The 57,671-nt window shown below is 50.9% G+C and carries 48 protein-coding genes and 1 pseudogene (1 of these 49 cut by a window edge); 30 read left to right on the top strand and 19 right to left on the bottom strand.

The features are described from left to right. Positions 1-83 carry the end of a DNA gyrase subunit A gene (gene gyrA / locus K3T82_RS14125; protein ID WP_220194086.1) on the top strand. Its footprint begins 2,518 nt before the window's first position, so the window shows 83 of its 2,601 coding nt (coding positions 2,519-2,601); the start codon falls outside the window, past its left edge; it ends in the stop codon at positions 81-83. A 78-nt stretch (positions 84-161) separates the two neighbouring features. On the opposite strand, the gene K3T82_RS14120 is transcribed toward gyrA, so the two are convergent. Next, positions 162-551 carry a hypothetical protein gene (locus K3T82_RS14120; RefSeq protein WP_220194085.1) on the bottom strand — a complete coding sequence of 130 codons (390 nt, stop codon included), beginning with the start codon at positions 549-551 and terminating at the stop codon, positions 162-164. 232 nt (positions 552-783) lie between these two features. Between K3T82_RS14120 and hisS the strand changes: the two genes are divergently transcribed. The 4 genes from hisS to K3T82_RS14100 all read left to right on the top strand — a co-directional run bounded on the left by hisS (position 784) and on the right by K3T82_RS14100 (position 4,908). Beyond that, positions 784-2,100, top strand: coding sequence for a histidine--tRNA ligase (gene hisS / locus K3T82_RS14115; protein ID WP_220194084.1), 1,317 nt, complete (start codon positions 784-786; stop codon positions 2,098-2,100). A gap of 203 nt (positions 2,101-2,303) precedes the next feature. Next, complete coding sequence (locus K3T82_RS14110) at positions 2,304-2,906, top strand: RNA polymerase sigma factor (RefSeq protein WP_220194083.1); 603 nt, start codon at positions 2,304-2,306, stop codon at positions 2,904-2,906. Then, positions 2,903-3,622 (top strand): anti-sigma factor family protein, encoded by a 720-nt coding sequence (locus K3T82_RS14105; RefSeq protein ID WP_220194082.1) that lies wholly within the window; start codon positions 2,903-2,905, stop codon positions 3,620-3,622. The genes K3T82_RS14110 and K3T82_RS14105 overlap by 4 nt, the downstream gene beginning before the upstream one ends. Continuing rightward, positions 3,619-4,908 carry a hypothetical protein gene (locus K3T82_RS14100; protein WP_220194081.1) on the top strand — a complete coding sequence of 430 codons (1,290 nt, stop codon included), beginning with the start codon at positions 3,619-3,621 and terminating at the stop codon, positions 4,906-4,908. The genes K3T82_RS14105 and K3T82_RS14100 overlap by 4 nt, the downstream gene beginning before the upstream one ends. 80 nt (positions 4,909-4,988) lie before the next feature. Here the strand turns inward: K3T82_RS14100 and K3T82_RS14095 are convergent, their stop codons facing one another. Continuing rightward, complete coding sequence (locus tag K3T82_RS14095) at positions 4,989-6,584, bottom strand: DnaJ-like cysteine-rich domain-containing protein (RefSeq protein ID WP_220194080.1); 1,596 nt, start codon at positions 6,582-6,584, stop codon at positions 4,989-4,991. Between the two features lie 305 nt (positions 6,585-6,889). Further along, positions 6,890-8,080, bottom strand: coding sequence for a M24 family metallopeptidase (locus K3T82_RS14090; protein WP_220194079.1), 1,191 nt, complete (start codon positions 8,078-8,080; stop codon positions 6,890-6,892). A 122-nt stretch (positions 8,081-8,202) separates the two neighbouring features. Here K3T82_RS14090 and K3T82_RS14085 point away from each other — a divergent pair, with 122 nt between their 5' ends. From K3T82_RS14085 to K3T82_RS14055, 7 genes are all read left to right on the top strand, one after another. Beyond that, a complete protein-coding gene (locus K3T82_RS14085) occupies positions 8,203-9,615 on the top strand; it encodes an LCP family protein (protein WP_220194078.1) in 1,413 nt (470 codons plus the stop codon). 197 nt (positions 9,616-9,812) lie between these two features. After that, positions 9,813-10,742 (top strand): peptidoglycan editing factor PgeF, encoded by a 930-nt coding sequence (gene pgeF, locus K3T82_RS14080; RefSeq protein ID WP_220194077.1) that lies wholly within the window; start codon positions 9,813-9,815, stop codon positions 10,740-10,742. Continuing rightward, on the top strand, positions 10,742-11,233 hold the full coding sequence (locus tag K3T82_RS14075) for a tetratricopeptide repeat protein (protein WP_220194076.1): 492 nt from the start codon (positions 10,742-10,744) through the stop codon (positions 11,231-11,233). Before pgeF ends, K3T82_RS14075 begins: the two co-directional genes overlap by 1 nt. Before the next feature lie 131 nt (positions 11,234-11,364). After that, positions 11,365-12,096 carry a YggS family pyridoxal phosphate-dependent enzyme gene (locus tag K3T82_RS14070; RefSeq protein WP_220194075.1) on the top strand — a complete coding sequence of 244 codons (732 nt, stop codon included), beginning with the start codon at positions 11,365-11,367 and terminating at the stop codon, positions 12,094-12,096. A 17-nt stretch (positions 12,097-12,113) separates the two neighbouring features. Further along, positions 12,114-12,608 (top strand): DUF6391 domain-containing protein, encoded by a 495-nt coding sequence (locus K3T82_RS14065; RefSeq protein WP_220194074.1) that lies wholly within the window; start codon positions 12,114-12,116, stop codon positions 12,606-12,608. A gap of 7 nt (positions 12,609-12,615) precedes the next feature. Next, positions 12,616-12,885 (top strand): YggT family protein, encoded by a 270-nt coding sequence (locus tag K3T82_RS14060; RefSeq protein ID WP_220194073.1) that lies wholly within the window; start codon positions 12,616-12,618, stop codon positions 12,883-12,885. 21 nt (positions 12,886-12,906) lie between these two features. Next, positions 12,907-13,179: a DUF167 domain-containing protein gene (locus K3T82_RS14055; RefSeq protein ID WP_220194072.1), complete on the top strand. Its 273-nt coding sequence runs from the start codon at positions 12,907-12,909 to the stop codon at positions 13,177-13,179. A gap of 36 nt (positions 13,180-13,215) precedes the next feature. On the opposite strand, the gene K3T82_RS14050 is transcribed toward K3T82_RS14055, so the two are convergent. The 8 genes from K3T82_RS14050 to K3T82_RS14015 form a co-directional block, all read right to left on the bottom strand. Next, a complete protein-coding gene (locus tag K3T82_RS14050) occupies positions 13,216-16,038 on the bottom strand; it encodes a protein kinase domain-containing protein (protein ID WP_220194071.1) in 2,823 nt (940 codons plus the stop codon). A gap of 329 nt (positions 16,039-16,367) precedes the next feature. Further along, positions 16,368-16,598 carry a hypothetical protein gene (locus K3T82_RS14045; RefSeq protein ID WP_220194070.1) on the bottom strand — a complete coding sequence of 77 codons (231 nt, stop codon included), beginning with the start codon at positions 16,596-16,598 and terminating at the stop codon, positions 16,368-16,370. Positions 16,599-16,606: 8 nt separating this feature from the next. Further along, positions 16,607-19,231: a protein kinase domain-containing protein gene (locus K3T82_RS14040; RefSeq protein ID WP_220194069.1), complete on the bottom strand. Its 2,625-nt coding sequence runs from the start codon at positions 19,229-19,231 to the stop codon at positions 16,607-16,609. Positions 19,232-19,731: 500 nt separating this feature from the next. Beyond that, positions 19,732-20,184, bottom strand: a complete 453-nt coding sequence (locus K3T82_RS14035) for a hypothetical protein (protein ID WP_220194068.1) — start codon at positions 20,182-20,184, stop codon at positions 19,732-19,734. 15 nt (positions 20,185-20,199) lie between these two features. Beyond that, on the bottom strand, positions 20,200-20,439 hold the full coding sequence (locus K3T82_RS14030) for a hypothetical protein (protein WP_236031144.1): 240 nt from the start codon (positions 20,437-20,439) through the stop codon (positions 20,200-20,202). Between the two features lie 294 nt (positions 20,440-20,733). Then, on the bottom strand, positions 20,734-21,900 hold the full coding sequence (locus K3T82_RS14025; RefSeq protein WP_220194066.1) for a sensor histidine kinase: 1,167 nt from the start codon (positions 21,898-21,900) through the stop codon (positions 20,734-20,736). A gap of 225 nt (positions 21,901-22,125) precedes the next feature. Beyond that, a complete protein-coding gene (locus K3T82_RS14020; RefSeq protein WP_220194065.1) occupies positions 22,126-23,775 on the bottom strand; it encodes a sensor histidine kinase in 1,650 nt (549 codons plus the stop codon). A 45-nt stretch (positions 23,776-23,820) separates the two neighbouring features. Next, positions 23,821-24,534 (bottom strand): response regulator transcription factor, encoded by a 714-nt coding sequence (locus tag K3T82_RS14015; protein ID WP_220194064.1) that lies wholly within the window; start codon positions 24,532-24,534, stop codon positions 23,821-23,823. A gap of 268 nt (positions 24,535-24,802) precedes the next feature. Between K3T82_RS14015 and K3T82_RS14010 the strand changes: the two genes are divergently transcribed. Next, positions 24,803-25,450: a hypothetical protein gene (locus K3T82_RS14010; protein WP_220194063.1), complete on the top strand. Its 648-nt coding sequence runs from the start codon at positions 24,803-24,805 to the stop codon at positions 25,448-25,450. A gap of 183 nt (positions 25,451-25,633) precedes the next feature. Then, complete coding sequence (locus K3T82_RS14005; protein WP_220194062.1) at positions 25,634-26,350, top strand: hypothetical protein; 717 nt, start codon at positions 25,634-25,636, stop codon at positions 26,348-26,350. A 12-nt stretch (positions 26,351-26,362) separates the two neighbouring features. Here the strand turns inward: K3T82_RS14005 and K3T82_RS14000 are convergent, their stop codons facing one another. Beyond that, positions 26,363-26,893 carry a hypothetical protein gene (locus tag K3T82_RS14000; RefSeq protein ID WP_220194061.1) on the bottom strand — a complete coding sequence of 177 codons (531 nt, stop codon included), beginning with the start codon at positions 26,891-26,893 and terminating at the stop codon, positions 26,363-26,365. Positions 26,894-27,220: 327 nt separating this feature from the next. On the opposite strand from K3T82_RS14000, the pseudogene K3T82_RS13995 reads away from it, so the two are divergent. Beyond that, positions 27,221-27,994: pseudogene (locus K3T82_RS13995) on the top strand (L,D-transpeptidase family protein); the annotation flags it as partial. Beyond that, a complete protein-coding gene (locus K3T82_RS49905) occupies positions 27,967-28,224 on the top strand; it encodes a L,D-transpeptidase (protein ID WP_420799305.1) in 258 nt (85 codons plus the stop codon). The pseudogene K3T82_RS13995 and the gene K3T82_RS49905, both read left to right, overlap by 28 nt. Positions 28,225-28,321: 97 nt before the next feature. Here the strand turns inward: K3T82_RS49905 and K3T82_RS13990 are convergent, their stop codons facing one another. Then, entirely contained in the window at positions 28,322-29,962 is a 1,641-nt protein-coding gene (locus K3T82_RS13990) for an acetate--CoA ligase (protein WP_236031142.1), read from the bottom strand. A gap of 596 nt (positions 29,963-30,558) precedes the next feature. Between K3T82_RS13990 and K3T82_RS13985 the strand changes: the two genes are divergently transcribed. From K3T82_RS13985 to K3T82_RS13975, 3 genes are all read left to right on the top strand, one after another. Further along, positions 30,559-31,230, top strand: coding sequence for a hypothetical protein (locus K3T82_RS13985; RefSeq protein WP_220194058.1), 672 nt, complete (start codon positions 30,559-30,561; stop codon positions 31,228-31,230). Positions 31,231-31,652: 422 nt separating this feature from the next. Continuing rightward, positions 31,653-32,450 carry a type I methionyl aminopeptidase gene (gene map / locus K3T82_RS13980; protein ID WP_220194057.1) on the top strand — a complete coding sequence of 266 codons (798 nt, stop codon included), beginning with the start codon at positions 31,653-31,655 and terminating at the stop codon, positions 32,448-32,450. Positions 32,451-32,527: 77 nt separating this feature from the next. Beyond that, on the top strand, positions 32,528-33,829 hold the full coding sequence (locus K3T82_RS13975) for an aminopeptidase P N-terminal domain-containing protein (RefSeq protein ID WP_220194056.1): 1,302 nt from the start codon (positions 32,528-32,530) through the stop codon (positions 33,827-33,829). Between the two features lie 34 nt (positions 33,830-33,863). Here the strand turns inward: K3T82_RS13975 and K3T82_RS13970 are convergent, their stop codons facing one another. After that, on the bottom strand, positions 33,864-34,202 hold the full coding sequence (locus K3T82_RS13970; RefSeq protein ID WP_220194055.1) for a J domain-containing protein: 339 nt from the start codon (positions 34,200-34,202) through the stop codon (positions 33,864-33,866). A gap of 175 nt (positions 34,203-34,377) precedes the next feature. Next, positions 34,378-34,830: a dUTP diphosphatase gene (gene dut / locus K3T82_RS13965; RefSeq protein ID WP_220194054.1), complete on the bottom strand. Its 453-nt coding sequence runs from the start codon at positions 34,828-34,830 to the stop codon at positions 34,378-34,380. A gap of 336 nt (positions 34,831-35,166) precedes the next feature. On the opposite strand from dut, the gene K3T82_RS13960 reads away from it, so the two are divergent. Together K3T82_RS13960 and K3T82_RS13955 are read left to right on the top strand one after the other, a co-directional pair. Continuing rightward, positions 35,167-35,958 (top strand): DedA family protein, encoded by a 792-nt coding sequence (locus K3T82_RS13960; RefSeq protein WP_220194053.1) that lies wholly within the window; start codon positions 35,167-35,169, stop codon positions 35,956-35,958. 224 nt (positions 35,959-36,182) lie between these two features. Then, complete coding sequence (locus tag K3T82_RS13955) at positions 36,183-37,445, top strand: sigma-70 family RNA polymerase sigma factor (protein WP_220194052.1); 1,263 nt, start codon at positions 36,183-36,185, stop codon at positions 37,443-37,445. Between the two features lie 486 nt (positions 37,446-37,931). Here K3T82_RS13955 and K3T82_RS13950 read toward each other — a convergent pair whose 3' ends face one another. The 3 genes from K3T82_RS13950 to K3T82_RS13940 all read right to left on the bottom strand — a co-directional run bounded on the left by K3T82_RS13950 (position 37,932) and on the right by K3T82_RS13940 (position 45,205). Then, entirely contained in the window at positions 37,932-40,415 is a 2,484-nt protein-coding gene (locus K3T82_RS13950) for a RelA/SpoT family protein (protein ID WP_220194051.1), read from the bottom strand. A 530-nt stretch (positions 40,416-40,945) separates the two neighbouring features. Beyond that, entirely contained in the window at positions 40,946-43,240 is a 2,295-nt protein-coding gene (locus K3T82_RS13945) for a RelA/SpoT family protein (RefSeq protein ID WP_220194050.1), read from the bottom strand. Between the two features lie 1,656 nt (positions 43,241-44,896). Continuing rightward, positions 44,897-45,205: a zinc-ribbon domain containing protein gene (locus K3T82_RS13940; RefSeq protein WP_220194049.1), complete on the bottom strand. Its 309-nt coding sequence runs from the start codon at positions 45,203-45,205 to the stop codon at positions 44,897-44,899. Positions 45,206-45,557: 352 nt separating this feature from the next. Between K3T82_RS13940 and tgt the strand changes: the two genes are divergently transcribed. The 8 genes from tgt to K3T82_RS13900 all read left to right on the top strand — a co-directional run bounded on the left by tgt (position 45,558) and on the right by K3T82_RS13900 (position 55,021). Then, entirely contained in the window at positions 45,558-46,739 is a 1,182-nt protein-coding gene (gene tgt, locus K3T82_RS13935) for a tRNA guanosine(34) transglycosylase Tgt (protein ID WP_220194048.1), read from the top strand. A 185-nt stretch (positions 46,740-46,924) separates the two neighbouring features. Further along, the gene (locus tag K3T82_RS13930; protein WP_220194047.1) at positions 46,925-47,761 is read left to right on the top strand and encodes a lipoate--protein ligase family protein; all 837 of its coding nucleotides are present in this window, start codon (positions 46,925-46,927) and stop codon (positions 47,759-47,761) included. Between the two features lie 518 nt (positions 47,762-48,279). Further along, the gene (locus tag K3T82_RS13925) at positions 48,280-49,092 is read left to right on the top strand and encodes a GlcG/HbpS family heme-binding protein (RefSeq protein WP_220194046.1); all 813 of its coding nucleotides are present in this window, start codon (positions 48,280-48,282) and stop codon (positions 49,090-49,092) included. Beyond that, positions 49,089-49,862, top strand: coding sequence for a hypothetical protein (locus tag K3T82_RS13920; RefSeq protein WP_220194045.1), 774 nt, complete (start codon positions 49,089-49,091; stop codon positions 49,860-49,862). The genes K3T82_RS13925 and K3T82_RS13920 overlap by 4 nt, the downstream gene beginning before the upstream one ends. A gap of 479 nt (positions 49,863-50,341) precedes the next feature. Next, positions 50,342-51,412, top strand: a complete 1,071-nt coding sequence (gene aroF / locus K3T82_RS13915; RefSeq protein WP_220194044.1) for a 3-deoxy-7-phosphoheptulonate synthase — start codon at positions 50,342-50,344, stop codon at positions 51,410-51,412. A gap of 201 nt (positions 51,413-51,613) precedes the next feature. Further along, on the top strand, positions 51,614-52,186 hold the full coding sequence (locus tag K3T82_RS13910; protein ID WP_220194043.1) for an ANTAR domain-containing response regulator: 573 nt from the start codon (positions 51,614-51,616) through the stop codon (positions 52,184-52,186). 229 nt (positions 52,187-52,415) lie between these two features. Next, a complete protein-coding gene (locus K3T82_RS13905; RefSeq protein WP_220194042.1) occupies positions 52,416-53,387 on the top strand; it encodes a PSP1 domain-containing protein in 972 nt (323 codons plus the stop codon). A 68-nt stretch (positions 53,388-53,455) separates the two neighbouring features. Beyond that, positions 53,456-55,021 (top strand): SPFH domain-containing protein, encoded by a 1,566-nt coding sequence (locus K3T82_RS13900; protein ID WP_220194041.1) that lies wholly within the window; start codon positions 53,456-53,458, stop codon positions 55,019-55,021. Positions 55,022-55,201: 180 nt separating this feature from the next. Here K3T82_RS13900 and K3T82_RS13895 read toward each other — a convergent pair whose 3' ends face one another. Next, positions 55,202-55,717, bottom strand: coding sequence for a hypothetical protein (locus tag K3T82_RS13895; protein WP_220194040.1), 516 nt, complete (start codon positions 55,715-55,717; stop codon positions 55,202-55,204). 375 nt (positions 55,718-56,092) lie between these two features. Here K3T82_RS13895 and yabN point away from each other — a divergent pair, with 375 nt between their 5' ends. Beyond that, positions 56,093-57,631 carry a bifunctional methyltransferase/pyrophosphohydrolase YabN gene (gene yabN, locus K3T82_RS13890; protein ID WP_220194039.1) on the top strand — a complete coding sequence of 513 codons (1,539 nt, stop codon included), beginning with the start codon at positions 56,093-56,095 and terminating at the stop codon, positions 57,629-57,631. Positions 57,632-57,671: the final 40 nt, after the last annotated feature.

The following is a 57,671-nucleotide window of genomic DNA, read 5'->3' as shown; positions in this document are numbered from 1 at the left end:
GGTCCGAAGTTGCTGTCGAAGGTATCACTGAGACCGTATCCGAAGAGACTGATGCTCCCGAACCAGAGGACGAAAACGCCTGATATTCTCATGACAACAGAGAAGGAGAGGGCCGCCAGATCTAAACTGGCGGCCCTCTCCTTCTCTGTTTATTCAGAGCACTATATACCAGGGTTCATACGTAGCGCCTTAAGATGAGTTGTCTTGCGCACACGTTGCTTCTCTCGAATCTTGCGGGCGGTCGCACGATCCTTCTGAGCCTCCTGCCCAATCAAAGGGAATGAACGATGATATTGCTGCGAGAATTGCTCAGCCTTTTCCTCGGAAAGATCTGCCCGCCTCTCATAGGCACGCGCCAGCAGTTCGCGTTTTACCTCATCGTCCGCCTCCATAATTAGTAAAAACGCCAGAGTAAAGTCAGGCTTCCCCTCTTCGGCATAGGCATCCGCGCACGTCAATGCATCTGCGCCCTGCGTTATTTGCTGCTGAGCCTGTTCACGAAATACATCTTTCAATAACCCAGAATACTGTTCTGCAAATCCGGCAGACATAACAAAGCTAGCTCCTCGACATAAAAAGAAAGACGAAAATTGCTCTCCTCATATACTACCATAGAATTTCTCTTCAGACCCAGATAAGTTAGCATCGCAAACTCTAATCCTTCTATAATAGAACTTAGCATAAGTATCTCCAGGAAATGCTGGCGGCAAAGCGGGTGCGATGTTGTGTCTAATTTGCTATAATAAGCACAATTCGTACGCATGTGGAGGAGCAGGAATTATCATGTCAGACCAATTTCGCGCATTACAAGGCTTTAGGGATGTTCTACCTGAGGAGCAACCCTACTGGCACTACATCGAAGCGGTCGCTCAGGAGGTAACAGAGCTTTTCGGTTATCGCCGAATCGAGACGCCACTGCTGGAGGAGACTTCCCTTTTTCGCCGCACTTCAGGCGAAGGCACTGATGTTGTAGACAAAGAAATGTATAGCTTCGACGATCGCGCCGACAAAGAGGGGCGCAGACAGAACCTCTCGCTACGTCCAGAAGGGACAGCGGGCGTCGTACGTGCTTACCTAGAGAACGGCATGGCCCGCCTACCACAGCCAGTAAAGCTGTACTATATGAATGCCGCCATGTTCCGCCGTGACCGACCACAGGCGGGACGCTACCGCGAACACCACCAATTCGGCTGCGAGGTCCTTGGCGAGAATGATCCTGCTCTAGACGCGGAGATGATCGCGCTACTGTATCAATTCTATACACGCCTGGGTCTCAAGCAGATTCATGTCTATATTAATAGCATTGGCGACCGGGAGTCGCGACCCCAGTATATCGAGAAGCTGCGCGAGTATTATCGACCACTCCTTGAGACATGCTGCGAAGATTGCCAGGTGCGCTTCGACAAGAATCCCCTACGCTTGCTTGACTGCAAGGAACCGCAGGATCAGGCGAAGATCGCCAACGCACCCAAAACTATTGAGCACTTGAGTGAAGCAGCACGACAGCACTTCGACGCCGTCCAGCGCTACCTGCAAGCATATGAGGTTCCCTTCAGGATCAACCCACTTCTCGTTCGTGGGCTGGACTACTATACCCATACTGTCTTTGAGTTTACCTCAGAATTTGAGAGCAAGCTGGCTCTAAATGGTGGGGGACGCTATGATGGTCTCGCTGAAATTCTGGGAGGTCCACATACTCCTGGGATTGGTTTTGGCGCGGGCATTGAACGTATCATCCTTGAGATGAAACGCCAGGGTATTGAGCCCCCAGCAGCGCAGAAACCAGAGGTCTTCGTGGTTTACTTCGACCGCGTCGAGGAGTTGAAGACAACAGCCATTCAGATTACAGCTCGCCTGCGCAAAGCAGGTCTGCGCACTGAGATGAGCTATGGAGATCGCAGTCGGAAAGCTCAGATGCGGCAGGCTAACGCCTCTCAAGCGGCTTATACCGTGCTCATCATCGCCGACGAGCTGGCTAATGGCCTTGTGACTATAAAGGATATGCGCGCGGAAGGTGATGACATCGAAAGCAAGCAGGTCCAGGTCTCTCTCTCTGACCTGGAAGCCTACTTCCAACCCCACGAGCATGCTACCGTGTAAACCTCTTCAACGCGCCTACAGCGCACTCAAACAGCAAAAAGTCAGAGAGAAGGCTGGGCAATGCGTGCCCAGCCTTCTCTCTGACTTTTTGCTCCTAAGCCTGTCCGCTTTTGGTCTATACAGGCGTTACTATAGCAAAACTTATGTCGGAAAATATCTATGAAATTCCGCTTATTTTCGATAGGAAAGGTACCCTATAGTGCATGCACCCATCTGAGCTATCAGCGGAGGAAGAACTCACTATTGTCACGCGTATTCAGCAGGGAGAGACGGAAGCATTTCACTATCTAGTCACCTACTATGAACCCTTACTGCTTCCATATTTGCTGCAAATGCTAGGGAACATCGACAATGCACGCGACACGCTACAAGATACATTTCTCACGATTTACCAGGAGCTTCCTCGCTGGCAACCCATTACGGCACCGGCAAGGATACCCAAGCGACCCCTTGCCCCTTGGATCTATCGCATCGCGACGAACAAGGCGCTCTCGCTTCTACGCAAGCGGTCCCGGCGCGTCTCGCGAAGCAATACAAACTCAGCAGAAGCCATGAACTTCCCGGCTCAAGAGCATATGTCGATGGAGGAGCGCTATATGACGCGCGAGCTCTTACGCATGGCATTGCTCAAACTCAGTGCTGATGATGCCGTCTGCTTGATAGCGCACTTTGTCAATGGCGAACGCTATGGCGATATCGCTACACGCTTCGGTCTAAGCAATGAGGCCGTCCGCAAACGCATTCAGCGCGCGCTGATTGTCCTACGTAAGGCCTACCATGAACTTGGGATGGAGACACATAGATGAAAAAGTTTACTCATGCTAAAGCGAACTCGCTTCTAGCAGCCTACGCGGCTCAAGAACTCGCGCCAGAAGAACACCAGGCTATCGAAGCACACCTTGGCACATGTGCGATCTGCCAGCGTGATCTGGAGGAGATCGGACATATCAGTCTGCTACTCCACTCATTCGCTCTTACGAATGTCTCCTCGATTTCGAGTCTCTCTGGCTCAGATGAGGCGCTTCAACTCCCCCTCGCACGCTCCCGAAGAGCTTCAAGGCGTAACGCTAGGCACAACCCTGCCAGGAGAACTGCACCACGTCCACGGCTGATGACTTTAATCGCCGCCCTGCTCACACTGACGCTTATTATTAGCACAGCGGCAATTTTTACCTATGCATCCCAGGAAAGCGCAACTCTCTCAGGGAAGGGAAAGACACCTACCTCCACTACTCCCTGTTTGACACCAACTTCGTCAGTATCAACACCCACACCAACCGTTACGCTCTCGCCAACCTCGATACCAACACAGAGCGCCACTCCAACCAGCACGTCCTCGCCAACTCCGTCAATACCAACACCCACTCCTGCTATAAGGTCCAATACAGGTTGTACAACCCCTATACCAGGAGAGACGACAACGCCCACTCCAATACCATCGCCTACTATATCAACTCCTCCTGATCTTCCCACACCCAACCCTACAATTAAGAGCTTTGAGCAGAAAGAGAACTTTCAATGAAGCGCATTATTACCCACCTCCAGGCATATAAGCTCATATATATTGGGGCGTTTATCCATATTCTATTCTATCTGTCAGCCTCACAAACCGGGTGGCTGAACGGCCTCTTTACTGGTGATTCGCTGCACTATTGTTGCCGAGGAATGGACTTCTATCAGGTTCCAGATGGGGCTTATGCCTTCTGGCATGGCGGCAACCTAACTGGCGCCCCACTTCCCAATGGCGTAATCTATGCTCAAAATCATACGGTAAACTCCAATGTCTACCATCCGCTCTTCACCCTTACACTTGGATCATGGCTTATACTCTTCCAGCCTGAGCAGACCTTTTACGTCTGGATGCTGTGCAAGCTACTCATAACTGCGTTCGTCATAGGCTATTTCCTCTGGACTTTCCGTGAGTCTCCTTACCTCGGCTTTGCGACATTCATTCTGCTCGCGAACTGCACCCAATATCAGGAAATTGCCATTGGACAGTTTCAGTTTGTGCTCAATATCTTCTTACTGTTGCTCTTAATCAATCTAGCTAGAGGAAAGCATACTGTTCGCAGTGGTTTTCTCTACTACCTGACACTCCTTGCGAAACCCATTGGTTTGCTCTGGCTGCCACTCTTTGTCACCAAGAAACGCCTGCGCATAGCGCTGCTGGGATTTGGCTTCTTCGCATTCAGCACTCTGGTCTTTCAAGTAGGCAGCCTGGGGAATTACTATATTGATAACTTATCCTTTCATCTTTTCTCACCTGGCGATTATGGGCCAGACCAGATTACGACTTTGGCATCCCTGCTGAGCTACACAACACACTGGCCCAAGATGATCCTTCAAGGCTTGCAGTACCTTTTTCTGGCAAGTGTTCTCTTGCTGGGGGCTCTTAGGCGCGTTCATATCAGTAAGGGTATATTCCTGATGGTTGTGTACTACCTGTTCTTCTATGATTTTGTGTATGAATATCACTACACAACCCTTGCACCTGTCCTGGCGATCTGCTTTCTCTGCTGCCCCGAATTTCGAACATATACATCCCGTTGTCTTATCCTATGGACATGCCTTCCTAGTGCCTTCGTTTTGCTGAACTACTTCCATATAGGCACATACTGGGATAATATGTATGGGGCCAATGTGACCCCTCTGGGCTGGCAATTGATGCTTGTCAGTCGTTTGCTTCCTATTCTTCTGCTTACAATTAACGTTGTACGCCCTGATATCGTGCCCGCGTACAGGCAAGTCAAAGCCTTCTGGCTAGCTATGCGCAAAGTCAACGACCATCTCGAAGTCTTCGGCATCTAAAAGAGAGAAAGAATACAGGTCGGGTTGCCATCGACAACCCGACCTGTATTCTTTCTCGAAGATTTCAAGAAGGCGGATCTTTACCGATAGCGGTAATCGTTCCCATCAAAGCCTTCGTCCTCGTCGTGAGCCTCCTTTTTCTTTGGCTCTTCGTCCGAGTCAGTGTCATATGGCGAGAGATCTATCGGTACGCGATACCCCCCTGTTGTGCGTTCAGCACTATAGCCATGGCTGCGCTCATCGGGAGTCTCTGACGTACTTGGCGTGTTAGGGGCAGGAGTTATCAGGTCATTTGAGATGGCTTTAAAGAGGCGATCAATGCGGTCCCAACGCACGGGAAACTGCTCGGCATAGAACTTCTCGCTCCCCTCGTTATCGTAGATGTAGAAGGTATACTCCTGCTCACCATAGCGATAACGCGCTATAGTATAAGGAATACGTACCAGTTCCACAACTTGTAGTGTTGGGCGCGACTGCACCTGAGGATCAATGCCCGGCTTATCTTGGCGCTGCTCCATGGTAATCATCTCGACGGTCGCATTCCAGACATCGGTTGGTACACCCTCTGGTGGCGCATCAGCGTACAGCGGCTCCGTGATTTCGGCATTGTAGACCAGATCACCATGCGAGCGAGCAAGATACTGTTGCGGAATCACACTCTCCCCAACAATACGAGATTGGGTGCGTAGGTCGAAGCTTCGTACAATCTCGCGGTGACGCACCAGTTTACCTGTACCAGCACAATTGTTGCAAAGTGCCATGCGCGCGCCCTCGCAGACATCGCAGATACGCTTGCCATTGCCACAAGAGCAAGGGGCTTCCCCCTTAACACAATCAGGACACGGGATTACCGGCCCCTTGTTTGCGGGATCAGTATTGATAGGGTTAGGCAGTGGCACACCTTGCTGACGAATACCATCCACGACGTCAGCAAACTTGCCACCCATCGAACGGGTGATATTATCCGCCTGGCGCTGGAAGAAAGGCTTCTTCTCTCCGCCTGGCATTTCATCAGCGATATAGCCACGCCCCCGGCAGGTCGTACAACGCTTCTTGGTGCGTCCCTTACACTCAGGACATACGATCCAGCCGCGTCCATTGCAGTTGGAGCACAATACATGCCCCGTACTATTACAGTTGGAGCAGGAGACGATATCATCCAATTGATCCAGGCGCGTGCGCGTCTGGGGAGCTTTCAAGCCCAATACCTCGGGCAAATCGTAATCCCAGACAGGCAGCAGAGCTCTGGGCATCCCAACATTGCGTCCAGAGTAGGGCTCGTTCACAATCTCCATCGCGCGTGTCTCCCAGCGCGTTTCCAGAGTCGTCTCCCAGACCTCATCTGTGTGCCAGGAGAGCAGGTCCATATAGGTACCTAGTTCGCGCGCTACGCGCCAGTTCTGGTTACTCCACATGTTGGCAAGTTGACGAATGCGATGCTCTTCAACAGTTGAAGCTTGTCGGGGCGTAGGATTAGCCTGCGCTTGCTGCCAGTAATCGCTAGCACGATCCACGACACGCTTGATACGCTGTTGTGCTTCATTGGCCCCCTGCACCACAATGCGCCTGATATCTTCAATGCGCTTATCTAAATCCTCTGGCGGAAACTGCTGATTACTGTTCGGCGCATCTTTGTTTGGATCATAGTTATATTTGTCCTTATACTCGTCGCCCATGAGTAGAAGCCTCCAGTCTGGCTATGCTCACATCTGTGGATGAATGATACGTGTCGCTCTATATGCTAAAGTTTTATACGAAAACCCGCGCCACTCGCTTCGCGAGTTCAGGTGTTCGGATAAGGAGCAACTCTATTGCTGATTCAATAGGGTTAAGGATCGTTGTCAACGTCACTTATGTATACGCCTCAAAACAGCGATGGTTGTAATCTGTGATTTCAAGATAGGAAGGGTGAGAATGGCGCGTGAGCTGCGCGCCATTCTCACCCTTCCTATCCCTTGGGATAATATAGAGATACTGGCATTTAATCTAGTAGAGGAGTGATCTTCTCCTGGATAGGAACCCCTGTAACCTCAACATCATTCTCGCCAATTAACAAATCCACTTCGCTACGGACACCAAACTCGGGCAGATAGATACCAGGTTCAATTGAGCAACAGGTACCAGCCAGAAGCGCGCGAGTATCCAGCGTTTCGTAGTCATCATTATTCGTGCCATCACCGTGATCCATCGTGGTGATATTATGCCCGGTCCGATGCACAAAGTAATCGCCGTAGCCCGCATTACTAATGACCCGGCGTGTCACATCGTCGACCTCGCGCCCCTCGACGCGCTTGCCAGCAGCGAGGCGCTCGCGAATAAAGGCGATAGCACTATCGCGTGCCTGACGCACTACCTCGAAGACCTCGCGCTGCTTCTGTGGAATCTCGTCCTCGCTACCAACAAAGGTCATCCAGGTATAGTCGCCAAAGACCGGATCCTCCTCATCTTCCAGCGTGCCCCAGAAATCCAGCAGTAGCAAATCGCCGCGCTTTATGGGAGCACTTAGCGCCTCACTCGCCGCGTAATGTGGATTGCTAGCATTGCCATTGACCGCAACGATAGGTTCCCCGCCGTTAAGCTTGATTCCAAGAGAGCTCATCAGCGCGACAAAACGTTGCTGGACAGCATATTCGTCCAGGGCGCGGCCCGCTCGTACATCCTGACCCAGTTCTGCGATAAGCATATCCTTGGCGCGTATTAGGCGGCGACCCGCCTCGCGATGCCCACGCACCTGTTCCTCAGTCAAACGCGCGACAAAGCGCTGCGAGAGGTCTGCCGAGCTCACAACTTCCACTCCGCATGAGCGCACTAATTCGATAGTACCAGCATCCACACGCGAGATAGTTGGAATAGCGTTCATAGGCGAGTATTCCATCGCCACCTTTCCTCGTCCATGCAACAGCGTCTTCAGATATGAATGCAATTCCTGCCAGGTACGGAAGACCAGGCGCTTTCCTGGGAGCGTGCGCAAGACATGCGATTCAACCGAGCTTACACAGGCTGTTGGCTCGCCAGTTGCTGGAATAAAATAGAACCACCGCCGCGAATAGAACTCACGTGTCGAGAGTGACAGTACCTTGTAGGCAATTGGATTTGAGCCGCGAAAGTCATAAAAGAGCCAGCCATCCAGGCCATCTTCGCGTAATGCTTGCTGTATCTGCTCCAGGTTCATCGTACAATTTTTCCTTTCAGATGGAAACATAGCCATATCCACCTTCAGTATAATGCATATAAGGGCCCGTTCGTCAAAGGTATGCACGCAATCAAATATAGTGGGAAGTGGAGGATTGGGTTATGCGGTGGTCTTTGGGGATTCGCTCACGTCGAAGAGGGCACTCACAACAAATGTCTCGCCCGCAGATTGGAACCCCACCACCATCTTCACGCCAGTTCAAACATCCATCATGTCTGGATATCAAACCCCAACTTGTATCGGCAGATTCACGCACACACAGATCGCCACATATTGGTTCGCCTATCTTTATCACTGTGCTTCTGCTGATCGCACTTATTTGTAGCTGTGGCTACAGTCATTTCTTTAGCCCCTTCCAGGCGGAGCTCACGCAATTCCTGCGCCCTCTGGGAAATAACGATAGTATACAGAATCGCCCCTGGAACTTCCTTTTACTTGGGAGCGACAACGATGCGAAGTATGCCTTTCCCAATGTCCTGACACAGGTAGTCATCGTCGCACGTGTTGATCCCCAGGCGAATAAGGTCACAATGGTTTCGCTCCCACGCGACTCCTGGGTCTGGATCCCTGGAGCCAACGGTATGTATAAGCTCGATCAAGCATTCTATCTAGGTACCCAGAATGGACATCCTTTCGAGGATGGCGTGCGTATGATCGAGAGGACACTAGAAACGGATTACGGCATCAAAATTGACCGCTATGGCTGGATTGGCCTGAATGGGTTCTCAAAACTCATCGATACTGTGGGTGGTATTGATATTACTGTAGAACATCCCATTCTCGATGACACCTATCCTAACGATACCAAGCAAAATACCAGCCACGCTGAAGCCCATAGCTATAAGCGCCTCTATCTTTCGCCCGGTCCCCAACATTTAGGGGGATTAGAAGCCCTTGAATACGTACGCTCACGCCATGCTGATCTTGTTGGCGATCTTGGTCGTAATCAACGTCAGCAACAGGTTCTTGAGGCCCTACGCGCCAAGCTCACGCTGACCAGTATTATCAACAATTACACAGAACTCTTCAAGGATATGGAGGGTAAGGTGTATACAGACCTTAGCACGCAAGAGATCCTGGATATGGCAACCTTTGCTCGCGCGCTTGATACAGATGAGGTCACACGTATTACACTCGCGCCAAATCAGGCTTCGCCCAGCTACGGTATAACCCAAAGCCTGTATGATACAACGACGGATACGATACAGGATGTCATTCTCCCATCATGTGAGGCCATTGAACCTCTCTTCAATCATATCTTTGCTCTGGGAGCAGAGACCCGCAGTTGCGCCGTTCAGAGCCGAAATGGAATCCCAAATATCTTTGTGACACCCGAAATCGTGACACCTACTCCTACCACAATACCTGATACAAACGTCTCCCCTGGCTATTCGCTGAATTCGGACGCCTCACCAACCCCAACGCCATCCCTTATGACACCTACACCAGTGATTACTCCCGGTCCTAGCGCCACCCCAGTCAACCCCGGTGCAGCGATCCCTCACACTCCTTAACGTTACGCGCCGGTGCAGTGATCCCTCACACTTCATAGTATCTCTTCTCTCAGTGCAGCAATCCCTCACACTTTTGTGCATACTCAGATACCTCTGCACAGCACCAATTTACCCCTGATGATGCGCCAAAGTGTAGATGTGCTAAAATAAGGCAGAGCAATAATGACATTTCTGGCTATACTGCAAAGGATAGTGCTTTGATCGAGCAGCAATTTGGCAATCTCCGTTATCTGCAATTCAATCTGTTTACTCCCTATCCCACTCTCACTCATGGCGTCTTCACCCGCGCGGGTGGCGTTAGCGAGCCTCCATTCACAGGTCTCAATACATCCACGCCAGTACTCAATAGCATTCGCGATAGTGTGGAGAGCGTCATTCAGAACCGCCAGCTTGTCATACAAGCAATGAATATGGAGGGTTCTCCCTGCGTCACACTCTGGCAGGTACATGGAGCCGATGTTCAGACATTCACATATGACACCCCCTGGCGCACTGACTGGTCCAAGCGCTCATACTATCAACCTGGCTGGACCCCAGAGACCATCCGTAAAGGTGATGGCCTAATTTCACGTGAGCGTGAGGTTGGACTTGCGATGTCGTTCGCGGACTGCACCCCGCTGGTTTTCTATGATCCCGTACAACAGGCTATCGCCATCGCTCACGGTGGCTGGCGTGGAACCGCGCGGGCCATAGGACCCGCGACCATCGATGCCATGCGTGAGCGCTTCGGCAGTCAGCCTGAGCAGATTCTCGCGGGCATCGGTCCCACCATTGGCGCCTGCTGCTACGAAGTTTCGGAGGAGGTGCGTTCACTCTTCCTGGGGCGCGAACAGTTTCCAGATGCGCCCGTCGCGCTACGATATCGCCAACTCGTCTCAGACTCAGCTACCTTCAGCACTATCGAGGTAGAGGGGCAAACCAGTCTGCGCCTGGACCTGCAAGAGACACATCGCCGCCAACTTCTCATGGCGGGATTGACCGAGGAGCATATCGAGACCTCCGATCTCTGCACCAGTTGCCACGTGGACCGCTTCTTTTCTCACCGCAAAGAGCAAGGTAGGACTGGACGCTTTGCCGTTTTTATCTCCCTCAAAGGAAATCACCAGGAACAGGAGACCACAAACTAGTGGACAGAGATGAACAGTTGCGGAAAGCGCTACGTTTGCGTGCGGAGAAGCGCCTAGAGGAGGCACGTGCACTGCTCCTGGAACTAACACATAGCGACCCAGAGGACGCCGAAGTGCTCTGCTATACCGCGTGGACACATGATAGCCTGGGTCTGGAGGCCGAAGCGGTCCCTTACTATGAAGGAGCGCTCACGCATGGGCTGGACGGAGAACTCCGCATGGGTTCCCTGCTTGGGCTAGGCAGCACGTATCGCATCCTGGGTCGCTACACTGAAGCTATTGCCACCTTGCGCCAGGGAATGCGAGAATATCCTGAACAGCGCGAGTTCCGTGTATTTCTGGCAATGGCGCTCTATAATGCTCAGGAGCATGCTGAGGCGATGCGCCTGCTCCTTGAGACACTGGTCGAAACCACCAGTGACCTCCATATTCAGAGCTATCAACACGCGATCCAATACTATGCACCTCGCCTCGATGAAATTTTAAAGTGAATTACCATATTTCTACCTGACTCAGAATCGGTAAAACTGGCACCCATGCTCAAACGTAATGGATATAGATACTTTGCTGATAAAGATGTCAGCCGCAGTAGCAAGCAGGAAAGTCTGAGGGAAGTAACCCGGTGATTGACAACATTCCCCTCAATCAGATTGAAACAGAGATGCGGGCCAGCATCGCCCAGGTACAAGCCAATATAGCCAATGCTGCCAAAAAGGCGGGTCGCGACCTCTCTGAAGTCACGCTAGTAGCTGTCTCCAAGACAAAACCTCTGGAGATGATACAGATCGCATATAATTTAGGTATACGGCATTTTGGTGAAAACCGTGTGCAGGAGGCCCTTACAAAAATAGCAGCCTTCCACCCAGACGATCTCGTCTGGCATATGATCGGACATCTGCAAACAAACAAAGCGCGTAAAGTGGTTTCCGCATTTGACATCATACAAAGTGTCGACTCACTCCACCTAGCTCAAACGCTTGAACGTCTCATAGCGGAAGAGGCCGAAGAAAGCGGCAAACGGCTTCCAGTGTTGCTGGAAGTCAATGTCGCCGCCGAAGCCAGCAAGGCCGGGCTAGCCCTATCCGACGTGCCATCAGTCGCGCGCCAGATTGCCACGCTTCCCCACCTGGAAGTGCGCGGGCTGATGACCGTCGCGCCACAGGTTGAAGATGCGGAAGGGGTACGGCCAGTCTTTCGCGCGCTGCGCCAGGCGCGCGATCAGCTACGATCTGAGCTGACGTCCTGTGTGGAGCTCTCAATGGGCATGACCAATGATTATGCCATTGCGATAGAGGAAGGAGCCACTATTGTGCGCGTCGGGCGAGCCATCTTTGGTGCCCGAGAGCCAGTGTAAGAAGAAGGAGGATCGAAATGCGATTTGACAGCATTCTCTTTAGTCGTCGCACACGTCAGAATCATGCCCTTGAGCATGCTACCATTACGATCATGAGCCAGCGCGATCCAAACTTCGCCGCCGCTGCTCATTCCAATCCCGATGGTTTTGTTGTCTTTGGCGATGTTGATCTTGGAGAGCTACGTCGCTCATCTGAGGAGGCGTTACACCGTCTCCAGGCAGGCGAGAAAGAGCTTGCCATCCATCCTAACTGTGGTACCAATCTTGCCGTAGGTATCTCACTCGTTACCATCGGTGCCATGCTTGGTATGGCCTCCAGTCAGAGGCGCACACGCCTCACGACTGCCGCCGCCTCTTCTGTGGCTGGCTGGGCTGCCGCGCGCCCAGTTGGCGAGTATGTCCAACGCCACTTTACGACACTACCAGATCTGCGCGGAGTACGCATCACAGATATCATCCGGCGTCAATTCTTTGGCTTTACGGTTGTCGAAGTTCGTACAGTTCAGGAGTAAACGTACTATGCCCTTTCCCATTCTTCACATCATTGTGCTCTATGGCATCGACTTCTTGATCATTTCCATGATTATTCGCATGATCGCTTCCTGGTTTAACATCGACGAGCGCAACGGCTTCATTCGCTTCTTTACCAAGGTCACTGATCCATTTATCAAGCCTATACGCCGCTTTGTAAAACCAATCGGCATGTTCGACATAGCCTTTATCCTGGCATGGTTTATGTTAGCAGCACTAAACATTCTGCTTTCTCAGGCTCTCCCTGCCAACTGGTAGCTACCATCTCAGGAAGAATATATGCTTGTACCAGTGCGGGTTATCCCGCGTAGCAGCAGAAATATACTAGAATGGGAAGAGGGAAGCATCAAGGCGCGCCTCACGGCTCCACCGGTAGACGGCGCTGCTAATACCGCCCTGATTGCTCTACTTTCGGACGCGCTCTCGTTGCCTATGCGTGCTATTGACATCGTACGGGGCACGACTGGTAGACAGAAACTTGTTGATATTGAGGGTCTCTCCCCCGAAGAGATTGCGCGACGCCTGGCTGCTTTCAACAACAAGAAGCGGTAGACGATGTGTCTACCGCTTCTTCATCTCTAGCTAGGATCAGGAGTTCACCAGGAACTTACCCGAACCTAACTGATTTTCCATATGATTATTACCATTCTGATCCACGTAGATGACCACAACCGCTTTATCCACTGGATCACCATTTGAGCCAAACGCGATCTGACCACTCACCCCCTGAATGGCACCATTCCCACTAATGCTTAACAAAGCCTGCCGTACATCCGCGCCACTAAAACTCTGCTTACCTGAACTGGTAATCTTTCCGCCTGCCGTGATAAGGGCAAGCGTGGCATCATATGCTAGCATCACATTAAATGCCGGGCGCGTAAAACCATAAGGCGAGCCCTTGTGCTGCTTGTTGGGATCAAAGGCATTGCCATAGTCCGCAAAGAAACCGGGCTTCTGACCACCAAATCCCAATACATCCCATTCATCCGGGTAGGCAAAAGCAGTAAAGTGCAGGCGATCATAACCGGCTCGGTTGCCAGTAGTATAGCCACCCAGGTTGTACAATGCGTCACCACCCAGAATCTTCGTGTTTGCGAACTTAGGATTGGCCGCGACCTGATTCATCAGGCCCGCTACATCGCCAGAGTAGCCTGAGAAGTAGATCACACCCGGCGTGGTATCCTGGCTAGCGAGGCTCTGGAGTGCTGATGTTACTGACCCCTGATCGCCTCGCGTATATTGATACGGTCCCTGGATAGTTCCGCCCAATTTCTGGTATTGTTGACGGAAGGCATCCGCCAGGCTCCGGCTATAAGAGTCACTCTGATCCACAAAGACCGCTACCTCTTTCGCCTGGAGCTTATTTAGAGCATATTGCGCTCCAACCTGAGCCTGAAATGTGTTAGGAGGGGCGACACGGAAGAAGTATGGTGAGGCATCTGTCAAGTCGTCACTAGAGGCCGTGCCAGATAACATGGGAATCCTGGCAGAACTCAACACATCCAACGCGTTCTGAGTAAAACTACTATAGGGCCAACCGGAGACACCAATGACTGTCTTATCTGACTGAGCAAGCTTGACAATCTGCTGAGCTGCCTGTTTGGCGTTCTGAGAAGAAGAGCCCGCATTGGCGATCAGGATGCGAACCAGGGTTCCATTCAGCTTCGCGCCATTGTTCGCATTAAACTCCTTCTGCGCAACATACATTCCCTGTAAGGCATCACGACCAGCCTGAATAGCAGCGCTATCACTCCCGGTCAGCATCACGCCAGCGATCAGGGTAATATGAGGCAGACCTGAGGACTGTACGCGCAAGTTTTCCAGATAGATCAATGCCTCTGCGTCATTGCTCTCTTGCGTAAGAGCCGAGCGGAACAACGACGACGCAGCAGAGTTATCACCATCCTTGAGCTTCTGTGCTGCCTGAGTCTTCACATCGCCATCAGGCCGCGAGGTATCAAAGGCCAATGTCCCATCACTTAAACCGATCAATTCACCATTGACCAGGCTGGCCCCGATTCCATTCGACTCAACCTGTGCCGTCTGATTGACTTCAGGACTGGGAGTTGAGGCGGTAGTGGTGCCAGAATTTCCGGATCGAGAATTCGTCAGTAAGAGAGGCACGATCAATATCGCTAGAATCAGGATTACTACCACGGCCAGAATACCCAGGCCACGCAGCAGCCCATTGTTGTTATTCTGGCGTGGAGGCACCGGGCGCGGCGGCGGGAACTGTGGCTGCGGCTGTGGTCGTACCGGTTGAGGCTGTTGGTGTGGTGGTGGCGTCGGAGGGACAGCCGGAACCGTCATAGAGCCTGAGGTAGCGAACATATACATACTGGTGTCAGGAGCCACTTTGAAACGGTCGCGCAGAATCTCTTCTACTCTCTGGCGCATCTCTGCCGGGTTACGATAGCGTTTGTTGACATCAATCGTCAGCGCTTTCGTCAGCATTTGCTCGGTCTCTGGCGAGATCTGTGGATTGACGGAGCGAGCAGGAGGATAACTAAAAGGACCAAAGTCGCGTGGGTCGCGATTGGTTAGCAGATGGTGCATGGTTGCCGCGAGGGCATAGAGATCTGAGCGTGCATCCGCATTGCCCTGGTACTGCTCAGGAGGAGCGTATCCCGGCGTTCCCAACGCGGAAGTTTGCTTCTTCTGTGTATTCTTCGCCACATCCGCACGCGCGATACCAAAGTCCACCAGGTGAGCACGTTTATCTTTGCTCCCAATAATAATGTTCGCGGGCTTGATATCACGATGTACGATAGGTGGAGTCTGCTGTGCCAGATAGTCCATGATATCAAGAACCTGCGCCGCATAGGTCAGCACCTCGCGCTCAGGCATGGCCTTACCCAGACGGTCTAGATGAGTCTCCAGATTCTCGCCAGACACGTACTCCTGAACCATGAAGTAGCGTGTTCCCTCCTGGAAGCTATCTGTCACTGCTGGTATTAGAGGGTGATCTAACGTTGAGAGGGTCTCGACTTCGCGCTCGAAGTTACGTACATCTTCCTGGAACTGTACTTTATCATTGCTATCAGAGACCAGCTCCTTGATCACAACAATCTTGTTCGAGACACGCGTATCCTTTGCCAGTACAGCGGTTCCCATACCACCGCTACCCAGAATCTTATCAACGATATAGCGGCCATTTTGCAGACGCGCATTCGGCATCAATGAGCCAGATCCGACGATGCCGCCACCTGTGGTAGGGTTAGAGCCGCCTGTGGTCGGCATCGAACCCCCTGTTGTGGGAGCGTTCCCGCGTGTGCTTACCACAGTCGCGGTATTAAACGAAGTAGCGCCTGCTCCACTTGTGGGAGGCGCCGAGGCATCAAGGTAGCCACCACAGTTGCCACAAAAACTCTCGCCGGGAACATTATCTGTCCCACAATATGGACATTTCATAAGTTCTCCACCATGAACGCGATACTCTTCTTTATTATCGCGAGCTGCTCTAGGTTTCATGCGAACACCAACGTCGCTCTCGCGACTAGCGCTCTCGCGCTCAGGTGTTCTCACAAGGAGTAGTTAAAAAGCCAGATCCATTGCATCCCATTCGCCTTCACATGTTTCAACAGCGCTATGCCGCCGTCCGCTCCCCTGGCCTTGCGTTATTTTTATATGATAACACGAAAAAAAGCTCTGGATGTCAAATGATATACAGCGTACCAGAAATGCGATTGCGGATCGTTTGAATAACGATCCGCAATCGCGAAGGCACATCCAATCATAATTTACAGTTTGAAGCGCCCTTCGATATCTTTCTCCATTCTGATAAAACCTTCGTCAGAAACATGCAACACAACCACTGCCTTATCCACAGGATCGCCATGGGAATCAAAGGCAATCTGTCCGCTCACACCTTGAAAACCATTTGAACCACTAATCTGACTCAGCCCTGTCTTCAAGTCCTCTGGGGTCAGTTGTTTCTTACCCGTTTTTAAGACATTATCCGCGCCTCTCAACAAAGCGATCATCGCGTCATATGAGAGAATAACATCATTGGTCGGGCGTGTATAGCCATAGATGCCCCTGGCTTCTGGTTACCAGTATTGAAGGCCGCAGGATACGCGGAGAAGAAAGGAGGTTTTTCCTTCCCGTAACCCAACACATCCCACTCATCAGGGTAGGCCAGCGCCGTAAATCGCAGACGGCTAAATCCGGCACGTGAGCTGGACGTGTAGCCGTTTAACTCATAGAGGGCATCTCCACCAAGAATCTGAATATTACTCTGAGGTAGATTCAACAGCAGTGTATTAACATCTGATGAGTGGCCCGCAAAGTAAATGACCTGTGGGTTCTTCGCCAGGATTGCGGGTAGGGCCTTGGTAATTGAGGAAGCATCGCCTACGGTGTAACGTCCTTCCGCCACAATCGTATTACCCTCCGCCTTCCATTGGTTCTCAAAATCGGTACCCAGGCTTTGACTATACGATTCGGCAACATCAAGGAGCACTGCGACATTTTTAACCTTCAACGTCTGCTCGGCATATTTTACACCCGCGACTGCCTCCGCTTTATTAGTAGCGGCTACGCGAAAGAAGTAGGGCGAGATACCAGTTAGTTGATCGCTCGTTGCAGTCTGTGAAAGCATGGGAATATGTGCTTGCCCTAGTAGTTGCGCCGCATTAACCGCGCGTGAGCTATAAGGCCAACCCATAACGCCCACGAAGGTAGAATCGCTTTTGGCAATATTCTTAATGCGATCGATCACCTGATTGACGTATGTGGCTTTGCTCCCTGAATTGGCAATCAAGAGCATAATCTTGAGCCCGCCTGTCAGCTTCGATCCATCGTTATATTCCTTCTGCGCAACATAAGCACCTTGAAGGTTATCTCGCCCCACACCTACCGCTGAATCATCCCCCGAAAGCATTGTCGCAACAACCAGCGTGATATGTGGTGAGGAGACCACGCGCTGATTCTCCAGATAGATCAGAGTCTCAGCATCCGAGGAGTCCTGAGCATGTGCCTGGCTCCAGAGCGAGATCGCGCTTCCGACCTCCCCTTTACGCAAATTCTCGGATGCCTGTGTCTTCAACGAGCCATCCGAGCGGGAGGTATCAAAGCTATAACTGCCATCACTCACACCTATAGATTCATTACCAATCTTTGTAACACCAACACCATTGTCCTTTGAATTTGCCTGCTGTGATCCATTAGTGCTCTTCAACCCATTGAGATAAAAGAATGTTCCACCACCAATGAGAACTAGAATGAGCAGGAGCAGCAAGGCAATGATCCATCCATTACCTCGGCGTTGTTTCTGTGGAGGGGGTTGAACAGGCGGAAGAGGTGTCAATGGTGCATACCCTTGCACATAGCCCGACTGAATTGGTTGAATTGGTTGGATTGGCTGCAACGTCGCAGGCGTCATGTTTGGTGATCCATATTGTCCCACACGCATGGTTGGTGGCAAAGAATTTGAATTGTTGGCTTGAATTGGTTGAGAGAAGCCACCCGAATTGTTCGGAGGCATGCCCCCGCTGCGCATGGTGGGCGCATCCTGAGCACTCACGCCCGATAGTGATACCGGCCCACTCGTCCCACCCACAGGTGTTCCGGGGGCAGGGGTCGCCTGGAAGTGACCTGATATGTTCAGTCCATAATTGCCCAGGTTATCAGAGACACCAAAACGCTGTTGGAGAATATCGACAATTTCCTGGCGCATGGATGACGCACTCTGATAGCGTTGCGTGATATCATTTGTGAGCGCTCGCACTAATACACGCTCAATCTCGGGTGAAAGCGAAGGATTGATCGTACGCACCGGCATATAGCTAAATGGCGAATAGTGGCGTGGATCGCGATTCGTCAATAAATGATGCAGTGTCGCCGCCAACGCATACAAATCAGAGCGAGGATCGGCATTGCCCTGATACTGCTCGGGAGGCGCATACCCAGGCGTTCCCAGCGCGGAGGTCTGTTTCTTCTGGGCATGTAACGCAACCTCCGCACGCGCGATACCAAAGTCCACCAGATGAGCACGCTTATCCTTGCTGCCAACAATCATATTGGCAGGCTTGATATCACGATGGACAATCGGAGGCGTTTGCTGGCTCAGATAGTCGAGCACATCTAACGCCTCCAAAGCATAAATTAGCACATCTCGCTCTTTGAGCGCCTGATTGAGACGTGTAATTCGCGCCTCTAAAGTCTCACCTTCCACATATTCTTGTACCATAAAATAACGCGACCCCTCCTGAAAATGGTCGGTCACATTTGGTACCAGAGGGTGGTCGATATGTGCCAGGAGAGCAACCTCACGTTTAAAGTTGCGCACATCCTCCTGGAAGCGAGTGCTATCGGTTGAGTCTGAGATAAGTTCCTTTATAACAACAAGTTTATCATCCAGGCGGTTGTCGGTAGCGAGCACGGCTGCTCCCATCCCGCCTTCACCCAAAACCTCTTTCACTACGTACCGCCCCCCCTGCAAGCGCTCACCCGGAAGCAGCACATGCGCCTGACTAGAAAAGCCGCCGGAGGTTGGGAGTGTTGGCGCATCTGGAGCAGGTTGCGCATCTAGCCGTTGTCCACAAGAGCTACAAAATCGGACTCCTTCACGTACAGGGGCTTTACAATTAGGACACTCTGTCATGCCAGCCTGCCTTCTTTAATTCCTTTACTTGGGGACCTATAATTGCGTAATTACGGCTATTATAATGGTTCTTCGTGTACAAGTCGATAGCAAGGAACCCTCATCCAAGACCCCGAAGATGCTCTTTTTTACAGATTCTATCGACTTGCTGGAAGACTTATGAATCTGCATGCAAATGCATATCTATTACTAAATATACGTTGTCCATGCTAGAAAGTTAAGCAATAGTTTGTCCATTACATACTTCTAAATAGGCATTCACATCCTCTATAGAGAGAGACGTTTTTCAGGCCCCACTCTTCAAAACCATCTATAGCCCTTGAAAGCCTTTCATAGTTCGCCGAGGCTCATATAAATCTGTGGAAGATGTTTTTTAGAGTAGAGAGGATTCTACCAATTCACACATCACAACATAAAAGGACGCCTGCTGGCGTCCCTTTCCTGGTTGGTCTTGGTCTTTATTGTTGTTACGGCTCTGATGCCTGCTCCTTCGCGATGCTCTAGAGATGCTGGCAGCGTAAGGAGATAATGCCGGGAGCAAAGTGATTGGCCTTTTGTAGATACTCCTCCTCGTTGGCTTCGATCATCAACTTGTGCATAACAACCACATCACCATCGGGTAATGGCTCCGTTGGCTGTAAGCAGAGTTCCATGATTGCGCAACCCCGCTCATAGACTTTGACCAGTCCTCCTGAACCGGGAATGCGGTAAATGCGGCTCTCGTATTGTGGGCTCAGCACTTCGAGATAGCCACACTTAATAAGTTGCTGATATTGACTCTCCGTCAATATCTCTTGCAAAAGTGCCTTCGCTCTACTCTCGGCGGATAGATGCTCACTCACCGACTCTCGTATTCGCCCGACACGGCCATCGGGCGATTGCGACAGGTAGTAAATCGCAAGAAGGAGGAATAACAGCCATATGCCGAGAAACAAGCTGAGCGTTTCCAACATAAGCAGCTAGCCTCCTCAGCCTCCAACTACGCGCGGCACAAGCACAATTTGCTCTGCGGTATGATCAAACTTATCAATACGCTCTACAGGACCTGACTCGACAACCTTAAATGCGGTCGCTCCGCGTACTCGTGCCTCTTCAAAGATCTTTTCGGCTTCACGAATAGCGGCTAACGCCTCTGGATCATTCGCTTCTACTTTTTTCGGGTCCCACATGATTCGATCATCACCACGTCGGGACATGATCCTTAGCATACCCACAGTCGGTCTCCTTCTCCTGATTACAAGCCAGTACAGTACCGCGCACTTTCCTGATGTTAGCGCCACCAAGAAACACAATGGGATAACTTGAGAATAACACGCGAATTCCAGCGAGTCAAGGGTTCTTCCAACCAGATCTTCTTATCTTGCCTCACACATCTCAGCTGTAAAATGCCTCATTTCACGCGCTCAGGTTCACCCTTTACCCTCATTATAGAGCGCACTCCTACACATCTCCCTTTACTCAAGACTATGGGAAATTCATTTCTGCGCACGCAATCCACCCGCCTACACGATTAATACTGGTATGCGACCACGTAGTATGCAGCGTCCGTATTCGCACGCCTCTTGCTCTAGCGTGCCACCGTGTAACTCTAGAATCAGGCGTGCTATCGAGAGAGAGCGTGTGAGTTCCAGGCGAGTTTCCGCGCGCTTGCCTTCAGCCTCACTGTTAGCCTCAATACACAGACTGAGTATCCCAGCATGCTCGCGTTCCTCCCCACTTTCGCTCCTTTGCATGTGTTCTGCGATTACCGATAGCAGGATAACACCTCCTTTACGGGCACACTCTATAGCATAGAGCAAGAGATTCCGTATCACCTGTTGCATCCGTATAGGGTCAACATAGATAAGGGATAGATCTGGTGGCATACTGAGTTCTATCTGAACCGAAGCATCTTTCACCGTCAATTCCAACTCCTCCACGACGTTCTCCACCAATTCAGCAAGCCTTGAGACCTGCTTGTGGAGCCCTAGCTGTCCTGTGTTGGCTCGCCCTAGCAGTAACAGATCTTCCATGAGCGCATAGAGATATTCGCTTCCGGATCGCGCTCGCTGCATAAACTCTCGTTGTTGTCCATTGAGCTCCCCGCCAATGTCACTCAATGCCAGATCCAAATAACCGTTGATCGCGTTTAACGGCGAACGCAACTCATGAGAGAGCTTCGAGAGGAATCGTACCTGCCGCCCCTGCTCATCCACTGAGAGCACCATCTGAGCCAGGGCTGCCGCCACCGCTTCTCCCAGACGAGTCAACATTTCCACCTCAGCACCGGTAAAACGCTCATTCCGCCACAATGCGACTAAGCCTTGAAGCCGTCCTCGCGCGCTTAATGGCAGAGCACAACAAGCAGGCGCTTCATGTATCGACTTGCGCAATGCCGCTCCCACACCTTTAGCTGCTTCTACCAAAATTTCACGTTCAGAAAATAATGTTCTCGCTTTTTCGCGCGTTAATGCTTCTTGAATTATCTTTCCTTGCTCGCGCCACACTTTATGCGAAGGATATTCATCGCGTTTCTGATAGATATACAGTTCTATATCTTCACATGATACAGCACTCACGATTTCATTTAAAATCGTGTTATAGAGCTGATCGGGCCGCGTCTCGCTATTCATTGCTCGCACCAGGCGCATTACCCCTGCCAACACCTTGACCTCTTGGTCCCCAGTCATAAGGCATCCTCATCGCATATTCTGCCTTATATACGCAGAATGGCATCAATTATGGAACAGTACTGTTCTCATGAGTATATCATTATAGTTCAAGCTTGTAGAGTCGAGTCACCTGGGGCACCTCTCAGGCACTTCGTTTGAGATCACAAAGGGGTAGATGGTTTTCGCGAAAACCATCTACCCCCTTTGTGATCTCTAGCCGACTCATTACAAATTGAGATCTACCTATCGCTGTACCTGCATCGGTGGTGGAAACGTTTTCGTTTTGGCACTAGAAACTGGAGCAAGTGGTAGAGTAAAGCCAATACGCGCCCCTGCCCCAGATACGTTCTCGGCCCATACCCTTCCTCCATGCGCCTCTACAATGGCTTTGACAATAGAGAGCCCCAGTCCACTGCCGCCAACGCGCGATTGTCGTGAGCCATCCGCACGATAAAAGCGCTCAAAGATCTTTGGGAGCGCCTCTGGTGCAATACCTTTTCCACTATCTGTCACTGATATAAGCAATTCATTGTTAAGCACACGCGCCTCTAATACAATACTTCCACCTGCTGACGTATGCTGCAAGGCATTGTCGCACAGGTTGGAGACAACACGTGTAACCATGTCCGCATCGGCCCAGACCTGGGGTAGATCAAAGGCAATATCATTGCGCGGCTCCACACCCGCACGCTCAAACTCTGGGATGAGTACAGCTAATGTCTCGTCTACCAGCGCCGCCATTCTCAGTGCCCGCTGTTGGGGATGGAGCGCGCCAGCCTCAACCTTGGACATGACATGCAGATCCTTTACCAGACGACGCAGACGTAATGTCTCGCGCACAATTACGCGCCCGGTGGCTTCGTAGTCCTCGCGACTCTGATTCACACCATCTACCAGAGCCTCTCCCAGGCCCGCAATTGCGGTCAGCGGTGTCGCAAGGTCATGAGTAATATTCATGACTAGTTCGCGTCGCCATAGTTCCTGCTCACGCAAGACTTCGACATCGCGATGCAATTGCGCCGCCATCTCATTGAAAGTCTGCGCCAGTTCGCCTAGCTCACCCTGTGCAGGATCACGAACACGCACACTATAATTCCCCGAAACCATTTGGCGCGTTGCGACCGTCATTGCCCCCAACGGGCGAGTAATAGTACGCGCATAGATAACCGCCGCCAAGGCAGCCAGAAGCGCGATAACACCTAGACCAACAGCGATAACACCTCCTACATTCAGGATAAACTGCGGCAGAGTTTGATCAATGGTCGAACGTGAAGCAGCCAATAAGACGCCAACAACCTCACCTTCCTCACGCCCTTCAGCAAAGATAGGATTTAGAGCGAAGGTCCGTGGTAATAAACCGTTGCCTGGTGAATAAGCAATGGCCTTTCCCTGATGCGCCTGTGCCAGGGCCGTACGGAAGGTCGAGTAATAACGCCCCTGCTGTGATGGATCGAGCAAGCGTTGCAAAGCGGTATATAATGCACGTGACTGCCCATCACGCGGCCCTGTAGCGGTCGCTTTCGCTAGAAACAAGGGATAGACGATACGATTATTCTGGGACAAAATAACACTGACAACGGATTGATCCTGCACATTCTTCAAGGTATAGGCTGGAAGCACCTTTTGCGCTGAACTACGCAATGCCTCCACATCTTTCTGCCCTTGCAGAGTCTCCTGGCTATACTGCACCCCTACACGCTGGGCATTCAAACTCGCAGTATCGCTTAAACGAGCATTTTGCTCACTCTCATAGAAATAGAGTGCCGCCAGAATAGCTGTCGTTACCAAAAGAAGCATCGCCAGCATGGTAACAGTAACCGAGCCCACGGCTAATCGCCAGCGAATACTCTGCCACCAGCGCATGCGCTCTGGCTTTGTCCATTTCTGCGTCATCTTTCAGGCTCCCTTATCTCTATGGGTAGGTTTTCATTGCGTCCATCAACGGATGTGGCTCACCTCAAAGCGATAGCCAACGCGCCACACAGTCTTAATATAACGCTGGGCGTCCGTCTCAATTTTGCGCCGGAGTGCACTGATATGGACATCAATAGTGTGCCCATCGCCCATATAGTCGTAGCCCCAAACTTTGTTCATCAGGATCTCACGTGTAAACACACGATCTGGAGCCTGGGCCATGAGCGAGAGCAAATCAAATTCTGTTGGGGTGAGAGCAATCTCGCGCCCTTGTACTTCAACACGCCTCGCGGGCACATCAATCGTCAAGCCTGGAAAACGTAGCACCAGACGATGCTCTTCCTTTTCTTGTACTGGAGCGCTCGCTTCCTGCTTTGTCACGCGGCGTAGAATCGCCCGCACCCGGCTCACCAGTTCGCGGGGACTAAAGGGTTTCATCAAATAATCATCAGCGCCTAACTCTAAGCCATTAATCCGATCATCCTCATCACTTCGCGCCGTCAGTATCAAGATAGGGGTCTGTGACCACTCACGGATACGCCGACAGACCTCAAAACCATCTATAGCAGGCAACATAATATCCAGAATAATCAGATCAGGATGCTCGCGCGCGTGCAAGGCCAAGCCATCCGCACCATCACGCGCAACCACTGTCTCAAAATCAGCGTTACGCAAATAGAGATTTAGAAGATGTACAATCCCTTCCTCGTCCTCTATGATTAAGATTTTCTGCGCCATTACCTTCCTCTACTCAGGTCTTATAGAGACCCCCGGCACTCAACTATCCTGAGTGGTATGAAAAACCTGTGTCTAGGCAAATCTTAGCATAGCCTTGACCTAAAAGCAGGTTTTTTGCCCTCTCCGCGCTCAATCTTGAGCAAATCTTGAATTCTAGGAGAGGAAACATTCATATTTCCTGCATACAATAGAGCCATATCAATGATTAAGGCGCCTTTTCGCTGGCAAGGCAATGCCACCAGTTATATGTACAAGGAGAAATTCCACAATGAAAAGATTGCTTATAGTTGGCTCCGGCTGCATAGTGCTCGTTGCGGCTATCCTCTTCGGGGCATTCTTCTTTGGTCCACTCTCTGCACTCGCACATAATACATTTAACCAGACAGATACTAACAAAACCGATACCTATTGCCAGCAGTTTCAGCAGGATTTAGCCAAGCGCCTCAATGTCTCAACAGATCAACTTAACAAAGACCGTCAGGAGAGCATCAGTGATGTGCTTGACCAGATGGTTAAGGATGGTAAGATCACACAGGATCAGGCCGATAAAGCCAAACAAAATCTAAGCAAGCGCCAGTGGTGCGGCTGGAATGGGCAGCGCGTTGAAAACGCGAATGCGCTCCAGTATCTAAGGGATCATCGCACCGATCTGGTCAACGCGCTCACTAAAGACCTCAAATTGAGCAGCGATGACCTCACCAAACAGCTTAAAGATGGGAAAAAGCTAGTTGACATCGCCAAGGCTCAGGGAGTCTCCGCGAAGGATCTTGAGCAAGCAATCAAGAAGGATGTAGATACAGTCCTCAATCAGGGAGTCTCTGAAGGCAAACTCACCAAAGATGAGGTAACTCAGTTCGATAATGCGCTGAAGAAACGTGCAGATGTGATTCACAAACTCATCAACAGGGTCAAATAATAGTAAACTTTTACCAACAATACCAATATCAGTGCCGCCCTACCTCATCACGAATAAGGGGCGGCACTTTGCTTTTATGCAAATACTCCAACACAGCCTCATCCTATACTGAAATTTGGAGGCGTAGGGGAACGGCCCCGTCGCCCAAAGGATGCATTAATCACAGAGGAGGGCTATCTACTTATGAAACAAAAGGCACGAACTCAGAATCTCAAATATCAGCAGCCACATAGCGCGCGCCCGCATGAAGAACCTGCATCCTATCAGCCCCCTATGCAATCATCACCCCTGCCACGTGCGGATGTGGACCCCTACCGGGCAGATTACCATAACGAACGAACACAAATCATTCGCCCTAACAACCATCAGTACGCTCATCCCAGATCACGCGCTCAACGCAATGGACGCAAGCTTATTTATCTCAGCGCCGCCGCTATCATTATCGCGCTTGTACTTGTGGCGATTGGCGTATTGGCCGTGTTGCCCAGGCTGCACACAACATATTCGCGCATCAATAATGGTCGACCTCCCGCGATTCTCTCAGTTCCTGGCGTGAGTAATACCCACAACAACCAGAGCGCTCCCAACCTGCTCAATCGCGGAAATAATATTGTAAATTCACTACGCAACCATACGACGGATATTAAGACGCAGCTAGCTAAAGAACTAAAGCTCTCAGACGCCCAGTTGACACAAGATCTACAAAATGGTCAGACCATCGCACAAATCGCGAGCAACCAAGGGCTAAATAATAGCCAGCAGCAGCAACTCATCAGTAATGCGCTGCATAGCGCCCTGCAAACGGAGGTCACAAATGGGGGTATGACACAGGATCAACTCGATATGTTTATTGAGCGCGTACAGGAAAATCCTGTGATCCTTAATCACTTGCTTCTCTAAAGGGGGCGGGTCTCACTGGCCCGCTTCCCCTTTGATACTATGCCGCGCATCCTCGGCCTTGACATTATTCACGCGCGCATTCAGCGAGGATATTGTAAGCAACCAGTGTAGAAAACGCATTACTGGCACAATACCCACCAGCAGGACCAGCGAACAGATTAAGGTCCCCACAAACCATGCGGGATTGTCAGGTACGATAATCCCAAATAGGCGCGGCTGATAACTTCCTAATCGCTGATACCATGTATTGATCCCGATGCACCAGATAGCAATCTGCAAGCACCAGTACACCATCCGCGCCCGACCCGTACTCAGCCCTAATAACAAGATGCCAACACCACTATATGTCAGGACACCACCAAAGACAAATCCACGTATGTAGCCTGGCCACCATAACATATCTAGCAGCACCCATCCGAGACTAGCTGAAGGTAACATCGAACGCGCCAGAGAAACATTTAAGGCTCCATACACACCCAGCGCGATCCATCCCATCCCTAGCACCCAGATGCATGTGCTCACCCACATCCATCGCTTCAGCATAACCTAGCTCCTTAAATAAACTACCTCTCAAAAACTTGAGCGCAATAGCGCCAGCCACGATAGTAGCATAGTTATTGTTTAAGAGAATGAAAAATACTTGTAGTAAAGCGCATGTATACGCAAGCCTTTAACACTACCTATTATACATGTACTCTTCCCCAGCTACAATGAATCACCTATGTTGAAAGAACAGCCTCCCCACTCAGTACGCGGAAGTTTAGCTCTAGCACATAGGAAAGCTTGGGAAGCTCCAGCAAACTGCTGAGTAGCTCTTGTGTTTTGACTATAACTTCTGTATATTTATGATTATAAATATGATGATTTCTTATGAGGACATGTATGTTAAAAAAAGCTCGTCAATCTCCTCTACTATGTATTCTTCTTCCTCTTCTCTTGTTATCTCTTCTCATAATCGGCTGTGGCAGTAATGGACCTGAAACCACCAAAGTTCTATCATCCACAACAACGCCGCCACAGAAAGCCGTAGAGAACACAACCGAGATCAAGAATACACACCCCAAATCGGAGATCACACCTGTCACTTTGACAACACCCACCACAGGTTCCGAGCCTAACATCCAGATTATCTGGACGGACCCCACCACAATGTATACCATAGGGTTGGCAAATGTACGTAACGCTCCAAGCACTGACGGCACAATCTTGAAGAGCTTTACAGGCTCAACCGCTATCACAGTCTATGGAAGCGCACAAGGAGAGGTTGTCAACGGTCTCTCGACATGGTATCGCATCTCTGATCGTAACGACGCTCCGCAATATATCTTTGGAAACCTGCTGAGCACTACTAAGGCCGCGCCAACGCCCACGCCTCCACCTACTCAGAACAATCTACCGCTAGTTGGCGCGCCTGGTCCTGCTCCCGCAGCACCTCCCGCGCCAGTCGCGACAGGTAAATCCATATACGTCAATCTTTCAACGCAATATCTCTACGCCTACGAAAATGGAGCACTCGTACGCAGTTTCCCTATCGCTAGCGGTCGCCCGGAACTGTATACGCCTGCTGGGACCTTTAAGGTTCTCGATAAGGGTGCCAATTTGACGTTCTATTCTCCCTGGCCGGCGAGTTCTCCATACTACTATTCGCCAGAGCATGTAGATTACGCACTCCACCTGACCACCGGGGCATCTACATACATACTGCTGGATGGCGCGAATACAATGACTTTGGGCCAGGGTCACAGGACCCGCATCGCCTACCTGATGGAACCATCTCGGATGGCTCACATGGCTGTGTCAATACCAGGGTTTCTGACGGGCAATGGTATTACTCCTGGGCCCCGGTTGGGATGACCGTAGTTATGCAATACTAGTAGAACAGTACTATATCACTCGTTCCTTCATAAAACAAAGTGCGAGGGTAGGGGCAGCTGATAACTGCCCCTACCCTCGCACTTTATCTGTCAATATCTACCAGGCTTTCTTCTGGCGCTCGGCTTCACGCAATTCGACACGCCTGATCTTACCTGAGATCGTCTTTGGCAGTGTCTCGACAAATGCAACCTCCCGTGGATATTTGTAGGGAGCCGTCACGCGCTTGACATGCTCCTGCAACTCATGTGCTAGTGTATCCGATGCCTGATGGCCTGGCGCAAGGACGACAAAGGCTTTGACAACTTCACCGCGCATCTCATTGGGGCTAGCAACTACGGCAGATTCGGCTACCGCTGGATGCTCTTTCAACGCACTCTCAACCTCAAAGGGACCTACGCGATAACCCGCCGTAATGATCACATCGTCAGCCCTGCCGACAAACCAGAAGTAGCCATCATCGTCTTTATAAGCTCGGTCACCTGTGATATACCAATCTCCGCGCAGGCTAGCCTGTGTAGCCTCCGGGTTTTGCCAGTACTCGCGAAACATCCAGGTAGGTCGCTCTGGCTTGATACGAACAGCAATGTCCCCCTCTTTATTGGGTGGCAACTCATTGCCATCGTGATCAATCACACTAACATCAAAACCAGGCGAGGGCTTACCCATCGAACCCGGCTTGACTGGAAGAGGTGGGAAATTGCCACAGAGCAATACCGTCTCAGTCTGTCCATAGCCATCGCGTATGGTCAATCCTGTCTTTTCCTCCCAGATGCGAATTACCTCCGGATTCAGTGGCTCACCCGCGCCCACACAATGCCGTAGCGCCTTTGGGGGATGGGTCTGCAAATAAGCCAGTGGCTCTTCAAGCACCAGCATACGATAGGCCGTAGGAGCCGCGCAGAAGGTTGTAATTGGATAAGTATGGAGCAATTCAAGAATCTCAAGGGCATTGAACTTACCACGCGCATCCTGCACGAAGAGGGCCGCACCCATGCTCCAGGGGCCATAGAGTGAGGACCAGGCGGCCTTCGCCCATCCATTCTCCGTCAGATTCAAATGAAGGTCATTCTCATTCAGGTCCAGCCAGTATTTGCCTGTAATCGTATGCCCAATGGGGCAACTTGCCTGTGTATGTAGCACCATCTTGGGATTGCCAACGGTGCCAGAAGTAAAATAAACCAGGCAGGGATCGTCGCTACGCGTCTTTGGTCCTGTAAACTCGGGTGAAGCCTCAGTTACAAGACGCTCATAGTTGCACCACCCTTCTTCGGCCTGACGATTACCAACCAGGATCGCTTGCTTGATAGTGGGGCAGTGCGAACGGATCTGCTCAAACTTGGCAGCACCCTCGTCATCAGTAATGATAGTTTTCACACTCGCGATCTCTACGCGAAACTGGATATCCTTTGGTGTCAGGAGCGTAGTTGAGGGAATAAAGATCGCACCCAGTTTTGTGAGCCCCAGAACGCATTCCCACCACTCAGGGATACGTGGCAACATCACCAGAACAGTATCGCCCTTACCAATACCAAGTCCAGCAAAGGCATTCGCGGCTCTGCTGGAGCGCTCAGAAAAATGCGCGAAGGTAAGCCGCCTTTCCTCACCTCCCGGCCCCAACCATAACATAGCGAGCTTGTCGCGATCACGAGCCCACTTCCCAATTACGTCGGTCGTGAAGTTGAAATACTCTGGCACGTCTAGCTGGAAGTCGCGCCGCTCATCCTCATAATTCTGCATATTTGCAGCTCTTGCCTGCGCCATTGAAAGCCTGCTTTCTTCTAATATACTTGAGAGGACCGCATTAGCAATTTTGGAGCAAAGCATGCACAGATGAATGCCTTTACGCTCATAGCAATAAATATCATATCATTTTTCAAAGTTTTTAATTTTGCTCTTGAACTTGTTTTACATGGATTAAAAAATTTTTTTGATACCTTACTCTATTTTTGGTATAAAAATGAGCCTGTGAAGATAATCCAAATGGAAATATTAATTCTTATTTTTTAATCCGCTAATTTAGAGGCTGCTGAAGAAATAGGTCATCACTTCGGGAAATAGCAACCAATAGTTGAGCTTCTTAATACCTAAACCGACAGCTGATTCTGTCAGCTATCGGTTTATTTGTGCTTTGTTTGTGGAATTTTAGCATGATTTCTACGCTGGTTTACAGCTCATTAGCCCAGCTACCTTTTTTTAGAGTGTGTTGTTAGCTCCAAAAGAGGAAGGTTAGGTAGCAGCTTATATGTGTTGTGATTTTCCTGCTCGTTAACCGTGGTCCCATCAGTATTCACGTTGCTACCTTGAAGAAGAGCAGGTAAGAGTGTATACGTGTTGTGATTTTCCTGATAACCAATGGCGCTCCCCTTATTGTTTACCTTGCTTCCTTGGGCATTCAACTGGGCTCCAATCGTGTTTCCCTGATTGTTCACCTGATTGCCACTGTTGCTCGAATTATCCTGATTGAGCCCTGCATTATATCCATGGTTGCCACTGTTACCTTGATCATTCCCCCAATAAATGTCACTACTGTTGTTGCTATAGCCTCCCTGAGTAGACTGGTTATATTGATTATTGACCTGGGTACCCACGGAATAGCTCTGATTGTTCACCTGATTGCCACTATTGCTATCATTATCCTGATTGTTCCCCCAGTTGTTCCCCTGGTTGCCACTGTTGCCCTGATTGCTCCCTATATAAATGTCGCTACTATTGTTGCTCACGCCTCCCTGATTGTACTGATTATTGATCTGTGCGTCACCACAATTGAAAGAATACCTTGTTCTGGGATTACACCTGTAATCCTCATACCCTTTATCAGAAGACTTGGCAGCGAGCGATGGTGCCTCTTTGGAGTGGAAGCAGCTAACGCGTGCTTTGAAGAAGCAAGCGCAGGAGATATGTTACTCAGCCAGAGCAGCATCGCGATTATCGAGCTGAAAGCTGTAAGTATTACTTTCTTTTTGACTAAAGCGGTCATTATGCTCTCCACCATTCTACATACTTAAAAGAAGATAAAACTCACTACAGCTATTGTATAGGTGACAAAAACAGGTCTATTTCTATTGATTTCGGCTCCCAACCAAGCTGGCACAGTAAACCCATAGCATCCATTCTCAATATAATATATTTCTGATCTTTGAATGTACTCGAAGATAAGCCTGCTCGCTATTTGCAACTTCGCCAGATGTGGTTTATGATAGTTTCTAATATATCTCCAATACATACAACTTCAGGTCAGAGACTACCCAAGGCCCGAGGTGCTTCACAAGGAATCATGAGATATAGGCGCAGCCAGAGGTACTGAAGAATTATTCTAATGCTTCAGGGGAAGGGGTGTAGCGTGGGCAGGCGCATTTGATGAGCCTGTCCACGCTACACCCCTTCCCTTACAAAGCGCCTCTGGCACAGAGAAGTCATGGAGCATCCAATGGACTATACTTTAAAAAGTGAGAAAGATATTGCCGCGATGCGCAAGGCAGGGCTTGTAGTATGGAATGCGCACCAGGCTGCCGCCGAGTTCATCAAGCCTGGCGTATCAACAGCCGAGATTAATGCGGCCATTGAACAATGTATTCTGGATCAGCAGGCGTCGGCTCTCTTTAAAGGCGTACCTGGAAAAGTCCCTTTCCCTGCCTCTAGCTGTATATCCGTAAATGAGCAGATCGTACATGGTATCCCAGGCGAGCGCAGGCTCTGTGAAGGCGATATCGTAAGTGTTGACATCGGTGCGAAGCTTAATGACTGGTGCGGCGATGCCGCAAGAACATACGCAGTAGGGAATATAAGCACGCGCGCTCAGCAATTGCTTGAGGTAACAGAGGGAGCGCTACGCCTTGCTATTGAACAGATTCCAAAGTGCCGTATGTGGAGCCAGGTCGCACGCAAAATGCAAGAATATGTAGAGAAGGCTGGTTTTGTTGTCATTGAAGGACTGGTAGGCCATGGCATTGGAAAAAACATGTGGGAGCCACCCCAGGTCCCCAATTACTATACTCGCCAGTTCCAGATCAATCAGGATTTCATGCTACAACCCGGTCTCGTCATCGCAATAGAGCCAATGGTCAGCTACGAGCGCTCAGATTTCCGTCAGCTCTCCGACCATTGGACGCTAGTCACCAGTGATGGCGCACCCAGTGCACACTTTGAGCATACCATCGCACTCACACGGAAGGGCCCACAAATCCTGACCGCAGGCCCTAATGGAAAGACCTGGGGTGTTGACTAACTGGTCATCAGTTCCAACGCATTCACACCTGTCCATCGAGCAAGAGTAGATATTTCATATCATCTGGAGGTCAATCAATGTCACATGCAACCAAACGCCAGGCGTTCATGGAGAAAATGCAAGGTGGCGTCGCCATCTTCCGGAGCGCACCCGAATTCCTGCGCAGCGGCGGTCATAATATCGAGATCAGCTACCGGCAGGATAGTGACTTCTATTACCTGACCGGCTTTACTGAGCCAGAGACGATCTGTGTTCTTGCCCCTGAACATCCCGAACACCACTTCATTCTCTTTGTACGTCCACGTGACCCCCAGCAGGAGACCTGGACAGGCAGACGTGCAGGCGTTGAAGGGGCTATCGAGACCTATGGAGCAGACGCAGCCTATACGCTGGACCAGCTTGACGAGAAACTGCCTGATTATCTGAAAGGCTGTGAGACGCTCTACTATAATAGTGGCAAGGAGCATGCCTTCGACGAAGAGATGCTAACATTCATTAATCGCTTCCGCAGTGCGATGGGTAGAGGTCCACGCCAACTGGTCGACCCTGGCTCCATTCTTAATGAGCTACGCGCCATCAAAGATGCGGACGAGCTAGAAACTATGCGTAAAGCGGCTCAGATCAGCGGCAATGCCTATCGTGAGGTGCTGAAAGCGCTCAAGCCAGGCATGTATGAATATGAGATCCAGGCCGTGCTTGACTATGGCTATCTCAAGCATGGCAGCATGCGCCATGGCTACTCGCCCATCGTCGGCTCTGGTCCTAACGCGACCATTCTCCACTATGACCAGAATAACCGCCAGATGCGCGATGGCGAACTGCTCCTCATCGACTCAGGCGCGGACTACCAGTACTATAGCGCGGATATCACCCGCACCTATCCCATCAATGGGCGCTTCACGCCTGAACAGCGAGCCTTATACGAGATTGTACTTGAGGCGGAGGAGGCATGTATCGCAGCCACTGCTCCGGGCAGGGACCTGGCGGACATTCATAATACGGCTGTGGAAGTCCTTACATCGGGACTGGTAGCGCTTGGCATTCTCCAAGGAGACGTGCATAAGAATATCGAGGAGAAGAGCTACCGCCAATTCTATATGCATGGTACCTGCCACTGGCTCGGTCTGGATGTGCATGATCGTGGCCCCTATCGTGTCACTCCCAAGGGTCGGAGCGCGACGCTGGTACCCGGTATGGTCTTTACGATTGAACCAGGCCTGTATATCCCAGAGAACGCGGAAAATGTGGACCCACGCTATCGTGGTATAGGCATCCGTATTGAGGATAATGTAATCGTCACAGAGGAGGGCTGCGAGATCACTACAGGCAACGCCCCCAAAACGATTGAGGAAATTGAAGCCATCATGGCGAATAGCTAAGACACGTACTCAAATAAAAAGAGATGCGCTAGCTCTATGAGCCGCGCATCTCTTTTTTGAGCTCACGCACAAAGCCAACCATACCCTGAGCCCAGGTCATTCTCTGTTTACGCGCAAGATGATGTTCGCGAATCGTTTCCAGAATACGCAGATCACGTATCTCTTCCAGAAGTTGAATATCATACATAGCGCGCTTCTGGTAATTGCTTAAGACGCCATAAGCCTCGTTCAGCAGCTTGATGCGAGCGTCTGGAGCTCCATGATGCAGGTCTGGGTGATACTGGCGGACCTGCTTACGATACATCTTCTTAATATGCTCCGGCGTCGCGTTCTGCGGAACGCCCAGGATGGTATAGTAGTTTTTTATTGGCATGTATGCTGTGCCTCAATGCAACAAGTGAAAGCTAACAGAGCCTTTTAACGTACTCTATATCCGAAAATCTGAGCGCGGCAGTGCTAGCCGCCGTTCAGGCGACATTGGTTTTCGTATAAGACCGTAGTAGTATCGTAGCATAGACCACAGCAAATTACCAGATATGCTCGCAGGCTTAGTGGCCGGTACTGCCAAAGCCTCCTCTCGTTTGGCCCATTTCGTCAACCTCATTCCAGGCTACTTGAGCAATGGGAACAAAGATGCCTTGCGCAATCCGCTCGCCGCGTTCCACTGTAACAGGCTCATCGCGGAAGTTATATACTGAGATCAGAATTTCATCGCCCTCGCCGCTGTAATCCTGATCAATAATCCCGACTCCATTCGGCATGAGCAACCCCTTGCGTTTCGCGGTGCTGCTCCGCATAGTTAGCATTAGCATGTATCCCGGCGGCGTCTGTACAATGACATTTCCGGGCACGCGTCCCAATTCTCGCGGCTCTATGGTGACCGTCTCGCGGCACACCAGATCAAAGCCAACCGATCCTCCCGTCGCATGGCCTGGCAGCGGAAGCGTTGTATCTATACGCTTGATAGCGACTGTTATTGGTGTATTAGTAGTGATATTCATGAGGCCTATTCTAGAGAATTCGGAGTGTTGGCGTCAACAAAATGCTCTCTATACTCAAGATTTTCCTATTCCCCACAGCGCGCAGGTGTGAAATCGCAATATCTTGCCTGTGAGCAATACTGAAACACAAGCATAATAGATATGTGGTATATTCAACATAAAGCGTAACAAATTTACACGCCTCTCATCCCGCGCATAGGCAACATCGATAACATCACTGTATCAAGAGAGGTCACCTATACGTTCTAGTTGACAGCCTGGCTCATATGTTGGGCATACTAAGATGACACAATCTCAAGTGCCAGATATCGGCGACAGCAGAAGGGATTCAGAACCTTGCAAGAGTTGCTCCCAACACTCCTACTCTGGCTTCAGCAGTTCGGCTATCCTGCTTTGTGGCTTGTAGTCTTCGTCGCCGCCATCGGCTTACCGCTTCCAATTAGCCTCATTGTGATAGTGGCTGGCACACTCGCGGCACTTGAGCGCTTTAATCTCTTCAGCTTGACACTTGTCATTGTTAGCGCCTCAGTATGTGGCGATAGCGTAGGATACTGGCTCGGGCGTTGCTGCGGACTCTCACTTTCTCGATGGATCCAAAAGCACCCACATAATCGTTTTCTCTCCCAGCGGACCTTGAAACGCTCTCATAACTACTTCCGACGGCATGGTGACTGGGCAATCTTTCTCTCGCGCTTCCTTGCCTCAGGCTTTGGCGGCCCGGTGAATTTGCTCGCGGGGCTGGAATTCTATCCCTTTCCGCGCTTTCTCTTGCTTGATATTGTTGGTGAAACCATTGGAGCATTACTTCCCCTTATGCTAGGCTTCTTTCTTGGTGCAAACTGGCAGTATGGGGCTCAACTTCTTACCACCTCTTCACTCATCATTATTGGAGGCATAATTTCACTATTTGCGCTTTCTCTTGGACGCAAATTATTGCAGCGTTATGCTCTCTTACCCGAAAAATCCGGGCGTGAGAGCAATGTTAGCTCTCACCTAAAACCTAAGAATAGGAGAGTGTCCGGACTCATTCTGGCACTTTCCAGGGGTGTCAAACGTATACATAAAAAAGACAAATTTTATACGAGTTTGTACAGTTTTGCCAGCCTTTGGCGAAAAAATGAGTCATAAGGACTAGAATGAAAGGGGGCCATAGGTTATAATTGGTTTAGGAATAATTTCCGACCTGGCTTTGTTGCTATCTAGTAGATAGGGTACACATCATTGAATTCCTCCCACTCGGCGTACGACGGACTCCTTGGTCCGATGAAGGCTCGCTTTCCTGAGTGTAGGACCAAACCGATGAAATATATCTTGCTGCTTAGGATATACCATTTTTTCATGGAGGGCGCACAATGATAGACGTAAAGCGTGCCATGACGGGAAATACGCTTGGTAATACATCTCGCAAAAAATCAGATTCGGAGAAGCAATCCTACGATACCATCGTTGAACAATTGCTTACCAAGAATCTTCCACATACACCAGTGGAAGCGGGGAGAGAAGAGACAAACGAAGACGCAGAATTGAGCGAGGATCATCTGGATTTAGACCACGATCTTTCAGACACTGCGCCTCTCGATTTAGATGACGATTCAGCACTTGTTGAAGATCTTCATGATGAAGAAGGGGTGGATGAAGAGCACCTGGATTCTCATGCCGCAGATATTGACGAGACTCTTCTCACACTTCCCACAATCACGTCAACTACCGCTCAGCCTGCTACGCGCCGTCCCGCAAATCGCCGCCGTCGCTCTGAAGATCAGGAAGAGAATGTCGTTAATGGGGCCGATGCAGGCGAATCTGATGCGGTTATGACATATCTGCGAGAAATTGGACGCGTCCCCATGATTACGCATGAGCGTGAGGTGGAATTGGCTCAGCATATCGAGGCGGGAGATCGTGACGCGATGAAGCAATTCATTCTCGCGAACCTACGCCTGGTCGTCAGCATCGCGAAACGCTATGTCGGACGCGGACTGACCCTGCTGGATCTTATTCAAGAAGGCAATATTGGTCTCATCCGCGCTGTACAGCGCTATGATTGGCGTCGTGGGCACCGCTTCTCTACACACGCGACATGGTGGATTCGCCAGGCCATCAGCCGCGCCGTCGCAGACAAAGGGCGCACCATTCGCCTGCCAGTCTATGTGAATACAGCCCTCAACCGTATTCGCCGTGAACGTCAGCGCCTTCTACAAGAGCTTGGACGCGAACCCAGTGAACAAGAATTGGCCGAGGCTACTGGGCTTGATCCCGTGCGCATGATTGAGCTACAGGCCGCTCCTGGCGCTCCTGTCTCGCTGGAACTTCCTGTGGGTGAAGATGATGATCAGGAATTAGGTGATGTGCTTCCCGACACCGATTCGGCATCACCAGAAGAACTGGCGACAACCCAGACACTCAAAGATGAGGTACAGCGCGTACTTGCGTCAGTGTTAACCCCGCGCGAGCAGCTCGTACTTCAGTTGCGCTTCGGGCTGGGAAACGGTCAGGCCCATCCTCTAGAACAGGTTGGCCGCGAACTCGGTATTACGCGCGAACGCGTCCGCCAGATCGAAGCGGGTGCGCTTGCAAAATTACGCCAACCACCCGTCTTAGAGCGTTTACGAGGCTAGTCAGTCATTCAACATGAATTTCTATGCTGCATGAGCAGGCATATTACACAACATAGTGTGTTAGTAAGCCCCCACAGGAGGGGAGGGTCACCTGATCCTGGCCTCTCCTCCTGTGGGGGCTTACTAGTATTTATAGCTCTACACCTAACCGAGCCAAACGCCTTGCGAGCGACAGTCTCCCAACCAGTCACTCTTACGCGGGAATTTCCTGCTTCCTGATACCTATTTCTGAGCCCAAACATCTGGCAAGTAGTAGCTACTTATACTTTCAGTTGGGGCAAGGCAGAATCTAGCCATATCTAGCAATATACAGATGCAAGAATGTTGCTTATAATAAAGGCAATCCCTGGTGGTTGTCCTCCATACATTCCTTCTACCAAACCAAGCTTCATTGTTCTTTTCCAGAGGCAGCCCACACCAGGGATTTTTTCTCGCTCTCACTTGGACCAACATCTACCACACAATATAGACCACTTCGGTGCTTCGCTATGCATCTGCTCCTGAGGACAATGGCGCCCGTTTATGTCCCATATCGCGCTCTACTTGCAACACATCTTTGACCTTCTCCAGGCGTTTAAAGACACGTGGCATCACTTCAAGGTCATTCATCTCCAGTGTTGCAGTGACGAGAATGCGCTCTTGATGGCTATTAGCATGCGTATTGATTGCCAGCAGGTTCAACCCATATTCGGAGATGGCGGTAGCGATATCGCGTATCAAGCCTGCGCGATCACGCGCGAAGACAATAATAGGAACATGATAGCGTGGCTGGCTCATACCTTGCCAACTCACTGTAATAAAGCGTTCCCCACTACGCTCGCGTAAACGCACGACATTAGGGCAATCCGCGCGATGGACAATCACGCCCTTGCCTCGACTAATAAAACCGGCAATCTCGTCTCCAGGCAAGGGGCAACAGCAATTCGCCAACCGGGTCAACAAACCATCTACACCTGCTACTTGCAGATTAGCAGCGGGTTGCCGATTAACGGTAGGTAGTACAGGCTCTTCGGACTCTTCTCTATTCTCACGCCCCTCACGCCCCTGGAAGTACTCCTGAATCTTGACCGCGACACCATGGGGTCTCATATCATCCGCGCCAATGGCGGAAAGGATATCCTCAAACGAGTCCATATGGAGTTCCTGGCAAAGCCAGTTCTCTAAATCCTCGGTAATCACCTCCATCCCACGCAGACCCGCAATTGCCTTAATCACCTTATCGAGGCGCTCCTTACCAATCTGGATATTGATATCGCGCTCATGAATCTTGAGATAGCGGCGAATTTTATTGCGTGCGGCAGCAGTCCGTGCGAAGCTGAGCCAATCGCGTGTAGGATGCGCCGTGCGATTGGTAACAATGTCAACGATCTCCCCGCTCTTCAGCTCATAATCTAGAGGCACCATCCGAGTCAGGAGACGACCACCATCAGGTCCTTCGGCATGAGTAATGATGCGCGCACCCGCGCAACTATCACCTATTTTGCTGTGGATACGATAGGCAAAATCCAGTGGTGTTGAGCCAACCGGCAGGTCCTTCACCTCTCCTTTTGGCGTAAAAATGAAGATTTGTTCCTGAAATAGGTCATCCTTGATAGCATCAACAAAATCCGAATCGCTGCCATCAGCGGCCTTGATTTCATGCTGCCACTCAGCCAGTTGGTTAATCCAGGTCAGAAGTTCCTTAGCGGTTGAGGAGGCATTGTCGCCAACATCCTTATAGTGCCAATGCATAGCAACGCCATATTCCGCCATCTCATGCATCGTATGCGTGCGTATCTGAATCTCGACAAGCTGATTATCCTGACAGAAAACAGTCGTATGAAGCGCGCTATAGCCATTAGGCTTGGGATTCGCGATATAGTCCTTGATACGCCCTTCCTTGGGTTTCCAGAGGCTATGCACATGTCCCAAGGCGACATAGCAATCAGGGGTGGTATCGACCAGGATACGAAAAGCTATCAGGTCATGGATCTGATTCACATCTGCGGTTTCCTTCAAAACCTCAAAATCGCCATCCACGTCGCCCGCATTGCGCTCTAGCTTGCGATAAAAGCTATAATACCGCTTCACGCGTCCTGAAACCTCGGCTCTCACGCCTATAGCCTTCATTTCATTCCTGAGAATCTCACACACCTGATCGACATAAGAACGCCATTGTATTCTCTCAGCCTCGACAATGCCCTTCACCCATTGATACTTCTCAGGCTCCAAAAGCTGGAATGTCAGATCTTCGAGCTCGCCTTCAACTCGAGACATACCCAGGCGACCAGCCAGGGGTGCATAAATCTCGCGCGTCTCCTCAGCCGTCGCTAGCATCTCTTGTCGATCCCCCTGGTAATCAGGTTGGGACATATGGCGCATCACAAAAAGCCTGTATGCTAGTTTAAGGGAGACGACACGCGGGTCCTCCGCCATTGCCACAAACATCTTACGGACTGTTTCGGCCTGCTGACGACGCAAGGCTTCTCGTACGCGAGGCTTCTTCTCGCTCGCTGAGCTTGTTCCTCCCTCTTCCCTCTCGTCATGGCCCTTCTTGATAGCTGAAGTCTGGACATTCTGCGCGCTCAAGGCAACACTGGCGGCGGTCGCGTTCATCTTCTTGCGCTCCAGAATGTTGAAACGCTCCATGCTACCAACCACGCGCGACGTTGCGCTCCCAACACCCTCCTCAATCTCTTCCAGACTTACCAGATCAGCGTCGGCGGCCTCAAAGACCAAGCCAGCGGCAACACCTGCAGCATCCATATGCATGCTTGCGAGGATATCTGCGATGCCTAACGCATACTCAAGGGGAGGCACCAGACGCTCTCCAGCCTCTACAATGCCACAAGCCTCTAATACCAGGTGAAGTGCGCGTTCAACCATTGCTACATCGTCGTCTGACATGTAGGTGCGTATTTGCTGGCGTAATGAAGCAATTTGTGTGGTAGTTTCGTTATGAAGTGCCACGTGTTTCTCTATGTGAATCATAGTAGTTCTTTGTTTAGTGAGTTCTACTGAAAAATATCTACCCAATATCTGGTAAGACGGCATAGCCATGCATATCTTAGCCTTGTAGTAGATATTCGAGCACCACTCACATGAAAACCATCCCTGGTAACTTGCACTCTGCTTAGTATACGTTTGACATTAGATGTTGTTGAACACAGCGCCCCTACAGGCCCATTTAACACGACAATCTTCCTACGGGCCCTCCCATAGATATAAACAATCAAAACAGCCAGAAACATCCAATACCAACCACACATTAGCATATAGTAGTACACCTTATGACAAGGATACACTCGCGCACGTCTTATGGGCTAGGACAAATTACGTGGTGGGAAACTGTAGTTCATATGTAGCTAGTGTAAAGCAGCATCACTTATGAAGATGCCTTGAAGAATTGAGCTCTCAGTGTAGGCACTATGTTCTGTACGTTATCAAATGCTCTTTGAGCGCCAGGCTTATCCTGACATTTATCTCGTAGCACCAATACCCGCAAATATGCACATATACACTTAGCGGGTATTGATGGCTCGCTCGACACTCACAACGTTCTTCACCTGACGCAGACGGCGAAGGATACGCTCGATCTGGTCAAGCACTCCTTCGGTGGCTGCGACCTCTAGAGTAGCCGTGATAACGGCTTTATGGACAGATGGATTCGTGGTTGATGTAACTGTGGTCATATTGACACCTGCATCGGCCACCACCGCCGCCACATCCCGCAGCAATCCGGAACGATCATGCGCCACAATCGTCACTGGCGAGAGATAGGTTTCGGGTTCAATCTGAAGCCAGTTCAAGTCGATAACAGCCCTGGCATTCTCCCTTTGTCTGCTAACACGTAGACAATCACGACGATGTACAAACATACCCTCGTTGGGGCTGAGCATACCAACTATTTCATCACCAGGCAAGGGACAACAGCACTGGGCAAGTTTAACAACGCCCATCCCCTCATTATCGTTCTCTGACTTCTGCTCAGCATTCTCAGACTGCACCAGCATTCCAATCTGCCGCACCAAGGGCATAAGGTGTTTCATCACCTCTTCTACATGCAAATCTTCGCGACCGATAGCAATGTAGATATCCTCATAGCTGGCATATTTGCGCAGGTCGCCCGATTTATCTTCCTCACGCGCCTTCACCAGAAGTTCCTCGACATGCTCGTTCAGACCAACAGATCCATCGGTCTTCAACGCAAGATCAAGGCGCTCCTTACCAAGCTGCAAGTTAATTTCACGCTCATATGTTTTAAGATAGCGACGGATCTTATTACGCGCGGCAGCGGTTCGCGCGAAGCTAAGCCAATCGCGCGTTGGATGCACTGTTCGATTAACCATGATATCGACAATCTCGCCGCCCTTGAGCTCATAGTCTAATGGCACCAGGCGTGTGACCAGCCGTCCAGTATCATCCATATTGGTAATGATGCGCGCCCCGGCGCAATGATCGCCAATATCTGTATGAATACGATACGCCATATCCAGAGGCGTAGAGCCGCGTGGCAGGTCCTTGACCTCACCCTTGGGGGTGAAAACAAAAATCTGTTCTTGAAAGATGTCTCCCTTAACGGCCTCTACAAACTCATCCGCGCTCTGAGGCAATTCACGCTGCCATTGCCGTAGTTGCTCAATCCAGGCAACCATCTCTTTGTATGAGAGTTTCCAGCTATTGGGTGATGGCTCTTCACTAACCATACGATCTTTGAGATACCAATAGCTGGCAATACCATATTCGGCGGTTCGCTGCATATCGTGGGTACGAATCTGGATCTCGGCGAGGCGATTATCAAAGCAGAAAACAGTAGTGTGGAGAGATTGGTAACCATTCAGCTTGGGAGTCGCGATAAAGTCCTTAATACGGCCATCTTTGGGTCGCCAAAGGGCATGAATATGACCAAGAGCAAGGTAACACTCATTATCGGTATCCACAAGAATGCGAAATGAAACCAGATCGTGTATACGACCAAGATCACCAGCCGTCGGTTGACCATACCCAAGTTTACGGTTGATACTCGCCAGATGCTTGCGCCAGGCTTGTATCTCGGCATGAATACCCGCCCGTTTCATCTCTCCGTTCAGAATACGGCAGACTTCAGTGATGAATGGCTCACGCCGTTGAACTTCCTCCTCGACCTCCCGCTTCAGCCAGGCATACCGCTCAGGATCTTGATAACACAGCACCAGATCTTCTAACTCAGCCTGCACCTGCATCATCCCCAGGCGGCGCGCCAGGGGCGCGTAAATCTCGCTCGTCTCACGCGTTTTATTCTGCTGTTGAGCAGGTGTCATCGCCGCCAACGTGCGCATATTATGCACACGATCAGCTAGTTTGAGCACGACAACGCGCGGGTCTTCAGCCATCGCCAACAACATCTTGCGTACAGTTTCGGATCGCTGGCGACGCTTATCCACGACTGAAAGTGTGGGAGGTGGCTCCACGGGAATAGGCTCTTTTCCTAGTTGAGGAGAAGTATTGCCGGGCTTTCCAGCCAGTGCATCAAACTTGGTGACCCCATCAACAATGCTCGCCACCTGGCTACCAAACTGTTCCCTAAGCTCTTCTAAGGAAGCATCAGTATCCTCTACGACATCATGAAGTAATGCCGCCATAATGCCTTCAGCATCGATACGCATGCCCGCTAATAGCAACGCGACCTCCAGGGGATGCTGGATATATGGCTCACCTGACTTGCGCACAACGCCCTTGTGCGCCTCTTTTGCCAGTTCATAGGCACACCTTATTCGTTCCAGGTCACTCTCAGAGAGATACTGGCGCGCTTCGGTAAGCAAATCTTCAATTGTCATCTGTGAAGGTGCTAGATTCGTTTGAGATTCTCCCGTTTTCAGGATCATTGTCCTCTCCGAATCTTGGATGCTTCTCTCAAAATTGGTAGCCATGTAATATCCCGACAAGTCAAACCCTTCAGCCAAGTACGTCACAGGAAGCGTATATTGACATCCTTCTCGGCTGCATTCTTTCAATCCATACTGTAACCCAGTGCTCGCCCCCTTTGAAAATCTGAACATATGAGCGCTCGCCACGACAGCGGTCTCTCTGTTCTACCTCGAGGTAACCTTTCCCAAGAGTGTGATTTTCGCATAAGCCCTGGGACACGAGCAATTACGCTCTCCCCATTTTCTCTCGCTCTAAATACCGGATATTTTCCCCGACCTTACAAAATAGCGATAAAAGTGGGAGAGAAGGCATTTCTTACGGGTGCTTCGTGATATACCTTTTCATTTTGTGGCAAGACCTATTTGCGCGGTCTCTTCCCACACAAAGCACCCGTAAGAAATGCCTCCTCTTGAAGGTAGGGCTTTCTGTCTACGAGTAATGGGTGTACTCCTTTTTTGAAAACCTGAATACATAAGCACAAGTGACAATAGTGCCATTGGTTTTCATTTGAGGACTTATTACTTTATTATAAAGTGCGGTACCCCTCTGTCAAGCTAAGACTCCACAGAAGAGCAAAAATTAAAAAGCTCAGGTGTGTAGTCAGCGCGCACAACCGATCAAGGAGGTACAGTAGTCTTACCTTGTAATACGTTTAAACGCGCCAACACGTCACTATATTCCTAGTATATCCTGCTTGCATGCTTAATTATTGATGAGTATTACCTCTTCGGATTTGAAACATCTCAGAGCACACACTTTCACGCTGCAAGCCACTGTAATGTGAGATCTTCCGAAGAGTAAATGAGAATCCTTCACTCAAGACGCATAGCATTGTCTGTTCGCAAGGGATTCTGAGCAGGCTAGTACGCAAAAAGTGTGCTGACATGTATATTTGATCTTTAGCTCCTGTCCTCGTCCGAAATAGGTAGCATATACATTACTGCAAAAGAGCGCATAATAATACCTCTGGAGGGGAACATGAAGTATATCGAGATTGCAGTTCTTGTCCTGGGAGCTACTATTGGTGCTGCTATTAGGAAGCACAATCAAAATAGGGGATGGGAACGCGGCAATCGTTAGCACCTTCCTTATAACAGGACTCGGCTTCTTGATACTCTTCTTGTTCAAGCAGAAGCGTAAATCTTTGCCGCTGGAAGAACAAAAACGACAAGACGAGCTCAAGCGTCAACAAAGCCCTGCCATAAATGATATGTGGTATGACATTCGGCATCATGCAGACAAATGGCTTGACAAGCCCTAAGAGCGCTAACATACCATCTCATGGTAGAACTACATCAATTGGCTAGTAAAGCCGTATAACACCACTATATTAGCACAAAAGTAAAAAGCTAGATCGAGAACATACCCCAATCTAGCCCTTTGTTATGTAGCTGAAAACGAGAGGTTATGAATAGATAAGATTTCTATATGCTGCCTCAGTGTAGAGCATACTATCGCGTCCTTGCTCATAAGCGCCACAGCGTCTCATGCAAGCCGCAAGCCGCCTCGCTGAAAGCGATATCGGGTCTTCTCTTTCAAATAAACGCTCGCTTCCTGTGCGCGCTTTAGCTGCGGGCAACTCCACGTACTTTATCAAAGCAGGAGCTGCAATAGACTGGGCGATCCTTCGTAGGAAGGAAAGGAACCTGCGTCTCGGTACCGCACTCGGCACAAATAACGGTGTGCATCTCTCGCGGGGCACGCTCGGAACGACCAGTAGAACCCATTGAGTTGCGGCGCGCCTCACGGCAGGGGCGGCAACGACTCGGCTGGTTCATCAAGCCCTTTTGCTGGTAAAACTCTTGCTCTCCGGCAGTGAAGACGAAATCATTTCCGCAATCACGGCACTTCAGGGTTTTGTCAACGAAGCTCAACTAGGGACCTCCTTAGAGTGAATGAATGGTAAACCTCCAGGTCCTTCTCCTAGCAGATGTCACCAGTGGTTCTTTCCCCTTACCAGCGAGGGAAGTATGTAAACTCTGGACGAGCACCGTACGCGAGACCGAGATGGGATACCGGGAAACAGCATACACTATCTTTACTTGATTTTCAAGAGTTTTACGCCGATTATGTACATATCTCTTCATATTTTTATGTATATTTCATATCTTGTGCTTTTTGGCGCATTCGCGGCTCGAGATCAAACACCAGAATCTTGACTCTCATGAGACAATAGGCAACAGGCTAGCACAACCTGAAGAGTTACATTCAAGGTAAGAATACCAAATGTCATCATTCACCTTTACTATCGAGGCCGAGTGCTCTGAAAGCTGGGCGCGCGCAGGCACATTTCAGACACCCCATGGCGCGATTCAGACGCCAATCTTTATGCCCGTAGGCACCCAGGCCACAGTTAAGAGCGTCTCTCCCGAAGAGTTACGCTCAGTTGGTGCCCAAATCATTCTCTCAAACACCTATCACCTGATGCTACGTCCAGGCTCCGAACTCATATCATCCTTCGGTGGTCTGCATTCGTTTATGCATTGGGACGGTCCGATCCTGACTGATAGCGGTGGCTTCCAGGTCTGGAGCCTGGGACATCTGCGCAAACTGAGCGAGGAGGGAGTACTCTTCAAATCTCACCTCGACGGCTCACCTCAGTTTATGACGCCTGAGAGCGTGATGCGCATTGAGGCTGAACTGGGATCGGATATTATTCTCCCACTCGACATCTGTGCTCCCTATCCCTGTGCTCCCAAGGAGGCAAAGGAGGCCATGGAACGAACTCACCGCTGGGAGGAACGGGCCCTGGTCGCCAAAGAACGCTATCGCCCCGATCAGGCCCTCTTTGGTATCGTCCAGGGAGCCTTCGAGCCAGAACTCCGTCAAGAGAGCGCGCGCGTCATTGGTAATATGCCTTTCCCCGGTCTCTCTATTGGGGGACTCTCCGTGGGTGAACCTAAAGCTCAAATGTGGGAAATGTTACGCCATACGACTCCTGCGCTCCCTCGCGAGAAGCCACGCCATCTGCTAGGTGTTGGATCACCTGAGGATCTGGTCGAGGGAGTAGGGCTGGGTATGGATATGTTCGATTGCGTGCTTCCTACACGTGTCGCGCGGCATGGTGGTCTCTTCACACGTGATGGGCGAGTAAGCATTAAGTCCGCACGCTTCAAGACCATTCCTGGCCCTCTCGAAGAGGGCTGTGACTGCTATACCTGCCGCAATTATAGCGCGGCCTACCTCCATCACCTCTATCGCGCGGAAGAACAACTATACTATCGTCTGGGAACGATCCATAATCTGCGCTTTATGCTGCGCCTCGCCGCCGACCTGCGAGCCTCTATTCTAGATGGCACCTATCCCACGTTCCGCGAAGCCTTCTTAAAGCGCTATCAGCCAGCTTCCGAACAGGTGCGCGAGCAGCAGCGTGAGAAATGGAAGGCGGCACGTGCCCGCCAATCATAAAGCATTATTTGGGATTCTTTTTTGAGGTATTTACCCTAAATATAATCACTTGACCTATTCGGCTTTCCACCTCTATACTCCGCTTATCGATGTCGGTCGGAGATAGGTGACCACTGCTGAGTTTGCGGATCTTTCTTTCGATCCGTCTGAGGATACTGCAATTAGCTAGTAGGAGTTGTGTCTCTATGTCAACGACCGCTTATCGTTTCGTTTCTACCGGCGTGCAAGATGCCGCCTTGAATATGGCACTGGACGAGGCCATACTGACTCATCATATTGCAGGACAGGTACCTCCCACGCTGCGCGTCTTCCGCTGGAAGCAACCATCTATCACCCTTGGACGCTTCCAGAGTATTGAGCGCGAGATTGAGCAGGAGCGCTGTCAACAGCATGCGGTCATCCTGGTCCGGCGTCCCACAGGCGGGCGTGCTGTCTACCACCGCGACGAGTTCACATACAGTATTGTCATTGGAAAGCGGGATGGCATTCCCTCGGGGGTTGTTGCCGCCTACGCTTACCTTTCACAGGGTCTACTTACAGCCCTGCAAGAACTGGGAATTCAGGCGGAGATCAGCGATGAGCGCGTACATAAGAATCCCTCGGCAGCCTGCTTCGCCTCTTCGACACAGGCAGATCTTACCAGTGGTGGCTATAAGCTGGTAGGCAGTGCTCAAGTCTGGAAGGATGCATCGCTTCTCCAGCAAGGCTCGTTACCCCTGGATGACCGGGCGGAAGAATTCTTCTCGTTTCTGCGCTTCCCTTCGGCAGAGGCACGGACGGAAGCACTGGCACAATATAACGAGAAGACGACCCCACTCCACACTCTGGCTCCCACCGCAACCTGGGACGACGTCGCTAACGCCTTTCGGCATGGTTTTAGCACCTTTCTACAGCATGATTTTGTGCCTGGAGAACTCCTGCCTTCCGAATGGGAGCTAGCACACCAGCTCGTCGCGGAGAAGTATAGTAAGCTGGAATGGCGTAAGGAGAAGGTTAGACTTATCGAGCGCCCAGCCTCCTAAGCCTCCTCAAATGAAGCTTGTGCGCTCATTACGATCCACAGGCAGAGGGATTGATCCATCTCTTATACAAGCCCTGGGTTGTCAGACTTATGATAGGAGCATAGTCATATCAACCTGGCTTCTGGCTACACTTCTTAAGTAGGAAAGCCGAAAGAGAATGTCAGAGACATCAATATGTTGCCATAACCCGTTGCTATACTTGCGACCCTTAATTGAACACATTGCATGGATACACATGGTGCGGTACAATAGGCCAGATACGGAATGACCTGGACTTTTCCAGGTTGCAGTAGACGCCGGGCAAAGAAAGATGCGCCAGCCTCAATAATAGGTAGCGCTTACACATCAATCCACACTCTTATCAACGGAGTCTGCGATGAAAAGAACACCGCGTAATCTGGCACGCCTGGGCTGTATCAAAATATAAAATACTATCAACCTTAGATGCCAGCCGCGTTATCGAAGCGCGGCACACCTGCGCCTATTTGTTTCATCGTTATAGTAAGGAGTTCTTGGCTGTGAGCATCTCTATTGACATCGCGCGTAGGATATTGGAAGCAAGCAAACAGCGCGCACGCGAACTACGTAGTCCTGTTAGCATCGCTATTGTAGACTCAGGCGGACACCTGGTACTCTTCGAGCGCATGATGTCGCCTTACGGCTGGGCGACAGGCAATATGAGTATCGCGAAGGCCAGCACTGCGGTCATGTTCAATCAACCAACTGATTCCGTTGCGCAGTGGGGAGCCGCTATTCCAGGATTTGCCTCCAGCATGTCCGAGATGACGAACGGCAAGTTTATTATGTCCGCAGGCGGTTGGCCTATTCGCATCAATGGCGCGACCATTGGTGGTATTGGCGTGAGCGGTGGTAATGCCCCCGGTCGCGATGATGAGATTGCCCGCGCAGGTCTCACGGCTGCTGAGCCACCTCGCACACCTCAACCACCTCAGCAGCAGCAGCAGGCATATATTCCGCCACAACAGCCCGCATACTCAGGGCTGGGGCAACAATCCCCATCGGCATCGCACTATGCTCGTGGGGCCGCGCCCCAACAGGCACCGAATTATCCGGCTCAGTCGCCAGTGCCCGCTTATCCTGTCGCTCCAATTCCAGTTCCACCTATAACGCCTGAGCAACCACCTAGAGACTCAAGCTTCTCTGAAAGCTCAAGTTATAAAGAGCAGCCAGGTGAAGCCGAACCCAAATTTACCAATGAGCAGGGAAAGCAGGAACGATTTGAGAATGAAGAGACGGGCAGGCCTGAATCGCCTCAGTATTATGAGCCGGAACAGAGACCTAACCCAGAAAAACCAGGAGACCAATCATGAGTCAGGATTCCCAGGAGTATACAGTTAGCACCGGACGTTCCGGTCGTCGCCGCCGCACACGCACTAACCGCCCAACGCTAGTGCAAAATGATGAGCTCGATCAAGAGACAGTAACAGATACAGAAGAGGGTGAAACCCAAAGTGAGAGCTCTGTAGCACTCGCTGAAGCGGAAGCGCCAGTAAGCGAGGCTAAACCTCGCCGCAGTTTCTTCTCACGTGTTGGCAAGAGCGAGGATCAGGCGACTACCAGCAAAGAAGAGGCCACGCGCGCTCGCTTGGCGCGGGCAACCCACGGCAAAGGCGCAGAAGAGAAAGAGAAGGCTCCCGCACCCAAAACAACCGCGAACGCTCGCCCAGGTACCAGACCTGCCAGCGGCTTTAAGACACGCTGGATCATTGGTATGGCGCTGTACCTGCTTGTTGCGAACTTCGCCGGCCTCTATGAGACGCAGGCCATCAAAAACCTGGGCCTTGAGCGCCTAGTCACGAACTTTAATCTCTTCGGTCTGTCTATGAAGTTGACGACCTCAACGCTAACGTACCTGGTCACACTGGTTATTCTGCTCGTTGTCCTGGCTCGTTTTGACCTGATTCCACGCAGCCTGACCGGCAACACCGCGACAAGAGGCAAACAGACATCAGGGCGTTCGTCGTCTTCGCCAGCGACGCCCAAAGCGCCACAGCAGACAATCCGCCAGGGTGTCAGTGGCGAGTCAGATTCGCTCTATCGCGAGTACCGCACCACACAGCGCCGTTCAAAGAAGCGCTAAAGTATCCTTTAGCATCACAGAAAAGCAGAGGTTCTGGGTAAATATCCAGAACCTCTGCTTTTTGACAAGACCGAGCCATTCTTCCTAATCGTACCTAAACAGTCCAGTTCCTCTTGACATTATTGCGTGGCAGCGCTTATAATCTATCAAAGGCTAGATGTAAAGAGCATCGAAGCCATATTACTCACAAAATACACACAGTTGGTAAAACATATGCTCAGCGATACATGCCTTGTCGCACAACCGAAAATGCAGCATTTTTATTATTGGTTTAGCCCCCCAGCATGATGGTGGGCCACTTTGGCTGAGCAAAAAAACCACCAGCATGCTGGGATAAGCAGAGGAAAATTCCTCTGCTTTTTTGTTTCTCTTTATTCGAAAGTCAGAACGCCACAGCAGCTTTGACTTTCGAAGGAGCTCTACTCAGCAATAGGCAAACGGAGAACCGTTGTTCACACAATAGAAAGAGGAAAGAACTCATGATTATCACTATTCGTCCCGAAGCTTCTAGCGAAGAACGTGCTCACCTGATGACACTCTTATGTCGTGTCACAGAGAGTCGCGCCCCCATCGCCAGTACGCGTACCGCTGAACGTGAGGTCATAGCTCTCGATGGTGCGTTAATTGATACTCAGGTCCAGCAACTCCTCCTCCAGCAACCCGCAGTCGCCGAAGTCCTTCCCCTAAAAACCCCTTACCAGCTCGTCAGTCGCTCTTTCCAAACCACGAATACCCGCATCCTGATAGGTGCAGATCACACCTGTGACACGGTTACCGTAGGTGAGGCATCCGCATCTCCGGTCATCATGGCGGGTCCGTGCGCTGTTGAAAGCCGCGAACAATTACTCAAGACAGCCCACGCGGTCAAAGCCGCTGGGGCCAATGTACTACGTGGTGGAGCCTTCAAGCCTCGCACCTCGCCCTACCAGTTCCAGGGGCTGGGTGTCGAGGGTCTGAAGTTGCTTGCGGAAGCCCGTGAACAAACCGGGCTGCCTGTTGTTACCGAGGTCATGGAGACGGAGATGGTTGACATGGTAGCCGAATACGCTGATGTATTTCAAATTGGCGCACGCAATGTCCAGAACTACGCACTCCTTCGCGCGGTTGGCAAGCATCCCTCGAAGCACCCTGTCTTGCTCAAACGTGGTCTCTCCTCGACGGTCGAAGAGTGGCTGCTCGCCGCAGAATACATCATGGCGGCAGGAAACCCCAATGTCATTCTCTGCGAGCGCGGCATTCGTAGCTATGATCCGAAGACCCGCAATGTACTTGATCTAACGTGTGTGCCACTGCTTCAGGAGATGACGCATTTACCAGTTGTCGTCGACCCCAGTCACGCCACTGGACGACGCGAACTAGTACCAACGATGGCTCGTGCTAGCATAGCTGCCGGGGCACAGGGATTGATTATCGAAACACATTGCGATCCCAGCGTTGCCTTGTGTGATGGTCGCCAGTCTATCGAGCCAGAAACACTCACGCGTATTATTCGCGAGGCGAAGGCACTGGCGCATTTGCTCCATGAAAACGAGCTTGTACAGGTTGCCTAGAAATAAGGCCTCCTGCGCCTGCTGATTTGCCTATCGACTCACCAAAACAGGTATGATATACTTTCTTTTGTACGTCGAAAGTGTTTTTCGAACTTATTCCTATCCGAAAACCTAAGCGCGCAGCGCTAGCCGCAAGAGCGGGTTTGGTTTTCGTCTAAGACCTTATATGGTGGAGAAGATCAAGGCTTTGAGGTGACACGTATGCCAACACGTATTATTATTGCTGATGATGAAGCTATTCAACGCATGGATCTAAAGGATGTCCTGGTCAAACAGGGCTACCTGGTAATTGGTGAGGCTGGCGACGGCTTGAGCGCCGTCAACCTGGCTCGCGAGCTAAGGCCTGATCTGGTTATTATGGACATTCGCATGCCTGACATGGATGGAATCGCTGCCGCAGAAACATTAACGCAAGAAAAAATTGCGCCAGTGTTGCTGCTTACGGCATTTGGCGATCAGCCACTCGTCGAGCGCGCAAAGGAGGCCGGGGTGGTAAACTACATTGTGAAGCCACTCCGTGAAAGCGAAGTGACACCCGCTATTGAGGTCGCCCTGGCACGCTACAATGAGTTCCGCGCCATGGAGGAAAAAGCTCGCTCCCTGAGCGAAACTCTTGAGACACGTAAAATTGTCGAGCGCGCCAAAGGCTTGCTCATGGAGAAGCAGGGTCTCAGCGAGCAAGATGCATTCCGCAAGATCCAGAAGGCCAGCATGAATAACCGCAAGTCCATGCGTGAGGTAGCCGAGGCTATCCTCTTGACGAATGAGATGTAATCTTTACAATGAGAGCGAGTTTTGCCTGTGATTCGTGACATATACAGTTAATGACACACAGACAACTCGCCGGGTGCATCAACGAGGCTGCATCCCTCACTTGTGTCAACCGGTCAGTTTGTGGCAGATGAGTGTGTCCTTCCACTGAGTAAGCATCAGATATCCAGCACTACATTCCTCAGCAACACGCTCATTTCTCCGCCACACTAGTCTAGTAAGAAGAGCGTACATGGATCTGGTAAGCACTTCCGCAACAGATACAGCCAAAACCATTGTCGTAGTTGGCGTTCGCTTTCGACCGGCTGGACGCATCTACTACTTTGATCCCCAGGGGCAAACTTTCACTAATGGACAATATGTTATTGTCGAAACTGTGCGTGGGGTCGAAGCTGGACGCGTCGTCATAGCTTCGAAGAAGTTTGTGGAAGAGGACCTTACCGATCCCCTGAAGCCAATTCAGCGCCTCGCCACTGAAGATGAACTACGCATGCTCCTCTCCTTTAAGCAAAAGGAAAAGGAGGCAATGGTTCGCTGTGCCGAGCGCATCACCCAGCACAAACTCCCAATGAAGCTAGTCGAGTCCGAATACACCTTTGATGGGAGCCGCCTCACCTTCTATTTTACCGCCGACGAACGCGTCGATTTTCGAGGACTAGTTCGTGATCTCGCCGCGACCTTCCGTACTCGCATTGAGCTACGCCAGATAGGAGCACGCGATCAGGCCAAGCTCCAGGGTGGAATTGGTCCTTGTGGCAAAACGCTCTGTTGTAGTTCCTGGATTACGGACTTTGGTATTGTCTCCATTAAAATGGCGAAAGAACAGGGTCTTCCTCTCAATCCCTCCAAAATCTCTGGTGTCTGTGGCCGCCTGATGTGTTGCCTCTCCTATGAGAACGAGAACTATATCCAGGCCAAACAACAGATGCCTCAGATCGGCGCGATCCTCAATACTCCCAGTGGTCCCGGCAAGGTGGTCGCGATCAATGTTCCGAAGAACTCAGTTGAGGTAATGCTTGAGAGCGAGGCAACTATTCAGATTCCTCTCGATGAAGAGCCTTCATCAAAGGGGGTGGCTGTGGCTCCTGTGGCGTCAAAAAATCTTCTGGTGGCTCCTGCGGCTGTGGGAAGGGGGGAGCATGCTCCTGTGGTAGCGGCGGTTGTGGCACCGGAGGAGGTGGCGGTTGCGGTTCGTGTGGTATAAAAAAGAAGAACATCTGACGTTCACATAATAAGAGCTATTGGGAATGAAACGAGAGGAAGGTGCAATGCATGTCTTCTGATGGGATGGATTCAGGAGCAACCTGGCGAACGCCTCGATCCAGTGGGCAGGACGACCCTCAGTCAGACTCCTCCCACCAGCAAGCGTATTACTATGATCCCGAGCATGATGAATATGTAGGTATTGAGCAAGAGCCACCCTTTGTAGATGCCGATGCCTATGCACCCACCTCGCAGGAGGCGCGAAGTTACCGGGGCCGCCCGACGGATTCACCAGGCATAGAGGAGGAGGCTCAAATATCGCCAGCGGATCGGCGTGAAGCCTTATTGCGCACACTGGGTAACTATATATTATACATTGGTGCGCCTCTCATCTTTGGAGGTCTGACCGCTCTATTTGTCCTTCCTTCTGTCCTAAATGGGCACGCGGCAGCATCACAGGTCATGTTCTGGCCTCTCGTAGTATTACTGATACTCATTGCCATCGCTCAGGGAACTGTGGTTTATTACTTCGGCACAATCAATGATCTTTGGTATCCCTTTACCCTGCTAGGCTTCTTCCTGTTCCTGCTCTTGGGTGCCTTCGCGTCCTTTGGGGCTATTTCGGGCATACTGATGCTGATCCTTATTGTCGCGCTCTGCGTCTTTTTGGTGCGACGCTATCTCCAGTCCGTACCAGAAGGCTCCGTGGTGATCGTGTCATCCTTTGGGAAATATCGGCGAACCCTCTTCCCCGGACCGCACTTGCTCCTTCCCTGGGACCGTGTACTTCAAGAATACAATGTTGGTGAGGTTCAGTGGATCTGCCCAACACAACGTGTACAACTCTCACGCGATGAAGATGTCATCTTGCGCGCAGCCATCTCCTACCAACTTCTGCCCGAGGATGCTTACCTGGCGACAATTCAGGCAACCTCCTGGGAAACCAGCTTGCGCGAGCTCTTCCTGGGCGCGATTCAGACTATTGCAACGACCTTTACGCCTGACGACTTTATCGCCTGGCCCAATGGTTTACATTCACGCCCAGCCTTAAACCCATCCCTTGAAGCGGCTCCAAGTGGTGCACGTTGGGAGCAGGTCAATGGCTATCTCTACCAATTTATGAGTGAGCAGGCATCAACCTGGGGCATTCAAATCAACTGGATACGTATTCGCGATGTCGCGCTCACGCCACACGGCGCACATCTCGTTAATACCGCTCCCTCCGAACGCGATTACCAATTTGAAGAGGCTCAAGCACACAATACCCGCCAGGCACCTCCACCAACACCTAAGAGTGAGGTAGAACCGACACCCGCTGGTCCACCACCTGTCTTCAAGGAAGAAGTACTCATCAAAGCTTATCGGCAAGTCCAGGAGGGGAAGATCAGTGATCCACAAACGATTCGCAACCTGGCTCAGCGCTTTGAGGCAATCGCGCGCAATCCAGAGGCGAGCCAGTCGGTCAGTTTCGATCCTCAACGCGCGGCTGAGAATCTCTACACAGAAGCTCTGAGGAACGAGCAGAATCTTGGGTCCCGTGGTCCAGCACCAGATACTTTTGATGAGAATACTAACCCCAATTGGCATGCGGCACGAAGACATTCAACAGATGAGAACATGCTGGCGGGGGGCTAGAGTAATTCCGCTCGCCCATACGAATCCATGCAAAAAAGGCGTCGCAGGTGCGCCATGCATGTCTTATAAGAGAACCTGAGCAAAACTCTGGCCGCTGGCACGGCTTTGGTTCTCATCTAAGACCACATGGGCGTAATAAATAATCCCGGCGACCGCCTTTTATGGATATGCCCTTCGTCTTTAATGCTGGGCTGCGGCCTGGAGCTTGGGTTGACGCGAGTCGAAATCACGCAGATTTGCCAGTTCGGTAGCGCTGACGGCCTTGTCTTTGCGAGGATCAAAAACAGCCTTATCGCGTGCGCAATAGTAAAGGTGCTGCCACTCCTCCATCGCGCTTTCCCACGCTGGGAGACGCAGGTTCGCCTCATTATCCCCTTTGACAATACGCTGGAACGCGAGGAATGAGAACACCAATGCCAGAATAATCGCACAAAGTGTCAGAGCCACTAGCACAAGCATGAGCGTAGCATCCAAATTCGCTTCCATGCCACCGATAAGCACAATAACGAAAAAGATACAAATGCCAACCAGGACAATACAGCTGATAATGGTTCGCGACATGGAGACATTTTTCGCTGGTACTTCGGGTGGCGCGCACGCCTCCACACCAGCGTCGTAAGCCGCTTGCATCGTTTTAACTTTATCCGCCTGGTTACACACCGGGCAGGTTGGTTTCTGGCTCTGTACGGACGCCATAGATTAGTCCCTCCTTACGTTGCCCCACACGACAGTCCGGGCAACTATACAATATTCTCCTATGAAGAATAGCACGTTGTGGCTCTTTCGACAATGCCGACTTCTAGTAGGCGCAGACCATGCCTTAAAAAGCATTTGCCAACGCCGCCTAGTCGCCGGCTAGCGCTAACGCGCTCAGGCAAATGGATGGCTTGCTCTCAAAAGCATTTGCCAACGCCGCCTAGTCGCCGGCTAGCGCTAACGCGCTCAGGCAAATGGATGGCACTCATAATAATTTAGAGATATCAGGTTTGACACGCCCCAATCCACCAGCTACACTAGTGCTGGTATTTACGTTGCAGCATATTCAGTTTTACTATTCGATAGAAATATTCTATGAAGACAACACCATCCATTACGATCCTTGGACTAGGACCCGGTAGCACACAGGATCTCACGGTACAGGCCCATGCCTTGCTGGCTGCCGCGGCACAGGAAGGGCAAGTCGTCTACTTTCGCACCGTGGTTCATCCAACTGTAGACCAGTTGCGCCAGGAGTTACCTACACTTCGTATCAACTCCTTTGATAGCTTTTATGACGAGTCCTCAAACTGGCAGTCGCTCTATCAGCGTATCGCAGATGAGGTCTGTGCGCTAGGAGCGCAAACACCTATCATTTATGCCGTACCCGGTCATCCCTTGATGGGCGAGATATCAGTGCGGATCGTGCTGGAGACAGCTCGCGCGCAAGGGCTGACAACTTCAGTCGTCGCGGGGCTCTCGTTCATGGAGCCAGTTTGTAGCTTGCTCGGGCTCGACCCATTTGATACGGGCCTCCAGATCGTTGACGCGACAATCCTGGCCGGGCTGGAAAGCGATGAGATCGCTGGTACGCTTATCCCCACCGCACCCCTTATGGTTACTCAGGTATATAATCGTCGTCTAGCGAGCCAGGTCAAGCTCACACTGAGCGAATGCTACCCTGATGAATGGCCAGTCAGGCTGGTACGCGCCGCCGGAGTCGCCTCTGAGGAAGAGGCACTCGAAATGCCGCTCTACGCTCTGGATCACAACAACTATGCGAACCATCTGAGCACGCTCTACGTGCCCCCGCTAGATCAACTGACACCACTGCGCCTACCCGATACGCTACGATATATTACCAAGCGTTTACGTCGCGAGCCCGATGGTTGCCCCTGGGACCGTCAGCAGACGCATCAAACGCTTATACGCTATGTGATTGAGGAGACCTACGAGGTTGTTGAGGCTATAGAAGAAAATGACATGCAAAAGCTCGCTGATGAGCTTGGTGATCTTCTGCTTCAAGTTTACCTCCACGCTGAGATCGCACGCCAGGAAGGTAGCTTCTCCATTGGCGATGTCTATGAGAATATTAATGCCAAGATGCTGCGCCGCCATCCACATGTCTTTGGCGATACTGAGGCCCACAATGCCGGGCAGGTCGCGCAGAACTGGGAAGAAATTAAGCGCCAGGAACGCCTGCAAGCAGGCACTTTAAATGAGAAACAGGAAACGATCTTCAAGGACATTCCTCAGGCAACGCCCGCGCTGATGGTGGCTCAAGAATATCAGAAGCGAGCAGCGAAGACAGGGTTTGAATTCGAAAATTTGGAGCAGGTCATCGCCAAGCTTGATGAGGAACTACAGGAGCTTCGACAGGCCAATACACAGGAGGAACAGCACGAAGAACTAGGCGACATTCTCTTTCTTGCCGCCAAGCTCGCGCGCTGGTACAAGATCGATGCGGAAGAGGCTTTGCGCGCGTCGAACCGCAAATTTCGCCAGCGCTTCCAGGCCATGGAGGCTTTCGCGCGCCAGGAGCAACGTGAGCTAACGTCATATGATATTGAGGAGTGGATTGCCCTTTGGAGGCACGCCAAGCAGCAGGTCAAGCAAGCAAAGAGCTCGGACTAGCGCTTCTAGCTACCGCAACATGCCATATGTGCTCCATAGT

This window comes from Ktedonospora formicarum (assembly GCF_016587355.1).
GTDB classification, from domain to species: domain Bacteria; phylum Chloroflexota; class Ktedonobacteria; order Ktedonobacterales; family Ktedonobacteraceae; genus Ktedonobacter; species Ktedonobacter formicarum.
The sequence above is the reverse complement of the archived record's forward strand: the minus strand, read 5'-3'. Positions and strand labels throughout refer to the sequence as shown.

Excerpts from the sequence above, each read along its gene's own strand:
- K3T82_RS14120 (WP_220194085.1), bottom strand. The coding sequence starts at position 551 with ATGTCTGCCGGATTTGCAGAACAGTATTCTGGGTTATTGAAAGATGTA.
- hisS (WP_220194084.1), top strand. The coding sequence starts at position 784 with ATGTCAGACCAATTTCGCGCATTACAAGGCTTTAGGGATGTTCTACCT.
- K3T82_RS14110 (WP_220194083.1), top strand. The coding sequence starts at position 2,304 with ATGCACCCATCTGAGCTATCAGCGGAGGAAGAACTCACTATTGTCACG.
- K3T82_RS14105 (WP_220194082.1), top strand. The coding sequence starts at position 2,903 with ATGAAAAAGTTTACTCATGCTAAAGCGAACTCGCTTCTAGCAGCCTAC.
- K3T82_RS14100 (WP_220194081.1), top strand. The coding sequence starts at position 3,619 with ATGAAGCGCATTATTACCCACCTCCAGGCATATAAGCTCATATATATT.
- K3T82_RS14095 (WP_220194080.1), bottom strand. The coding sequence starts at position 6,584 with ATGGGCGACGAGTATAAGGACAAATATAACTATGATCCAAACAAAGAT.
- K3T82_RS14090 (WP_220194079.1), bottom strand. The coding sequence starts at position 8,080 with ATGAACCTGGAGCAGATACAGCAAGCATTACGCGAAGATGGCCTGGAT.
- K3T82_RS14085 (WP_220194078.1), top strand. The coding sequence starts at position 8,203 with ATGCGGTGGTCTTTGGGGATTCGCTCACGTCGAAGAGGGCACTCACAA.
- K3T82_RS14065 (WP_220194074.1), top strand. The coding sequence starts at position 12,114 with ATGCGATTTGACAGCATTCTCTTTAGTCGTCGCACACGTCAGAATCAT.
- K3T82_RS14060 (WP_220194073.1), top strand. The coding sequence starts at position 12,616 with ATGCCCTTTCCCATTCTTCACATCATTGTGCTCTATGGCATCGACTTC.
- K3T82_RS14055 (WP_220194072.1), top strand. The coding sequence starts at position 12,907 with ATGCTTGTACCAGTGCGGGTTATCCCGCGTAGCAGCAGAAATATACTA.
- K3T82_RS14050 (WP_220194071.1), bottom strand. The coding sequence starts at position 16,038 with ATGAAATGTCCATATTGTGGGACAGATAATGTTCCCGGCGAGAGTTTT.
- K3T82_RS14040 (WP_220194069.1), bottom strand. The coding sequence starts at position 19,231 with ATGACAGAGTGTCCTAATTGTAAAGCCCCTGTACGTGAAGGAGTCCGA.
- K3T82_RS14035 (WP_220194068.1), bottom strand. The coding sequence starts at position 20,184 with ATGTTGGAAACGCTCAGCTTGTTTCTCGGCATATGGCTGTTATTCCTC.
- K3T82_RS14030 (WP_236031144.1), bottom strand. The coding sequence starts at position 20,439 with ATGCTAAGGATCATGTCCCGACGTGGTGATGATCGAATCATGTGGGAC.
- K3T82_RS14025 (WP_220194066.1), bottom strand. The coding sequence starts at position 21,900 with ATGACTGGGGACCAAGAGGTCAAGGTGTTGGCAGGGGTAATGCGCCTG.
- K3T82_RS14020 (WP_220194065.1), bottom strand. The coding sequence starts at position 23,775 with ATGACGCAGAAATGGACAAAGCCAGAGCGCATGCGCTGGTGGCAGAGT.
- K3T82_RS14015 (WP_220194064.1), bottom strand. The coding sequence starts at position 24,534 with ATGGCGCAGAAAATCTTAATCATAGAGGACGAGGAAGGGATTGTACAT.
- K3T82_RS14010 (WP_220194063.1), top strand. The coding sequence starts at position 24,803 with ATGAAAAGATTGCTTATAGTTGGCTCCGGCTGCATAGTGCTCGTTGCG.
- K3T82_RS14005 (WP_220194062.1), top strand. The coding sequence starts at position 25,634 with ATGAAACAAAAGGCACGAACTCAGAATCTCAAATATCAGCAGCCACAT.
- K3T82_RS14000 (WP_220194061.1), bottom strand. The coding sequence starts at position 26,893 with ATGCTGAAGCGATGGATGTGGGTGAGCACATGCATCTGGGTGCTAGGG.
- K3T82_RS13990 (WP_236031142.1), bottom strand. The coding sequence starts at position 29,962 with ATGCAGAATTATGAGGATGAGCGGCGCGACTTCCAGCTAGACGTGCCA.
- map (WP_220194057.1), top strand. The coding sequence starts at position 31,653 with ATGGACTATACTTTAAAAAGTGAGAAAGATATTGCCGCGATGCGCAAG.
- K3T82_RS13975 (WP_220194056.1), top strand. The coding sequence starts at position 32,528 with ATGTCACATGCAACCAAACGCCAGGCGTTCATGGAGAAAATGCAAGGT.
- K3T82_RS13970 (WP_220194055.1), bottom strand. The coding sequence starts at position 34,202 with ATGCCAATAAAAAACTACTATACCATCCTGGGCGTTCCGCAGAACGCG.
- dut (WP_220194054.1), bottom strand. The coding sequence starts at position 34,830 with ATGAATATCACTACTAATACACCAATAACAGTCGCTATCAAGCGTATA.
- K3T82_RS13955 (WP_220194052.1), top strand. The coding sequence starts at position 36,183 with ATGATAGACGTAAAGCGTGCCATGACGGGAAATACGCTTGGTAATACA.
- K3T82_RS13950 (WP_220194051.1), bottom strand. The coding sequence starts at position 40,415 with ATGATTCACATAGAGAAACACGTGGCACTTCATAACGAAACTACCACA.
- K3T82_RS13945 (WP_220194050.1), bottom strand. The coding sequence starts at position 43,240 with ATGACAATTGAAGATTTGCTTACCGAAGCGCGCCAGTATCTCTCTGAG.
- tgt (WP_220194048.1), top strand. The coding sequence starts at position 45,558 with ATGTCATCATTCACCTTTACTATCGAGGCCGAGTGCTCTGAAAGCTGG.
- K3T82_RS13930 (WP_220194047.1), top strand. The coding sequence starts at position 46,925 with ATGTCAACGACCGCTTATCGTTTCGTTTCTACCGGCGTGCAAGATGCC.
- K3T82_RS13920 (WP_220194045.1), top strand. The coding sequence starts at position 49,089 with ATGAGTCAGGATTCCCAGGAGTATACAGTTAGCACCGGACGTTCCGGT.
- aroF (WP_220194044.1), top strand. The coding sequence starts at position 50,342 with ATGATTATCACTATTCGTCCCGAAGCTTCTAGCGAAGAACGTGCTCAC.
- K3T82_RS13910 (WP_220194043.1), top strand. The coding sequence starts at position 51,614 with ATGCCAACACGTATTATTATTGCTGATGATGAAGCTATTCAACGCATG.
- K3T82_RS13905 (WP_220194042.1), top strand. The coding sequence starts at position 52,416 with ATGGATCTGGTAAGCACTTCCGCAACAGATACAGCCAAAACCATTGTC.
- K3T82_RS13900 (WP_220194041.1), top strand. The coding sequence starts at position 53,456 with ATGTCTTCTGATGGGATGGATTCAGGAGCAACCTGGCGAACGCCTCGA.
- K3T82_RS13895 (WP_220194040.1), bottom strand. The coding sequence starts at position 55,717 with ATGGCGTCCGTACAGAGCCAGAAACCAACCTGCCCGGTGTGTAACCAG.
- yabN (WP_220194039.1), top strand. The coding sequence starts at position 56,093 with ATGAAGACAACACCATCCATTACGATCCTTGGACTAGGACCCGGTAGC.